The organism is Streptomyces sp. NPDC039465 (assembly GCF_055639315.1).
Genome location: NZ_JBVKAP010000006.1, coordinates 1 through 56,462 on the forward strand (window position 1 = coordinate 1; position 56,462 = coordinate 56,462).

The following is a 56,462-nucleotide window of genomic DNA, read 5'->3' on the forward strand; positions in this document are numbered from 1 at the left end:
GGCGATGTAGAGCCGTTCCTCCTGCGTCAGATGCCGAGACGACGAAACGACCCGCTCGGCCCGCACTCTGTGTGCGGGCCGAGCGGGTCTGTTCTCCGTTGCGTTGGTGCCGTTGCGCCACCGCTTACCGGTCCGCCGGTTGATGCCGACGATCCGGCAGGCCTCCCGGCTGCTTACCCCCTGCTCCATGAGCCGGAAGTATTCCGCCCGCTCACGGTCGAGCTTCTTCCGTCCCTGAGCTGTACGGATATTGCGGATCTCGAAGGCCATCGCGTCCCCGAAGGTCGGGTGTTGCGACGACCGTTAGAACCCAAGGGCGAGACGGGGGCCTTCACACGTGCGCGTGGGCGTCAGCCCTGCCAGGAGTGGGCCGAGCGGAAGCCGGGCTGGCGTTCCAGGCGGCGCCAGCCGGCGGTGGAGCGGCCGCGGTGGGCCGGGGCGGCGGGCTGGGCGGCGGCGCGGGCGAGGAGGACCGCGGTGATCGCGGCGAGTTCCTCGGGGTCGGCGTGGCCCTTCTCGACGCGCAGCAGGTGCTCGGAGGCGGGTGTGGTCACAGGGTGCTCCTGTTACTGAGGCGGGTTGCCGTGCTTGCGGGACGGCAGGTCGGCGTGCTTGGTGCGGAGCATGGCGAGGGACTTGATGAGCACCTCGCGGGTCTCGGCCGGGTCGATGACGTCGTCGACGAGTCCGCGCTCCGCGGCGTAGTAGGGGTGCATCAGCTCGGCCTTGTACTCCTTGACCATGCGGGCCCGCATGGCTTCGGGGTCCTCGGCGTCGGCGATCTGCCGGCGGAAGATGACGTTGGCCGCGCCCTCGGCGCCCATGACTGCGATCTCGTTGGTGGGCCAGGCGTAGGTGAGGTCCGCGCCGATGGACTGGGAGTCCATGACGATGTAGGCGCCGCCGTACGCCTTGCGCAGGATCAGGGAGATACGGGGCACGGTCGCGTTGCAGTAGGCGTACAGCAGCTTGGCGCCGTGCCGGATGATTCCACCGTGCTCCTGGTCGACGCCGGGCAGGAAGCCGGGTACGTCCAGAAGAGTGATGATCGGAATATTGAAGGCGTCGCACATCTGCACGAACCGGGCGGCCTTCTCGGACGCCTCGATGTCCAGGACACCGGCCAGCGACTGGGGCTGGTTGGCGACGATGCCGACGACCTGGCCGTCGAGCCGGGCCAGCGCGCAGATGATGTTGCGGGCCCACCGCTCGTGGATCTCGAGGTAGTCGCCGTCGTCGACGAGCTCCTCGATGACCTTGTGCATGTCGTACGGGCGGTTGCCGTCGGCCGGGACCAGGTCGAACAGGACGTCCGAGCGGCGGTCGGCGGCGTCCTCAGAGACGACGACCGGGGGGTTCTCGCGGTTGTTCTGCGGCAGCATCGACAGGAGGTAGCGCACCTCCGCGATGCAGGTCTCCTCGTCGTCGTAGGCGAAGTGCGCCACGCCGCTGGTCTCGGCGTGCACGTCCGCGCCGCCCAGGCCGTTCTGGGAGATCTCCTCGCCGGTGACCGCCTTGACGACGTCCGGGCCGGTGATGAACATCTGCGAGGTCTCGCGGACCATGAAGACGAAGTCGGTGAGCGCCGGGGAGTAGGCGGCGCCGCCCGCGCACGGGCCGAGCATCACCGAGATCTGCGGGATGACACCCGAGGCCCTGGTGTTGCGCTGGAAGATGCCGCCGTAGCCGGCGAGCGCCGAGACGCCCTCCTGGATACGGGCGCCGGCGCCGTCGTTCAGGGAGACCAGCGGGGCACCGGCCGCGATGGCCATGTCCATGATCTTGTGGATCTTGGTGGCGTGGGCCTCGCCCAGCGCGCCGCCGAAGATCCGGAAGTCATGGGCGTAGACGAAGACCGTACGGCCCTCGACCGTGCCCCAGCCCGTGATCACACCGTCGGTGTAGGGCTTCTTGGACTCCAGACCGAATCCGGACGCCCGGTGCCGTCGCAACTGCTCGACCTCGCGGAACGAGCCCGGGTCCACCAGCAGCTCGATACGCTCGCGAGCTGTCAGCTTGCCCTTCGCGTGCTGCGCCTCGGTCGCACGGTCGCTCGGGCCCCGCAGGGCCTCCTCACGCAGGGCGTGCAGCTCCGCCACACGCCCACGAGCGTCACTCGGCTCACTCGGGATCTTGTCCACCAGATCGGTCATGTACCGACCCTACGAAGCCGACCAAGAAAATCCCGCCGTTGACTCCGTACAGTCTCCTGACCGGATTCCTGGTGAGGCTGGACAGAACGGCTTCGCGTACGGCACTTCTCAACAGCTAGGAACCCCTCGTACTTATGGGGTTCCTATAAAAGTCAGCTGAGAGCCACCTCACACCGATGAGTGGCCCCCTGGGTGCCAGGCATGATCCGCAGCCGGAGCGACGGGGTCACGGCGAGCACCTCCACCGAGGGATCACGGGAGAGGATCCGGCCGACCGGGCGGTCCCAGACGATCTCCAGCGGCTGCCCGGTTCTTGGCGGCTCGGAGACGGCGAGGACGGCGGTGGACCGGCGCCTGCGCACCAGCACGCTCGCCGGGGCGGTCGCCGTCAGGCGCTCCACCGTACCGGCTCGCCAGAAGTTCGCCGCGGTCAGCCCCAGGGAGCGCACGGCCACCGCCTGGCGGTCGGCGGTGTTGTCGAGGATCGCCAGCCAGCCGAGATCGTGGGAACGGGCCGCCACGGCGCGTCGGGAGGCGCCCGGCATCAGCAGATAGGCGTAGGCCGCTTGGGTGGGGTCCGTGCCGTGGTCGAGCCACAGGGTCTGGTAGCGGCGGGTGCGGCCCTCGGTGGAGGAGCCGGTGTTGATGTCGCTCCAGGCCCCCGTGCGGTCCTCGCGCAGGGTGCGCAGCTCTCCCGTGCCACCGGGCAGGACCCAGCCGCCGTGGCCTTCGAGGTGGGCCCAGCGGGGGCCGGTGGTGAGGGTGTGGGTGCCCTTCTCGCCGAGGTTGCGGTTGTCGACGACGGTCTCGACGGGGACGCCGTCGGTGCTGGTGATCCCGGCGCCGAGGCAGATGACGGTGTCGGCGGCACAGAACCAGGACTTGCGGGCCTCCAGGGTGGATCCGAGGCCCTTGAGGTGTTGGCCGACCGCGGCGAACTCCCCGTCGGTGGTGCCGCCGACCCACTGGACGGCGGGTTTGGGCTGTCCCCATTCGCCGCCGGCCCGGTCGGCGAGCCGCTTGGTGGAGACGGTGGTGCCGGGCAGCCGGTAGGGGTCCACGGTGGGCCAGAACCAGTCCGTGTACTGGGCGTCCGCGCCGGGGCCCGGGCCCCACCAGTAGAGCATTCCGGCGCCGGTGTGCCAGCCGCGCGGGTTCTCGCCGTTGCCGCACTCGTAGTACGAGATCCGCTCCGAGGCCATGGAGATGTTGGCGGCCCAGCCGGGGCGGCGGTGGACGGCGCGGTCCATGGCGGCGAAGAGGCGGTGGCCGACGGGCTCGGGTGCGGCGGGTCCTGGGGCGGCGGCGACCGCGTGCAGGCGGGCGAGGTCGGCGACGCCGAACTGGCGGGCGGTGAGGATGGGGCTGACGGTGTCCCGTTCGATCCAGCCCTTCACGCGCGCGTGCCACCGGTCGCGTTCGGCGGGGCTCGCCCCGGCGGCGAGCAGGGCTATGGCGGCGATGAGTCCCTGGCCGTGGAAGTGGTCGCCGCGCAGGATCTGCCGGACGTCGCCCTGGCCGTAACCCCGGCTGATGGCACGGCCGTTGACACTGTCCATCGCGAGGCCGTTGTAGATCAGCGGGGCGTAGGCGTGTTCGACGCTGTCGAGGATGGTCTGCCGGGCCGGGTCGGTGACGTCCCAGCTGGATCCGGCGAGCAGCGCGAAGAGCCGGCCGAGACCGTCGAGCAGGACCTGTCCGTACGTGCCCGAGTAGGCGACCCAGGTGTGCTGGACGAAGCTGCCGTCGGCGTAGAGGCCGTCGCCCTTGGTGACGTACGGGAAGACGGGGCTCAGCGCGTCCCGGGCCAGGGCCAGTTTGGCGCCGTCGCGGCCGAGGACGCCGCGCAGGGCCACCGAGCGGCACAGGTCGACGCGGTTGGCGCCGGTGGAGGTGCCGGTGTAGCTGCCGAGCAGGGAGTCGGGGATGAAGTGGTCGACGGCGACGCAGGCGGCCTGGACGCGGTCGGGGCCGAGGCGGTCGTGGAGGGCGGCGACGATGTCCAGCAGCAGGCGGGGGCTGCCGATCTGCCACTCCCACCAGTTGCCGTAGCGGGTGGTGCCGGGGTGGTAGATCCGGGCGGAGAGGTGGTCGAGGCCGCGGACCACGTCGGCGAGGAGGCTCTCGTCGCCGGTGAGGCCCGTGCCCTGCTGGAGGTAGGCCTGCGTCATGGTCCACAGGCGGCTGTAGCTCTGGGTGATCCCGGACGGCGGGTCGAAGGCGTAACCCGGCCACAGGGAGGTGGCGGTGGGGGCCATCGACGCGCGGAAGCGGCGGGCGAGCTCGCCGGTCTCGGCGAGCCGGGAGGCGTACGGCTCGGCGGTCGGGTCGTAGCCGGTACCGAGCTGGAGGGTCAGCCAGCGGGCCCGGAGAGCGTCGAACTCGGCGTCCGTCGCGGTGCGTTGGGCGGGGACGCGGGCGTACGCCGGGGCGGGGGCGAGGCCGGCGCCGAGCGCGGCGGACGAGGTGGCGGCGAGGAAGCCGCGGCGGGACCAGGCGGGCACGGGGGCCTCCCGAGGCGTGGGTGTGGACCGGCTCAGGGTCGGTGTAGCACGCGCTTTCTGCCGCCAGCAATGGGCATGACACGACGAGATGAAAGCGCTTTCCGTCGCATGGAGGCCGAGGCCTCGGCGGTGACGTTTACGATCATGGAGTTGACGTGCGCCGACCACGCACGTGCGCCCAATCCTCTTTTCCTGAACGGGGCTTCCGCATGACCCTCCGCCACACCCTGGCGACCCTCGCCGCGACGGCCGTCGCGGCTCCCGCCGTACTCCTCGCGGCCCCCGCCGCCGGGGCAGCCGTCACGCCGCCGTCCGCCGCCACGGCCGATCCGTTCGCCGCGTGCACGCGGTGGGAGGAACACCCGGCGTCGCGCCTCCGCACGGAGCTGGTGGGCTTCCCGGCCGTGCTGACCGCCGGGACGTGGGCGCCGTTCACCTTCCGGGCGACCAACACCTCCGCCGCGACGCTGACCGCGGTGGGCGTGAACGTGGACGTCACCGCGTCCGAGGCGCCCCGCCAGGAGATCAAGGTCACGACGCAGTGGTACGACCGGAAGGCGCGCCGCTGGCAGACCATGCCCCGCGACATCCGCCAGGTCCCCACGGTCGCCGGGGCCCTGAAGGCGGGTGCTCACAAGGACGTCAAGATGCGGGTGAAGGCCGACCGCAAGGCCACGGGCGGCCTCGGCTTCGGCTTCGAGTACGGCCGGTACGCCGCCAAGGACGGGGTCTGCGGATGGGCCGCGGAGATACATGAGTACGACTTCGACGTGGCCCCGGCCGCCCCCACCCCGAAGGCGCGGACGGCCGGCTGACACCGACCGGCGACGGGCGGTCAACCTCCGCAGTGGAAGCGGGCGTTGGCCCAGTCGGCGTGGTCGTTGCCGTTGCCGTCTCCCCCGTCGTCGACCACCAGGTCGACGTACCGCGCGCCGGTGACGTCGGCGGTCAGGCTCCAGGCCGGGTCGCTCGCCCCCAGGACCGGTGACGTCACCTTCCGCGCCCCGTCGGCGAGCGCACCGAAGCGCACGGTGCCGCGGGACGTCTGGACGTCGTCCACGCCGACCTCGGCGGTGAAGGTGGCGCACCGGCCGCCCAGGTAGTAGCGGATCGTGGCCGGGGCGTGGGTGCCCAGGCCCTTGGCGTAGGACACTCCGCCGATCGACAGCGGGCGGCCGTCGCCGGTGCCGGTCTCGCCGTTGGAGCGGTCGCGTTCGACGGGACCCCAGCCGTTGGTGGCCGAGGCCCAGTCGAGGTCACTGGCCCAGCTGTCGGCGGTGGGCGGCGGGGGCAGCGTACGCACGGTCGTGGGGGCGCTCACCCGGCGCGGGGTGCCACCGGTGGTGTACGTGGCGTGCGATGTCACCGTGTACGTCCGGTAGGGGGCGTCGAGCGGCGGGGTCACCCGCCAGGTGGCGGTCGCCTTGGCGCCCGGTGCGACCGGGTCCTCGAAGGTGACGGGGCCGGCCGGTTCGGCGGTCCAGCCGTCGGGCAGGGTCAGCGCCACCGCGACGCCGTCGGCGGCGGCGGCCTCGTCGTGGGTGAAGGTGGCCGTGACGTCGTTGGGGCGGCCGGGTTCCAGGGTCTGGCCGGCCGAGACCGTGAGCGTCCCGCAGGCGGCGGGTTCGGCGGCCGGGCCGAGGTCGGTGACGGTAAAGCCGTCGAGGACGAAGTCGGCGCCGTCGGGGGCGTCGCTCCGCTTGCGCAGCCCGGTCCAGGTGTCCCCGCAGCCGGCGGTGACGGTCTCGGTGAACCGCGCGGTGGTCCGCTGTTGCCCGATGGGCGTACGGCGACTCTCCACGGCGCCGCCGGACGTACGGTCGTAGCCGGTCACCCACTCGTAGGCGCCCGCGTGGCTGGACTGGTAGTCGTAGGAGACCCGATAGGCGTGGCCGTCCTTCATCGGCACGGTCCAGGGGGCGGTGCGGTAGACGAGGCCGGGGTTCTCGTCATGGGCCTTGAGGGACTCGGCGCCGCCGAGGACGTCGTCGACGAGCTTCCCGTTCCAGCCGGACTGGGTGTACGGGGCGTGCAGCTGGCTGATGTGGGTGCGGGGGTCGGTGGAGCCGCCCGCGTCCCCCTTGAGGAAGGGGCCCCAGCCCTGGTCGACGGCCTCGAAGTCCTCGTGGACGAGAGTGCCCGGCTCGGGGGCGGGGGCGGCGCTCGCGACGACACGGACGTCGTCGACGCGTACCCGTGCCGCACCGGGCGCGGCGGCGATCCTCAGCACGGCGGCGCCGTCCGCCGGGGCGGTGAAGGCGGTCTTGGCCCGCTGGAGGTGGGTGCCGTGCCAGTCGGAGGCGGCGACCTGGTCCTTGACGGCGGAGCGGTCGACGGCGACCGACTGCCCGGCGATCGTGAGCGTGGTGCGGCGCGTCCTGCCCGGTTCCACCTCGACGAGCACCGAGGCGGTGTAGCGGCGGCCGGGGGTGAGGCCGGTGATCCGCTGGGAGAGTGACACCTCGGTGTCACCGGTCAACGCGGCGCTGTTGCGGCCGTTGGCGTCGGTGTGACGGGTGACATCGCCCGTCTTGGTCCAGGCGGCGAGCCGGCCGTCGTTGAAGCCTGGGTCGGCGACCGGGCCGCCCTCGCCCCAGCGCGGCGGGCTCTGCTCGGGCGCCCGGTCGGGGTAGAGCACGTAGGGCTGTCCGGCGGCGGCGTCGAGGGTGATCCGGCCGTCGACCGGGCGGACCGTCCCGGTCTTCACCCGGCCGTTGTCGGTGAGCTTGTACACGGTGTACGCGCCCCGGCCCGGCACCGCCCAGCTGCTGGTGCCGCCCGCCTTGTTGTAGTGGTACAGCTTCTTGCCGCCGTCCCAGGGAAGCAGATAGCGCTCGCCGTCGAGGACCTTGCGGCCGTGGTCGTAGAAGGTGCGCCGACCGTTCTCGACGGTGCCGCGCACACCGCCGGTGAAGGTGATGTCGTCGCCCTGCCAGCGGGTGATCCGCTGCTGCTGGAGGTATTTGGCGGGCAGGTTCTTCTGCCAGACGGTGGCCTGGAAGGCGTTCCAGTCGTTCTCGCCGGTCCAGCCCTCGAACTCCTCCAGGGCGCTCTGGCCGAGGACGGGGTGGTTGTTCCAGATGTCCTTCTCGTGGTTGCGGATGAAGCGGATGATCTGGGAGTTCAGGCCCTTGTTGGTGGCGCCACCGTAGTCGAGGTCGTTGGCCCAGTGGGACCAGAGCGAGGCTCGCTCGAACTTCTCCGACCACTCCGTGCCGACGTGCCAGCCCTGCGCCTGGACGGCCTGGAGGGTCTTGTCGGCGATCCAGCCGTGCGTGTAGTAGACGTCGATGTAGAGGAAGGAGAGGTTGCGGTCGGTCTCGTTCCTCAACTGCTGCAATCTCCGGGCGAGATCGCCGCTGTTGAGGTCGCGGCGCTGGTCGATGTAGTAGCTCTGGTTGAGCCAGTTCCAGCCGGGCCGGGCCTTGTCGACGAGGGTCTCGCTGAAGTTCCTGGCTTCGGGGTACGACTCGGTGGCGTTGACGTGGACGCCGAAGGTGGCGCCCCACTTCTTGCCGCCGCGCAGCAGCTTGTTGAGGTCGTCGAGGCCGCCGGCCCGTTTGTTGTAGTTGCCGCCGTAGTCGGGGTGGGCGGAGTCGTGGCCCTCGGAGCCGTACCCCTTCAGGACGGCGAGCTGGCCGAGTCCGTCGGTGGCGAGTGAGATCCGTTTGACGTCGTCGAGGGTGCGCAGGAACGGGTGGGTGGCCTGGCTGGCGAAGTTGAACGGGATGTGGGTGATGACGCGGTCGGGGGTCTGCTCGCTGCCGGGCGCCCGGACGCCGATGGAGCGGAAGGCGAGGGCGCCGTCCTGCCAGTCGGTCTTCCCGTCGCCGTTGGCGTCGGGGGTCACGACGACCTTCGCCCAGGGCAGGTGGTCGCCGCTCTCCGGCCGGGGGGCGCCTTCCCCGCGGTAGGTCCACTGGCCGGACCAGACGCCGACCCGGACGGATCCGTCGGCGGCCTTGCGGGCCTGGTGCCACAGCCGGGCCTTGTCGCCGCCGGTGGGGCCGGCGGGCTTGTCGTAGCTGGAGTTGGACTCGACGGCGGCGGCCAGCGAGGCGGTGTTGACCAGGCCGTAGGTCGCGCCAACGGGAGCGGTGTCCGGCGCCGTGGCCGCGGTGATGTCGGCGAAGACGTCGGCGTTACGGGTCGAGTCGTGGTCGAGCCAGGTGAAGGCGGTCTTGGCCCCCGGGTCGGCCGAGCCGACGGAGACCAGGTCGTGGCCCGGTATGTCGAGGGTGGCGAGGCGGAAGGCGTCGGTGTCGCGGACGGCGGTGACCTTGAAGGTGGTGGCGCGGCCGGCGACGGTCAGGGACGCGTCGATCTCGACGCCGGGGAGGTCGGGGAAGGTGAGGGTGTAGGCGGCCCGGTCGGCGGTGAGGACGGGCTCGCCCTTGGCCTGGACGGCGTACGGGGTGCCGTTGAGCACGACCCGGGTGACCGGGGCCGTACTGCCCGACAGGGCGGCGCCGGTCCTGCGGTCGGTGTACGAGACCACGCGCGGGAAGTCCCTGGCGACGGCGACCGCGAGCTGGGGCGAGCCGATGAGGGCGGTGGCGGCCGGGTCTGCGGCGCGGTGGGCGTGGTGGGCCCGGCCGTCCGCGAGGGCGGGTCCGGACAGCGGCCCGGCCAGGGCGAACACGGCGGACGAGGCGGCGAGGAGCGCGCACCCGGAACGGAATCTTCGCGACATGGACTCTGCGTAGTGGCCGCCGCGCGAGGCGGTCAACGCGTTGGGGCGGCGGCGGCCCCGCCAGTCCAAGAACCCCGTTCCGTTAGTCCAAGCGGGTGACGCACACCACAGAAGATGTTGAATATTGAACGGAATGGAGTTACCGTCGTTCTCGTTGAATCAATTGAACCTTCAACAACAGCGTCACTCATCCCCAAGGAGCACGTCATGGGTCTCTTCGGCCGCAAGAACGACACCGCCACCACCGCCACCGCGGTCGCCACCCTGCCGGTGGACCCGGCACTGGCCGCCCTGACCGGCGACTACACCGTCGACCCGGCACACAGCAGCATCGGCTTCACCGTCCGTCACGCCATGGTCACCAACGTCCGCGGCGCCTTCGGCGAGTTCGAGGGCACGCTGCGGCTCGACGGGGCGGACCCGGGCGCCTCCACGGCCGCCCTCGACGTGCGGATCGAGAGCGTCGACACCGGGATCGCCGACCGCGACGCCCACCTGCGCGGCGCCGACTTCTTCGAGGCCGAGCGGTTCCCGCTGATGACCTTCCGCTCCACCTCGGCCGAGCAGCTGGGCGGCGACGCGTACCGCGTCACCGGTGACCTCACGATCAAGGACGTCACCCGCCCGCTCTCCATCGACCTGGAGTTCAACGGCAGCGCGACGGACGTCTACGGCAACCAGCGCGCCGGCTTCGAGGGCAGCGCCGAGATCCTGCGCTCCGACTGGGGCCTGACCTGGAACGCGGCGCTGGAGGCGGGCGGTGTCATGGTCAGCGACAAGGTGAAGCTGACCTTCGACATCTCCGCGATCAAGACCGCCGCCTGAGCCGCCTGGGCCACCCGGCCCGCCCGAGCTGTCAGGGCCGCTCCGGCGGCCCTCAGCCGGCCCTCAGGCGACTGAGGCCGCCAGATCGGCGCCCTCGGAGAGCGGAACGATCAAGACCGGGCGGGGATTCCCGAGCGGCGGCCGCCGGTGCTCGTAGCGCGCTCCGCCGGGGCGCTGGTCGCGAAGAGGAGAGCGGCGGCGATCAGGACCACGACACCGGTCGCCGCGTGGATACCGAAGGCGGCGGCGGGAGTTCCGCCGCCGGCGAGGACGGCGACGGTGTCACCGAAGGGGATGATCGCGTCCAGCAGCATCACCCAGGCGAGCGCCCGGCGCTGCCGGAGCGCCAGGAGTACCAGGACGGTCAGGCCGCAGGCGAGGTCGCGGACGCCCTTGACCGTGAGGTACCCGGCGGCGTCGCCCTGCGGCCAGGTCGGGATGCCGAAGCCGGCGGCGGCGCCCTCGGGGTTGAGCAGGAAATTGAGCGCGAAGGAGAGGACGAAGAGGCCGAGGACGGCGGAAAGCACGGTGGTGACGCGGTGCAAGGTCATGGTTCCCCCACGGTGAGACGGGCCGTCGGTGCGGCCCCCCTGGCGCCCTAGCGGCGCTAGGACTGATAGCAACGCTAGACCTAGCATCGCTCTCTTGTCTAGCGATGCTAGGGTTCTTTCATGACCACCCCACAGCAGCGCCGCGAGCGCGAACGGGCCGACCGCGAGCGGCTGATCGTCGCGGCGGCCCGCGAACTGGCCGAATCCGAGGGCTGGGCCGCGGTGACCACCCGCCGGCTCTCCGAGATCGTCGAGTACAGCCAGCCGGTCCTCTACAGCCACTTCAAGGGCAAGAGCGCGATCGTGTCGGCGGTCGCGGTCGGCGGTTTCGAGGACCTCGCCGCCGACTTGCGTACCGCCCGCACCGCCGCCGCCTCCCCCGCCGCGGCCCTGCGGGCCGTCGCCGAGGCCTATCTGGACTTCGCCCGGGCCCACCCGGCGCTCTACACGGCGATGTTCACCGGCGAGCTCGAGGTGGAGTTCGCCACCGAGTCCACCCCGGAAGCGCTGAAGGCGGCCTTCGGCGAGGTCCTCGCCACCGTGGCCCCCCTGGCGGGCGAGGACCGCGAACCGCACGCGCTGACCGAGATGTTCTGGAGCGCGCTGCACGGCATGGCCACCCTCAAGGAGGGTGGCCGACTGCGCCCGGATCTGGACCACGCGCGCGTGGCGCTGCTGACCGGGCTGCTCACCCGCTGAGCGGGGCGGTGGCCGGGCCGGTCAGAAGCCACCACCGCCGTCGAAGCCACCGCCTCCGCCGAAGTCACCGCCGCCGAAACCGCCCCAGCCGCCCGAGTCGCCGCCGCCGAAGTCACCGGAGTCGAAGTCCGCGCCGGAGGTGTCGCCGCCCTGGAAGTCGCCGCCGCCGTACTCCGCCGCGTACGCGGGGGTGGAGAGCATCGAGCCGAGCATCGTGCCCATCAGCAGGCCGGGCAGGATGCCGCCGCCGAAGTAGCCACCCGCCCAGGGGCCGTAGGCCGGGCCCGCCTCCCAGTACGGGCGGCGGCCGGTCTCGGTCTCGACCGTACGGGCCGCCGGGTCCTCGCCGTCCTCGATCCGGGCGGCGTCCGCCGCGCAGACCGGGACCTGCCGCGCGGAGGCGCCGGACGGCGACCAGGTCACGTCCGCCACGGAAGGCCCGTGGCGCGGGTCGAAGAAGCAGGGCGAGCGGCGCTCGGGCAGCGGCCGGTGCTCGCGGCGCGCGGCCAGGACGGCGAGCGAGAACCGGCCGTCCTCCAGGGCCTGCGTCACCGCCCGTACGTCGCTCGGGTGCTCGGCGGCGCCCATCAGGGACTTCGCCGTGTCGTAGGCGTCGAGGGCGCGTTCGTAGTCGGCGCGCATCGCGTCGTCGGCGCCCTTCTCCGCCGGGTGGAAGTCCAGCCGGTCGAGCTCCTCGCCGAAGGCGGTGATGTCCTCGTCGACGACGACCCGGAGCTTGTCGAGGGCGGCCTGCTCCTCGGCCCGCTTGCGGTTCTTGTTGCGCCGTACGACCGCGAACGCACTGGCGCCGCCCGCTGCCGCGACCGCACCGAGGGTCACCAGCGCGCCGACGCCCGGCCCGTCGGTGTCGGCGGCCGAGCCGCCGCTCCAGGAGGCGGGGGCGGAGCCGCGGGCCTGCGGCAGGGCCTGGTCGACGAAGTTGTTCAGCTCGGTCTGCGCGTCGACACCGGGTGTCTTGACCGCGGTGACGAGGTTCTGCACTGCCTCCCGGGACATCACGGAGCTGTCCGCGCCCGCGTCGAAACCGTCGCCGAGACGAACGGCGTAAAGGCCGGTCACCCCGGTCTCGGTGCGCAGATTGCGCAGCAGGTTCTCCGGCGGGAAGTCGGCGCTGGCGGGCAGGACCGCCACGAAGACCGGCTTGTCCGCGTCGATGATCTTCTGGGCGAGGGCGTCCGCGTCGGCCCGCGAGAGCTGGTCGGCGGCGCCCGGGTCGACGTAGACCGGGCCCTGTTTCAGGGCCGCGGCCGCGTCGGAGATGCCCGTGGCCCTGGCAGAGACACCGGGGGCCAGGGCCAACAGCAGCAGGAGCGCCAGCCCGGCGAGGGCCGACAGTAGGGAAAACGGCCTGGTCCTCATGCATTGACGCTACCCGAAAGGGAGCAAATCAGGCCATAGCCCTCGAAACTCGCGCTCCTCGGCGGGCTCAGCGGGCGGTTTCGGGGCGCCCGTGACGGTCAGGGTGAGCGGGACGGTCTCGGCGTGCTCCGGGGCGCCGTCGCGCAGGGTGACGACCAGGACGGTCCGGAAGGCGCCGGCGGCGGTGCCCTTGGGGAAGGTGACGGTTCCGGTGGCGGCCCGGTAGTCGGCGGCCGCCTTCGCGGTGCCCGTCCTCGTCGCGTACCGCACGGTCACGGCCCGGGTGAGCGGCTTCGTGGTGTGCAGGGTGACACGGACCCGCGCGGTGCCGCCCTCGGTCACGGTGGTGACCGGGGCGGCGGTGACGCGCGGCGCGGTGGGCGCGGCGGGGGCCGCGGCGGCGGCGAGGCAGCCGGTCAGGACGGCGACGGCGGCCGCCGTCCTGGTGCGCGGGGTGATGAACGTACGCGCCATGCCGCCCATGCTGGGCGACGCGCTACTCGGCGGGCTCGACCCCCGCGCGCAGCAGCCCGTAGGTGTACGCGTCCTCCAGCGCCTGCCAGGACGCGGCGATCACGTTGTCGCCGACGCCGACCGTGGACCACTCGCCGCTGCCGTCGCTCGTGGTGATCAGGACGCGGGTGGTGGACTCGGTGCCGTGGCGGCCTTCGAGGATACGGACCTTGTAGTCGACCAGCTCCAGCTTGGCGAGCTGCGGGTAGACCGGTTCGAGACCGACGCGCATCGCCTGGTCGAGGGCGTGCACGGGGCCGTTGCCCTCGGCGGTGGCGACGATCCGCTCGCCCTTGGCCCACAGCTTCACCGTGGCTTCGTTGGCGTGGGTGCCGTCGGGGCGGTCCTCGACGATCGCCCGCCAGGACTCCGTACGGAAGTAGGTGCGCGGGCGCCCCTCCGCCTCGGCGCGCAGGAGCAGTTCGAAGGAGGCGTCGGCGGCCTCGTAGGTGTAGCCCTGGAGTTCGCGCTCCTTGACCCGCTCGACGACCCGGCCGACCAGTTCGCGGTCGTTGCCGAGGTCGACGCCGAGCTCCTTGCCCTTGAGCTCGATCGAGGCGCGCCCGGCCATGTCGGAGACGAGCATCCGCATGGTGTTGCCGACCTGCTCGGGGTCGATGTGCTGGTAGAGGTCGGGGTCGACCTTGATGGCGGAGGCGTGCAGTCCGGCCTTGTGGGCGAAGGCGGAGACACCCACGTAGGGCTGGTGGGTGGAGGGCGTGAGGTTGACGACCTCGGCGATGGCGTGCGAGATACGGGTCATCTCGGCGAGCGCGCCGTCGGGCAGCACCTTCTTGCCGTACTTGAGCTCCAGCGCGGCGACGACCGGGAAGAGGTTGGCGTTGCCGACCCGCTCGCCGTAGCCGTTGGCGGTGCACTGGACGTGGGTGGCGCCCGCGTCGACGGCGGCGAGGGTGTTGGCGACGGCGCAGCCGGTGTCGTCCTGGGCGTGGATGCCGAGGCGGGCGCCGGTGTCGGCGAGGACGGTGGTGACCACGGCCTGGACCTGGGCGGGGAGCATGCCGCCGTTGGTGTCGCAGAGGATGACGACGTCGGCGCCGGCCTCGGAGGCGGCGCGGACGACGGCCTTGGCGTACTCGGGGTTGGCCTTGTAGCCGTCGAAGAAGTGCTCGCAGTCGACGAAGACCCGGCGGCCCTGCTCGCGCAGGAAGGAGACGGTGTCGCGGACCATCTCGACGTTCTCGTCGAGCGTGGTGCGCAGGGCGAGTTCGACATGCCGGTCATGGGCCTTGGCGACCAGTGTGATCACCGGGGCGCCGGACTCCAGGAGTGCTCTGACCTGCGGGTCGTCGGCGGCCTTGGCACCGGCCCGGCGGGTGGCACCGAAGGCGACCAGCTGCGCGTGCTTGAAGTCGATCTCCTGCTGGGCCCGGGCGAAGAACTCCGTGTCCCGCGGATTGGCTCCGGGCCAGCCGCCCTCGATGAAGCCGACGCCGAATTCGTCCAGGTGCCGCGCGATGGTCAGCTTGTCGGCGACGGTGAGGTTGATGCCTTCGCGCTGGGCGCCGTCGCGCAGCGTGGTGTCGAAGACATGGAAACTGTCGTCGGCCCGAGCGCCCCGGTCGGTGCTCTGGTCGGTCTCCGTGGTCATGACTGTGTTGGCTCCTGTCGGATGTGGCTCCGGAAGGTATGGCTCCACTTGCCCCCATTTTCGCGCGCCTTCCGCCTCCGGTCGGGGTGGTCCGGAAAACGAAAAAACCCCTCGCGGGTGCGAGAGGTCTGCGCGCGGGTCTGGGGCACGGTGGCCGCTGCCGCGGGGGTACAGCCGCGTTCAGCGGTCACTGCGGACCGGCGCGCTACTGCCCATAATCATGGTGGTAGCAAGCACGTCCGCAGTCTGCCACACCGCCGCCGTCGGCGGGACACAGGTCTCACATGCCGGGCAGCTCGTACAAAGCAGGGTGGCGACGGAGGCGCTCCCGCGCGCCGCCGTCGCCACCGGTCGTGGGGGCCTACGCGGCCGGGGTCCTGGCCGGCTCGGGCTCGGGCGCCCGTGGGGCCCGCCCGACGCGGCCGAGGTCGATGTCGCGGGTCTCGCGCATCGTCAGGTACACGATCAGGGAGACCGCGGCGCAGCCGGCGACGTACCAGTAGAAGCCGGACTCGACGCCCGCGTCCTTGAACCAGAGCGCCACGTACTCGGCGGTGCCGCCGAAGAGCGCGTTGGCGATGGCGTACGGCAGGGCGACACCAAGGGCCCGGATGCCGGTCGGGAAGAGCTCGGCCTTCACACACGCGTTGATCGAGGTGTAGCCGGTGATCACGACGAGGGCGAGCAGCGAGAGGCCGAGGGCGGGCCAGAAGGAGCCCGCGTGCCGCAGCAGCGTCATGATCGGCACGGTGAGGAAGGTGGAGCCGAGCGCGAAGGTGATCAGCAGGGGGCGGCGGCCGATGCGGTCGGAGAGCTTGCCGGCGAGCGGCTGCAGACAGGCGAAGACGATCAGCGCGCAGAAGGAGACCAGGGTGGCGGTCTGCTTGGGCAGGCCCGCGGAGTTGGACAGGTACTTCGTCAGATAGGTCGTGTACGTGTAGTACGCGACGGTGCCGCCCATGGTCAGGGCGATGACCAGGAACGCCTCGCGCTTGTGCGCCCACAGTGCCTTGATCGTGCCCTTGTCCTTGGCCGGGGTGTCGTCGGCGGAGTCCTCGTAGACGTCCGTCTCCAGCATGTTGCGGCGCAGGTAGAAGACGACCGCGGCGCCGAGCGCGCCGATGATGAAGGGGATGCGCCAGCCCCAGCTGTGCAGGGCCTCGCTGGACATCGTGCGCTGGAGCACGATCTGGAGGCCGAGGCCGAGGATCTGGCCGGCGGTCATCGACACGTACTGGAAGCTGGAGGCGAAGCCGCGGTGCTGCGGGGCGGAGGCCTCGGTGAGGTACGTGGCGCTGGCGGCGTACTCGCCGCCGACCGAGAGCCCCTGGAGCAGCCGGGCGATCAGCAGGACGGCGGCGCCGCCGTAGCCGGCGACGGAGTAGGTGGGGGCGACGGCGATCAGTACGGCCGAGGCGGACATGAGGGTGACGGTGAGCGTGAGGGCTGCCTTGCGGCCCTTGCGGTCGCCGACCCGGCCGAGGAGCCAGCCGCCGACGGGGCGCATGAAGAAGCCGACGGCGAAGATGCCGGCGGTGTTCATGAGCTTGGCGGTGTCGTTGCCCTCGGGGAAGAAGGCTCCCGCGAAGTAGGTGGCGAAGCTCGCGTACACGAACCAGTCGAACCACTCGACCATGTTGCCGGCCGATCCGACCCAGATCTTTTTCCAGTGCTCTCGTCCCATGATCCGAACCGTGCCGGAGGGGCCCGTGGGCGGACAAGGCGGTGGCGGGCAACGATAGGGAGTACTTACGTACGTTACGTTCCCGGGATGAGCGTGTCCTGCAGGAACTCCCGTACGTGAGCGAGGACTTGTTCGCGTCCGGTGCCCGGTATCCCGACGGCGACGTGCACGCTGAACCCGTCGAGCAGGGCGCGCAGCCGGGCGGCGTACCGGTCGGGGTCGACGGGCCGGAGCTCGCCGCGGGAGAGCCCCTCGGCGAGCAGCGCGACCAGGTCGCGGTGCCAGGCCCCTTCGATGGCGGCCTGCCGGGCGCGGGCGTCGGCGTCGGCGTTCTGGGACCGGTTCCAGACCTCCAGCCACAGCGTCCAGTGCGGGTCGCGGGGCCCGTCGGGCACGTACAGGTCGACGTAGGCGGCGAGCCGCTCGCGCACGGGTGCCTGCCGGGACAGCAGCGCGCTGCGCTCGGCCCCGAGCTGGGCCTCGCTCCACTCCAGGGTCTGCAGCAGCAGCTCGTCCTTGGTGCGGAAGTAGTAGAGGAGGTGCCCGCTGCTCATCCCGACCTGGCGGCCGAGGCCGGCCATGGTGAGCCCGTCGAGCCCGCGCTCGGCGATGGTGTCCATGGCGGCGGCCAGCAGCTCCTCCCGGGGAGGGGCGGCGTTGCGACGGCGTGGGCTGTGCGGGTGGCTAGGGGTCACTCGTACGTTTTACCTGATCGGCCGGGGTCGGCCGGCCGGTCCCCCGCCGCGCGGTGCGCGGCGGGGGGCGGATCAGACCTTCGGCTGCTGCTGGGTGATGCAGTGGATGCCGCCGCCGCCGGCGAAGATCGCGCGGGCGTCGACCAGGGTCACCGTGCGGTCCGGGAAGAGGCGGCGGAAGATGCCCGCCGCGATCTCGTCGTTCGGGTCGCCGAAGCCGCACAGCACCACGCCGCCGTTGCAGAGGTAGTGGTTGATGTACGAGTAGTCGACCCAGTCGCCCTCCTCGTCCTTGAGGACGGTGGGGGCGGGGATCTCGACGACCTCCAGGCGCCGGCCCTGGGCGTCGGTCTGGCCGCGCAGGAGGTTGACGTAGAGGCGGGAGCGCTCGTAGTCCGGGTGGGCGGGGTCCTGCTGGCTGTGGACCACGACCGTGCCGGGCCGGGCGAAGGCGGCGACGATGTCGACATGACCCTGGGTGCCGTACAGGCCGTAGTCGCCGGCCAGGCCGTGCGGGAGCCAGATCGCCTTGGTGGTGCCGAGCTTGGCGTGGATCTCCGCCTCGACCTGGGCGCGGGTCCACTCGGGGTTGCGGCCGGCGCCGAGCTGGACGGTGTCGGTCAGCAGGACCGTGCCCTCGCCGTCGACATGGATGGCGCCGCCCTCGTTGACCAGCGGGCTGCTCAGCACGGATACGCCCGCGAGGTCCGCGACATGGCGGGCGATCTTGGAGTCGTGCTCCCAGCGCGCCCAGTCCTGGCCGCCCCAGCCGTTGAACACCCAGTCCACGGCGGCGAGTCGGCGGCCGTCGGTGACGAAGGTGGGGCCGATGTCCCGCATCCAGGCGTCGTCGAGCTCGCGCTCCACGAGGTCGATGTCCGGGCCGAGCAGGGCGCGCGCCGAGTCGCCCTGGCCGGGTCCGTGCACCACCGTCACCGGCTCGAAGCGGCGGACCGCCCGGGCGACGGCCGCCCAGGCCGCGCGCGCCTCGGCGAGCTCCTCGTCGTTGGTGAAGGTGGGGTTGGGGCCGGGCCAGGCCATCCACGTGCGCTCGTGCGGCGCCCACTCGGGCGGCATACGGAAGGTCATGTCAGTCCTCAGAGGAAGTAGAGGCGGTTGAGGGAGATGGACTCGGCCGGTTCGGAGCGGATCGGGTCGCCGTCGAGGGTGACCAGTCCGGTCCGGCCGTCGACGGAGACATCTCCGATACGGGAGTTGAGGAGGAGGTTTCCGGGGCCGATGCCGCGGGTGCCGCGTACGGCGACCCGGCGGCGGCGGGTCGGCATCCGGTCGGAGCCGAGGTCCACGGCGGCCTGGGCGACGAACGCGACGGAGATCTCCGCCGGCGTGGCGCCGTGCGCGCCGAACTGCGGTCCGAGGACCAGCGGTTCGCAGGTGTCGGTGGCGGCGTTGGGGTCGCCGACGACGCCGTACGCCGGGAAGCCCGATTTGAGGACCAGCTGCGGCTTCGCGCCGAAGTACTGCGGGCTCCACAGCACGATGTCGGCCATCTTGCCGACCTCGATGGAACCGATCTCGTGGGCGAGGCCGTGGGCGATGGCGGGGTTGATGGTCAGCTTGGCGATGTACCGCAGGACGCGCGCGTTGTCGTCGTGCTCGCCGTCGCCCGCCATGGGGCCGAGCTCGGCCTTCATCTTGCCGGCCATGGCGAAGGTCCGGCGTACGGTCTCGCCGGCCCTTCCCATGCCCTGCGCGTCCGACGAGGTGATGCCGATCGCGCCGAGGTCGTGCAGGACGTCCTCGGCGCCCATGGTCCCGGAGCGGATCCGGTCCCGTGCCATGGCGGCGTCGCCGGGCAGGTCCGTCTTCAGGTCGTGGACGGAGACGATCATGCCGTAGTGCTCGGCGACCGCGTCCCGGCCGAAGGGGAGGGTGGGGTTGGTGGAGGAGCCGATGACGTTCGGCACGCCCGCCATCTTGAGCACGTTGGGGACGTGTCCGCCGCCGCAGCCCTCGATGTGGAAGGCGTGGATGGTCCGGCCGTCCAGCACCCGCAGGGTGTCCTCGACCGAGAGGCATTCGTTGAGGCCGTCGCTGTGCAGGGCGACCTGGACGTCGTGCTCCTCGGCGACCCGCAGCGCGGTGTCCAGGGCGCGGGTGTGGGCGCCCATGTCCTCGTGGACCTTGAAGCCGGAGGCGCCGCCCTCGGCGAGCGCCTCGACGAGCGGGGCGGGATCGGAGGAGGAGCCGCGGCCGAGGAAGCCGATGTTGACGGGCCAGGCGTCGAAGGCGCTGAAGGCGTGCTTCAGGGCCCAGGGCGAGTTGACGCCGACGCCCCACACCGGGCCGAACTCCTGGCCGATGACGGTGGTGACGCCGCTCGCCAGCGACGCCTCCATGATCCTCGGCGAGAGGAGGTGGACATGGGTGTCGACGGCGCCGGCGGTGGCGATCAGGCCCTCGCCGGACACGATCGAGGTGCCGGTGCCGACGACGACGTCCACGCCGTCGAGGGTGTCGGGGTTGCCGGCCCGGCCGATGGCGTGGATCCGGCCCTCGCGGATGCCGATCGACACCTTGCCGATGCCCTGCACCGCGTCAATGACGAGGACGTTACTGATGACCACGTCACAGGTCTCGCGCACGGCGGCGGCCTTCAGGTGCAGTCCGTCCCGGGCCGTCTTGCCGAAGCCGGCGAGGAACTCGTCCCCCGGCTTCTGGGCGTCGGACTCGACGCGCACGACGAGCCCGGAGTCGCCCAGGACGACGCGGTCGCCGGCGCGCGGGCCGTGCACGGATGCGTACTCGTACGGGTCCATCAGCTGACCTCCACTCCCAGATAGCCGCAGGCCGCTGCCCTGCGCAGCGCCTCTTCCTTCGCGCCGGGCGCGTCCAGCGGGCCGTCGACGAGGCCGGCGAAGCCGATCGCGATCCGTTCGCCGCCGATCGGCACGAGTCCGACGGTGGCTTCGCCGCCCGGGTCGAAGCGGAAGGAGGACCCGGCGGGGACGCACAGCCGCATGCCGTAGGCGGCGGCCCGGTCGAAGTCGAGGCGCGGGTTGGCCTCGAAGAAGTGGAAGTGCGAGGTGACGCTGACCGGGACGGTGGCGGTGTTGCGGACGCGCACCGTGACCGCCGGTTCCGGCTCGGCGTGCGGCGGCGCGGGCAGCAGGGCTCCCGGCGCGTCGGCGCCCGATCCGGCCCCGAGGGGCTGGGAGACCACGGCGAGCCGTGATCCGTCCTCGAAGACGGCCTCGACGTGGACCTCGGTGACCACGTCGGCGACGCCCGGCAGGACGTCGTCGGGGCCGAGGACGCCGCGGGCCGCCTCGATGGCCTCGGCGAGCCGTCTGCCGTCGCGGGCCGCCTCGCAGACGGTGTCCGCGATCAGGGCGGTCGCCTCGGGGACATTGAGCTTGAGGCCCCGGGCCCGGCGGGCCCTGGCCAGTTCGGCCGCGCCGAAGAGCAGCAGCCGGTCGCGCTCCGTGGGGGTCAGTCGCACGTCACCACACCTCCTGTTTGAGCAACACTCTAACCGCAGACTCGCTGCGCTCAAAGCATTGACTCCGGGCCCTGCCGTGGTTCACATTGAGCGTCACTCTAGTTATTGAGCGACGCTCGAAAAGCGGACCTTCGACGAGGCCGGAGAGCAGGGAGAGAGAGCACCCCATGCCGATAGAACAGCGCGGAGTCGACACCATCCCGGACGCGGAACGCACCAGCGGTCCGCGCGATCTGATCGCGATCCTGCTGGGATCCAACCTCTGCCTGGGCGTCATCGTCTTCGGCTGGCTGCCGGTCTCCTTCGGCCTCGGCCTGTGGCCCGCGGTGACCTCGATCCTCGCCGGGACGGCCGTCGGCGTCCTGGTGACCGCGCCGCTGGCGCTGATCTCGCTGCGTACGGGCACCAACCTGTCCACCTCCAGCGGCGCCTTCTTCGGCGTACGCGGCCGCCTTGTCGGCTCGGTCGTGGGGCTGCTGCTCTCCCTCGGCTACACCGCTCTCACGCTGTGGATCGGCGGGGACGTGATGGTGGGCACCCTGGCCCGGCTGGCCGGCCTGCCCACCGGCGGCCTCTCGCACACCCTCGTCTACACCCTGCTGGCGGGCTGTACCGTCGTCGCCGCGGTGTACGGCTACCGCCTGCTGCTCAAGCTCAGCAAGGCCCTCGCCCTCGGCATGACCCTGCTGCTCGCGCTCGGGATCTTCGCCTACGCGGGCGACTTCACCACCGCGGCCGTGCCCGACACGCCCTACCTGCTCGGCTCCTTCTGGCCGACCTGGGTGCTCTCCGCGGTCGCCGCCGGACTCAGCGGCCCGATCGCCTTCATCACCCTGCTCGGCGACTACACCCGCTACATCTCGCCGCGGCGGCACAGCTCCAAGGCCGTCTGGCGGGCCACCTGCCTGGGCCTCGTCGCCGGTCTGCTCGTACCCCAGCTCTTCGGCACCTTCACGGCGCTGGCCGCGCGCGGCGCGCTGGACTACGCCGGGCCGCTGGTCGACGCCTCCCCCGTCTGGTACCTCGTACCGCTGCTGCTCGCCGCGACCGCCGGGTCCATCGGCAACGCCGGTCTGATGCTCTACTCCATGGGCCTCGACCTGGACGCCATCCTGCCGCGCGCGACCCGGGCCCGGGCCACCCTCGCGGTGGCCGCCGTGGCGACCGCCTTCGTCTTCCTCGGGCACTTCGCCTGGGACGCGCAGTCGGCGATGACCTCCTTCGTCCTGCTGCTCACCGCGGTCGGCACCCCCTGGGCGGTGATCACCCTGATCGGGCACGCCCGCTGCGGCGGGGAGTACGAGCCGGAGGCCCTCCAGGTCTACAACCGCGGTGCCCGCGGCGGCGTCTACTGGTTCCAGGCGGGTTGGCACCCCCGCGCGACGGCCGCCTGGGCGCTGGGCGCCGCCGTCGGTCTGGCGTCGGTCTCCACCCCGCTGTACGAGGGCCCGCTGCTCGCCCTGACCGGCGGGATCGACTGCAGCTTCATCCTGTCCGGCGTGGTCGGCGGGGCGCTGTACGCGGCGCTCACCCCACGCGCCTACACCGTGGCCGAGAGGTCCTTGGCGTAGAACGCGATGGCCGGCCGCAGCTGCGCGACGGTCGGGTCGTCGCTGGTGGCGGCGAGCAGGTCGAGCAGGAGCCCCATCGCCTCCTGGTGACGGCCGGTGTTGTGCAGGGCCATGGCGAGGAACGTCCGCAGCCCGCCATGGTCCGGGAACAGCTCCACCGCCCGGCGCAGCAGCCGCTCGGCGTCCTCGTACCGGCCGAGCACCCGGTACGTACTGCCGAGTCCGAGCATCGCCCCGGCCCGGTCCTCGTCGGACAGCTCGCCGGCTCCGTCCTCCGCGGGCGCGCCGCCGGAGAGCTTGTCTGCGGACAACGCGCCCGGCCCGCCGCCGCCCGGCCTGTCTCCGGCCAGGTCCTCGCCCGACACCCCGCCCGGCTCAGCGCCGCCCGGCTCGTCCCCGGTCAGCGCCCGCTCGTAGAACGGCACCGCCTCGGCCTCCAGGCCGAGGACGTCGTGCGCCCAGGCTGTCTGGTAGGCGATCTCCCGGTCGTCGGGCCACCGCCCGACGAGGGCGAGCAGTCGCCCGCGGGCCTCCTCGCGCTCCCCGCGCTCGCGCAGCGCCACGGCCTCGGCCAGTTGTCGGTCCCGCTCGTCCGTCGTCATGGCGCCCATTGTGGAACACGGGTACGACGACGGGCCGTGCCTCTCGCCAAGAGCACGGCCCGTCGTGGCGTCGGCTAGCCCAGCTCGTGCGTCCAGCCGTGGACGTCATCGGCCTTGCCCGTCTGGATGTCGAGCAGGGCCTGGCGCAGCTTGCGGGTGACCTCGCCCGGCTCGCCGCCGGACTGCTGCCACTCGCCGGAGGCGCACTTGACCGTGCCGACGGGGGTGATCACCGCGGCCGTACCGCAGGCGAAGACCTCCTTGAGCGTGCCGTTCTCGGTGTCGGCGCGCCACTGGTCGATGGAGATCCGGCCCTCCTCGGAGGCGTAGCCGAGGTCCTTGGCGAGGGTGAGGAGGGAGTCGCGGGTGACGCCGGCGAGCAGCGAGCCGGTGAGCTCGGGGGTGACGATGCGGTCCTCGTACACGAAGTAGAGGTTCATGCCGCCCAGTTCCTCGACCCACTTGTGCTCGACGGCGTCGAGGTAGGCGACCTGGTCGCAGCCCTTGGCAGCGGCCTCGGCCTGGGCGAGCAGGGAGGCGGCGTAGTTGCCGCCGGTCTTGGCGTCGCCCATGCCGCCGGGGACGGCGCGGACGCGGTCCTCGGAGACCCAGATGGAGACCGGCTTGACGCCCCCGGGGAAGTAGGCGCCGGCGGGCGAGGCGATGACCAGGAAGAGGTACTCGTTGGCGGGCTTCACACCGAGCCCGACCTCCGTGGCGATCATGAAGGGGCGCAGGTAGAGCGAGGACTCGCCGCCGTGCGCCGGGACCCAGTCCTTGTCCTGCTGGACGAGGCGGTCGCAGGCCTCGATGAAGGTCTCGACCGGCAGTTCGGGCATGGCCAGTCGGCGGGCGGAGGCCTGGAAGCGGCGGGCGTTGGCCTCCGGGCGGAAGGTGACGACCGAGCCGTCGGGGCGGCGGTAGGCCTTCAGGCCCTCGAAGATCTCCTGGGCGTAGTGCAGGACGGTGGTGGCCGGGTCGAGGGAGAGCGGACCGTACGGCACCAGCTGACCGTCGTGCCAGCCGCGGCCTTCGGTCCACTTGATCGTCACCATGTGGTCGGTGAAGTGGCGGCCGAATCCGGGGTTGGCCAGGATCGCCTCGCGCTCCGCGTCGGACAGCGGGCTGGAGGAGGGCTTGAGCTCGATCGTGGGCGTCGTCATGAGTGCGTGTCCTTCACCGTTTGTGTGTGTCGGACCGCGCTCACGCCGCTGCTGCTAGGACGTCCGAGCTTTCCCGCATGCCGCGGCCCCACGTTCGATTATCGCCCGCGGGGGCCGGTGGGGTGAAGCGGAGTGATTGCGGTCCAGGGTTTGATGGTGGCACCCCGCGACCGCAATGGAGAAGCCGCCGGGTGCGGATGCGACCCGGCGGCTTGTGTGCCTCACGTAGGAAGGCGCGTCAGTCGGCGGGCTAGCCGGCTACTCGTACGGCGAGCGCGTCGCCGATCTCGTCGGTCGTCCGCGCGGAACCGTCCCGCGCGGCCAGGTCGGCGGCGACGGCGTCCTCGATCCGGGCGGCCTCGGCGTCGAAGCCAAGGTGGCGCAGGAGCAGCGCGACGGACAGGATCGTCGCCGTCGGGTCGGCCTTGCCCTGGCCCGCGATGTCGGGCGCGGAGCCGTGGACGGGCTCGAACATGGACGGGAAGGTCCGGTCCGGGTTGATGTTGGCGGACGCGGCCAGGCCGATTCCGCCGGTCACGGCGGCGGCGAGGTCGGTCAGGATGTCGCCGAAGAGGTTGTCGGTGACGATGACGTCGAAGCGCTCGGGCTGGGTGACGAAGAAGATCGTCGCGGCGTCGACGTGCAGATAGTCGGTGGTGACCTCGGGGTACTCCTGGCCCACCGTGTCGAAGATCTTCTTCCACATGTGGCCGGCGTAGACGAGGACGTTGTTCTTGTGGACCAGCGTCAGCTTCTTGCGGGGGCGGGCGTTGGCCCGCTCGTACGCGTCACGGACGACACGCTCGACGCCGTAGGCGGTGTTGACGCTCACCTCGGTGGCGACCTCGGCGGGCGTGCCGGTGCGCAGCGAGCCGCCGTTGCCGGTGTACGGGCCCTCGGTGCCCTCGCGGACGACGACGAAGTCGATCTCGGGGCGGCCGGCCAGCGGGCTCACCGTGTTGGGGAAGAGCTTCGACGGACGCAGGTTCACGTAGTGGTCGAAGGCGAAGCGGAGCTTGAGGAGCAGGCCCCGCTCCAGGACGCCGGAGGGCACGGATGGGTCGCCGATCGCGCCGAGCAGGATGGCGTCGTGGTTCTTGAGGGAGTCGAGCTCCGCGTCCGGAAGGGTCTCTCCGGTGCGGTGCCAGCGCCGGGCGCCGAGGTCGTACTCCTTGGTCTCCAGCTTCACGTCCTGCGGAAGGACGGCCGTAAGGACCTTCAGGCCCTGGGCCACGACTTCCTGGCCGATGCCGTCACCGGGGATCACTGCGAGATTGATGCTGCGAGACATGTCGGCACCCTACTCCCCGTCCCAGCCGTTGACACATCACTGTCCACCATGCGGACGAGGGATGTGCACGGCCCGGTACGGCGGTTCGAGGTGGAGCGCTCGGCCTAGTGGCCGGTGGCGCCGCCGTTGTCCCTGCGGTCGAGTGCGCGCTGCAGGGCGGCGGCGGCGTTCTTACGGGCGTCGTCGTTCGGACGGGCGACGGAGTGGCGGACGCGACGGACGGTCTCAGCGGCCATGATGATCGACTCCTTGAGATCAGAGAAATGATCGAAGGCGCCGGAAGGGGCGGGGAGCGGGCCCGCAGGGGTTGCCTGCGCGAGGGGCACGGCGCTCTCGACCGCCATTCGCTGATGGAGCGAGACGTTCGGCTTCTACAAAGCTAAGGGAGCCGGGGCTGTCTGTCTGCACAATTACTTGGGCTTCCTACTATCTGAGACGGCTTCCTTCGCCGCGGGCGGGCACCGGCACTCTCAATTCCCGGATCAGCGCCCGCACGGCGATCGATTTCGCCTGCTCAGGGGCGGTGACATAGCCGACGGACCGAGTCGGGCGCGCCGGGCCCAGATCACTGATCTCGATTCCGTCCGGTGCTCCGATCAGGGACAGCTCCGGCATCACGGCCATACCGAAACCCCTGCTCACCAACGAGAGCACCGCTCCGTCGTCTTCCGTACGCACGGTCGCCGTCGGCAGCCACTCCTGCCGCTGCCACCACTCGCGCGTGTAGGAGGTGCAGTTCTCGTCCCAGTCGACCAGCGGCAGCGTCCGGGGCGAGGGATGCCCGGCCGGGTGCACCAGCGCGTACCCCTCCTCCAGCAGGACACCGCCGATCAGCTGCGGCGGTACGGGCGAGGTCGTCCCGATCGTCGCGATCCCCACGTCGGCGCGCCCGTCGAGGACTTCCCCCGCGGCCCCGCGCCCCACCTCCCGTACGATCCGCACCTCCGGCACGATCTCGGGGTGGCGCGCGGCCAGCCGCTCCAGGGCATCCGGCAGCAGATGCAGTGCCGCGCTGCGGAAGGCGGCGATCCGCAGTGGCCCGGCGGCCGCGCCCCGCTCGGCGCCGCGGACCTCGGCGCGCATCACCTCCAGGAGCCGCAGGACGCGCCGGGCATGGGCGACGGCCCGCTCGCCGGCGGCGGTGGGCCGGGCGCCCCCGCGGCCCCGGTCGAAGAGGACGGCGCCGAGCTTGCGCTCGCTGCCGCGCACCGAGTGCGAGACGGCGGACTGGGTCATTCCGAGGGCGGCCGCGGCGGCGGAGAAGCTCCGCCCGTGCGCGACGGCGACCAGGACACGCAGTTCATGGGGTGCGAGATCGGTCATGTGCGGGTCTCTCACCTCGGAGTATGAGCAGCATTCATGGCTGGGGCCCTTCCATCGACGCAGCCTACTGCCCGGTCGGCGCCGCCCTGCCTACGGTCGTGATCATGACGAAGCAGACCTCGCTCGCCGTGCACCAGACCGCCCGCCCCCACGGCTTCCCGACCGCCGCCGACTTCACCTTCGCCGAGGCGCCGGTCCCCTCCCCCGCGCCCGGCACCGCGCTGGTGGAGAACCTCTACTGGTCGGTGGATCCGTACCACCGCGAAATGATGGACGGCAATTTCGCCCTGCACGCCCCGCTGGAGGGCCGCACCCTCGGCCGGGTCGTCGCCTCGCGCGATCCGGGCCTGCGGGAGGGCGATCTGGTCCTGCATCGCGAGGGCTGGCGCACCCACTCGCTGGTGACCGCCGCCGCCTCCCGGCGACTGGCCGAGCACCCGGGCGTACCGCTCTCCGCCTATCTGGGCATCCTCGGCGGCACGGGCCTGTCGGCCTATGTCGGCCTCACCCGTATCGCGAAACTCCAGCCGGGCGAGGACCTGTTCATCTCGGCGGCGGCGGGCGGGGTGGGCACGGCCGCCGGCCGGATCGCGCGGCTGCTGGGCGCCGGGCGGATGGTCGGCAGCGCGGGCTCGGCCCGCAAGGTCGCCCACCTCGTCGAGCGGGTCGGCTTCGACGCGGCGTTCGACTACCACGACGGACCGGTGGGTGACCTGCTCGCCAAGGCCGCACCGGACGGGGTGGACGTGGTCCTCGACGGGGTGGGCGGCGACCATCTGGAGGCCGCGATCGACGCGGTGCGGGAGTACGGACGGATCGCCTGGGTCGGCGCGGTCGCGCAGTACCACTCCCTGGACACCCCGCCGCCCGCGCCGCGCAACCTCTACACCGTGGTCGACAAGAGCATCCGGCTCGAAGGGTTCCTGGTGCGCAACCACCGCGACGTGCAGGAGGAGTTGGAGGACTTCGCCGTGCCGCACCTCCGCAGCGGACGGCTCCCGCTGGACGAGACCGTGGTGACGGGATTCGAGAACATCGTGGAGGCCTTCCTCGGGATGCTGCGCGGGGAGAACACCGGGAAGATGCTGGTGGCCCGATCCAGCTAGCTTCCCCACCCAAGTAGCTGGGCCAGCTAGGTTGCATTCCTACCTAGGTGGTGCTGAAATACAGTCATGGCCGCAGACCGCAGATCCAGTTGGCTCAAAGGCGTCCTCGATCTCCTCGTCCTCTCCTGCCTCACCGACGGGGAGAGCTACGGATACGAGATCTCCAAGGCGCTCGCCGAGGCGGGCCTCGGCGAGATCAAGGGCGGAACGCTCTACCCGGTCCTGAACCGGCTGGAGGAAGCCGGGCTCGCCGTGGGGGAGTTCCGGGCCGCCGAGCGCGGGCCGGGCCGCCGCTACTACCACCTCACCGAGGCGGGGCGGCACCACCTCGCCGCCGAGACCGACGCCTGGCTGGACTTCCACACCGCCGTAAAGACCATGCTGCACACCGGGGGAACGACACGATGAGCACCGAGCTGACCACCTACTTCGACGAGCTGTCCACCGCGCTGCGCACCGCCGGTGTCGCCGAGGCGCAGATAGCCTCCACCGTCGCCGAACTGACCGGCCACCTGGCCGAAACGGGCACGGCTCCGGAGGAGGAGTTCGGGCCGGCGGCGGCGTTCGCGGCGCAGCTCGGCGGCATGGCCCCGGCCGCCGAGGGACCGGTCGCCGAGGCGGAGACCTGGACCTGGACCGCCGACCTCTACAGCGACCGGCTCCGGCTCGCCGCCCATGGCGACGAGGGCTGGGAGGTCGAACGCCTCGACGGACTGGGCCGGTTCGTCTGCCGCCGGGTGCCGGGGTCGGCGATGCGCTGGGAGTACCGCCGCGAGCTCATCTCCGGCCGCCGCCGAGCCCGGGTCCTCGCCGAACTGGAGCCCGAGGGCTGGGAGATGTGCGGCGAGTGGGCGGTCTACGCCTACTTCAAGCGCCCCAAGGCCGCCAGCGAGGGCCCGGCGGCCGAGCTCGCCACCCTGCCGGCGAAGCCCAAGGGGTGGCTGTACCTCAGCACCCGCGGCCGCTGGCTGCTGGCCGCCTGGGCCGCCCTGCTGGTCTTCCTCGGTACGGCATATCTGACCAACGCCCTCCACATGCCCTCGTACGCCGCCGCGCTCATCGCGCTCAGCGGCGCGGCGGGGGCGGCGTACGGCGCCAAGCGGGACCTCGTCAAGGGCACCGACGACCGGGGGACGAAGGCCAAGGCCCGCTGAGGAGGGCCGGCGCCCGCTAGAGAAGGTCGCCGTCGCGCCAGTCGAACTGCAGCGGCCCCGCGGCCGGTTCCGGCAGCGGGCGGCCCCCGGGCAGCAGAAAGGTGAAGTCCTCCTCGTCCGGCAGGTGGACGACGCCCTCGGGGCCCATCGCCTCGATCCGCCCGCGCCACAGCCGCCAGCCCCGCGCGGCATACAGCGCCGCCCCCTCGTCCGACGCGGACAGCGCGCCGAGGTCGTACGCCCCGGCGACCACCTTCTCCAGCTCCGCCATCACCCGGCCGCCCAGGCCCTGCCTGCGGCGGTCGGCGCGTACGGCGACCGCCTCCACATAGCCGGTCCGGTACGCGTAGCCGGCGTGCCGCACCCGCCGCATGACCACGCTGCCGTGCGCGGCGATCCCCCGCCCGTCCTCGACCCAGGCGTGGATGCCGCCGAGGCCGTGCTCGAAGTCCTCGTCGGCGAAGTCCCCGTCGAAGGCGGCGTCCAGGAAGGCGCGAAGGCCGGTGAGGGCGGGGGCGGGCAGCTCGTAGGTGTGGGCGGTGCTCAGTCGGTCGGTCATGCACGCCACTCTCACAGCTCGGGTACTCAGCCGCAGTTGAGTATCCGGGGCGTGGTGGGGAACCGGCCAGTCGGCCGAGAGTGGTGCCTATGAACGGCCTCTACGCTCTCAAGCCCTGGTACGCGGACCGGCTCGCCGGTGTCCGTGCCGCGCTCGCCCGCCGCGAGGTGTCACCCGACACCCTCACCGCGGCCGGTGTGCTGTGCGCCGCGGCGGCGGCCGCCGTCCTCGCGTACGTCCCGGCGCCGCTCGCCGCCCTGCCGGTGGCCGTGCTGCTGGCGGCCCGGCTCGGCTTCGCCAACCTCGACGGGGCGCTGGCCCGCGACACCGGCCGTACCACCCGGCGGGGCGCGGTCCTCAACGAACTGGGCGACCGGGCCGCCGATCTGGCCGTCCTGGCCGGTTTCCTCACGCTGGCCCCGCTGTGGCTGGTGGCCGTCGCCGCGCTCGCCGCGACCCTGCCGTCCTGGGTGTCGCTCGCGGGCGCGGCGGCCGGTGCGCCCCGCCTCAACGGCGGACCGCTCGGCAAGACCGAGCGCTGTCTGCTCGTCGTCGTGGCGGCGGCCACCGGCTGGGCCGTCCCGGTCCTGGCCGTGATCGCGGCCGGCTCGGCGCTCACCGCGCTGGTGCGGCTCGCCCGGATCTGGCGGGAGCTCGCATGAGCGGGGTGGTGGCGGCGCTGCCGCTGGTGGCGGGGGCGCTCGGTGCGGGCGGGGTCGCGGTGGCGGCGCTGCCGCCCCGGGTCCGGATGCGCGAGGAGCTGCGCAGGCGCTGGCGGACCTGGGCGCTGGCCGCGCCGGTCTTCCTCGGCGCGCTGCACTTGGGCGGCGGCGGGGCGTTCGCGCTGGCCGCGGCGCTCGGGGTGATCGCGGTGGGCGAGTACGTACGGATGGCGGGCCTGCGCCCGGCCGACCACGCGGTCCTCGTCGCGGCCGGGTGCGGGCTGCCCGCGCTGGCCTGGCTGGCGCCGGATCTCCTGGACGTGCGGACGGCGGGGCTGCTGCTCGTGGCAGCGGGGCTGCCGCCGCTCCTGTCCGGCGACACGGCGGGCGGCTTCACCCGCGCGGCCAGGACCTCGTTCGGGGTGCTGTGGATCGCGGTGCCGCTGACGGGTCTGGTCCTGCTCGGCGACACGGCGGTGGCGGTGGGCCTCGCGGTGGCGCTCGGCGATGTCGGCGCCTGGTGCGGCGGGACACTGCTGGGCCGCCGGGGCCCGCTCGCCCGTCCGCTCTCCCCGCACTCACCGAACAAGACCTGGGCGGGCGTTGCGGGCGCGGCGGCGGCGAGCGCCCTGGCCCTGCTGGCCGTCGGCGCCTTCACACCGGGGCTGTGGGCGGCGGTGCTGATCGGCGGGGTCCTGGGCGATCTGCTCGAATCGATGGTGAAGCGGGAGGCGGGGGTCAAGGACGCCGGCAGCTGGCTGCCGGGCTTCGGCGGCCTGCTGGACCGGATCGACTCGCTGCTGCCCGCGCTGCTGCTGGCGGTGATCCTGTGAACGGCGCCTCCACGCCGGCTTCAGGGGCCGGGCACCACGAGGGCGACGGCGGCTCGGCGCCCGGGCAGGGGGCCGGGGCCGGGGGCCTCGCGGTCGGTGCCGTCGCGCGGCGGTCGTACGTCTCCTCGGCGCTGCGCCGCGCCCTGTGGTGGGTGGTGCTGACGCTGACCGGCGGGGTGGAGCGGCGGGGCAGGCTGCCCCGGACCGGGTGTGTCGTGGTCGCCAACCACTCCTCGCACGCCGACACCGCCGCGCTCCTCGCCGCCCTGGACGCCCGGCACGCCCCGGCGATCGGCGCGGCCGCCGACTACTGGTTCGCCTCGCCGTGGCGGCGCCGGATCTGCCGGCGCCTGGCGGCCGGGTTCCCGGTGCGGCGGACCGGCGGCGGCATGGACGACCTGCTCGCGCACGTCGACGCCGTGCGCGCCGGCCGTGCGGTCGTCCTCTTCCCCGAGGGCACCCGGCGCCCCGACGGCGAGGTCGGTTCCTTCCACCGGGGCGCGCTGGTCCTCGCCGAGCGCGCGGGCGTCCCGGTCGTACCGGTCGGCATCGCGGGTACGGACCGGCTGCTGCCCAAGCACGGCCGGCTGCGTTCGGCGGTGGTCCGGGTCCGGATCGGCGAGCCGCTGCCGCCGACGGCCACCCCGCAGGAGGCCCGCGACGCGGTCGCGGCGCTGCACGCCCGTACCCGCGCGAAGACGCTGCGGGACTCGGCCGCCCGCCGCCGGGTGGCGGCCGTGGCCGGCTCCCGCCTCGGGCTGCCGCTCGCCTTCGCCTGGGCTTTCGCCGAGGCGCTGAGCTGGCCGCTGATGCCGGAGCTGCTGCTCGGGATCGCCTGCGTCGCCGTCCCGCGCCGGGCGCTCAGCCTCTCCCTTTCGGCGCTCGCGGGCAGCGTGGCCGGGGGGCTCCTCGCCCTCCATCTGGCCGCCGGCGGACTGCACTTGCCCGCGCCGCTCACGACCGACCGGATGCGCGCGGAGGTCCGCGCCGAGCTGTCGGCGGAGGGCGCGGCGGCCGTACGGCACCAGCCGTGGAACGGCATTCCGTTCAAGGTGTACGGGTCGGAGGCGGGCCGGGCAGAGACCGGGACGGCGCAGTGGCTGACCGAGGCGTCCCGGGCGCGGGGGGCGCGTACGGTCTCGGTGGGGCTGGCGTTCGGCGCGTTCGGGCTGCTGATGCGGAGGTTCCGGCGCTTCTACGGGGTGTATCTGGTGCTGCTGGGCGGCGGGTTCACCCTGGGCCTGTCGCTGATCGTGGCGGGCTGGCGCTGACGGGCGGGGAGCGGGGCCGGCAGTCGATCAGGCCCTCGTCGAGATCTAACCTCTCAATGCACATTGACAGGTTATGCACACGAGCGGTTGACTGACGCTGCACGGCCTTAACCAGTCACCTGCGCATGAGGGGTTAGAGAAAAGTGACCGTACAGGCGATCCACCACCGCACCGTCACCGTCCGCGGCCACGAGATCTTCTACCGGGAGGCCGGGGCCGCGGACGCGCCGGTGCTGCTTCTGCTGCACGGCTTCCCCACGAGCTCGTACATGTTCCGCGACCTGATCCCCCACCTCGCCGGCCGCTACCGCGTCATCGCCCCCGACCACCTGGGCTTCGGCCACTCCGCGGCCCCCTCGGCCAAGGAGTTCCACTACACCTTCGCCGAACTGGCCGCTCTCACCGGCGAGTTCACCGAGCGGCTGGGGCTCGACCGGTTCGCCCTCTACATCCAGGACTACGGCGCCCCGATCGGCCTGCGCCTCGCCCTGGCCCACCCCGAGCGCGTCACCGCGATCGTCACCCAGAACGGCAACGCCTACGAAGAGGGCCTCGGCACCGAGGCCTGGGCGCCGGTACTCGCCCTGATCGCCGAGCGCACCCCGCGTACGGAGGAGCCGGTCCGTGCGATCCGTTCCCTGGAGGGCATCCGGTGGCAGTACGAGACCGGCGTCCCGGACCGCCACCGCTCTCTCCTGAACCCGGACGCCTGGCACCACGACGCCGCCCTGATGGACCGCGACGGCCAGGACGGCATCCAACTGGACCTGATCGCGGACTACGGCGCCAACTTCGCGCTCTATCCGGCCTTCCAGGAGTACTTCCGCCGGAGCCAGGTCCCCCTGCTCGCCGTCTGGGGCGCGGGCGACGAGGTGTTCGTGCCGGCGGGCGCGCAGGCGTTCCGCCGCGACCTGCGGGACGCGGAGATCCACCTGCTGCCCACCGGCCACTTCGCCCTGGAGACCCACGCGCCCCACATCGCGGCGCTGATGGACGATTTCCTGACCCGGCGGGTCGGCTCGGCGCCGGTCAGTACACGTTGACCCCGTACGCCGCCAGCGCCTCCTTCACCGGCTGGTGGATCGCGGAGCCGTTCGTGCCCGTGCAGCCCGAGCTGCCCGAGTGGATGCCGAGGGCGACCGAGCCCGCGAAGTGGGCGCCGCCGCTGTCGCCGCCGGCCGAGCAGGCGGTCGTGCGGACCATGCCGTAGACGGGGCCGTCGCTGTAGTTGACCGTCACGTTCACGGCCGTGACCGTGCCGCTGGTGACCTTGGTCGTGGAGCCGGACTTCTTCAGGGCCTGGCCCACGACGGCGTTGGCGGCGGACGCGATGTCCTGGTAACTGCCGTTGTAGAGATTGACGTTGCCGGCCGGTGCCGAGCCGTTCGTGTAGCGGACGATGCCGTAGTCGTTGGTGGGGAAGCTGCTGCCTTCACGGACGCCGATCTGGGCGCCGCCCGAGGTCGCCGACCAGCTGCTGGCGATGTTGGTGCAGTGCCCTGCGGTCACGAAGTAGCGCGTGGTGCCCTTGGAGACGTTGAAGGCGGCCGAGCAACGCGAGCCGCCACCGTAGATGGCGTCGCCGCCCGCGACCTCGCGCTGGAACGTGCCGGCGACACGGCTGATGCGGATCGCCCCGCCCTGGTCGGCGGCGACCGCCCGCAGCCGGGCCAGGTCCCGCGCCGAGACGGACCGGTCGGCCTCCACGGCGATCTGGTTGGTGCGCGGGTCCAGACCCCAGGAGGTGCCCGGTATCTTCGCGCCGAACTCCAGGGCGGCGACGGCGGCCGCGAGCTGGGCCGCGCCGCGCGTGACGCGCCGGGGCGTGGCTCCGGCGGCCCGGGCGCGTTCGGCGGCGGCTTCGGTGGTGACGGTGGCGACGAGCTTGCCGGTGGCCGCGTCCAGGTAGGTGCCCGCGGAGCGGGCGCCGAGGTTGCGCTCGACGGCCGAGTCGACGGCGAAGACCTGGGTGGGGTCGGGGGTGGGGGTGGAGGTGGGGGCGGGGGCGGCCGAGGCGGGGGCGGCGCCGACGCCGAGCGAACCGGCGGCGAGCAGGGCCGAGGCGGCCAGGGCGAGGCGCGTGCGCGGTCTGTGAAGGCTCATGTCGAGTAAATTGACATGGACATTACTGAACCACAAGACCGCGTTCCGGACATGGAACCGCCCCCGTCCTGGGTTGGGGGTCCAGGACGGGGGCGGCGTTCAGCGGTGACGGACGCGTCAGCCCATGTGGGGGTACGTGTAGTCCGTCGGCGGCACCAGCGTCTCCTTGATGGCGCGGGTCAGCGTCCAGCGCATCAGGTTCTGCGGGGCGCCCGCCTTGTCGTTCGTACCGGAGGCGCGGCCACCACCGAAGGGCTGCTGGCCCACGACGGCACCGGTCGACTTGTCGTTGATGTAGAAGTTGCCCGCGGCGAAGCGGAGCTTCTCCATCGTGTACGCGGCCGCGGCGCGGTCGTTCGCGATCACGGCGCCGGTCAGCGCGTAGTCGGAGACCGACTCCATCTGCTCCAGCATCTCGTCGTACTTGTCGTCCTCGTAGACGTGCACCGCGAGGAACGGGCCGAAGTACTCGGTCGTGAAGACCTCGTTGGCCGGGTCGGTGCACTCGACGACCGTCGGGCGGACGAAGTAGCCGACCGAGTCGTCGTAGGTGCCGCCGGCCACGATCGTGCAGCTGTCGTCGGCCTTGGCCCGGTCGATCGCCGCCTTGTTCTTGGCGAACGCGCGGTCGTCGATGACGGCGCCGATGAAGTTCGACAGGTCGGTGACGTCACCCATCGCCAGCCCGTCGACCTCGGCCGCGAACTCCTCCTTGAAGCCCGAGTTCCAGATGGAGGCCGGGATGTACGCACGCGAGGAAGCGGAGCACTTCTGGCCCTGGAACTCGAAGGAGCCGCGGGTCAGCGCGGTCTTCAGGACCGCGCGGTCGGCGCTCGGGTGCGCGACGACGAAGTCCTTGCCACCCGTCTCACCGACGATGCGCGGGTAGGAGCGGTACTTCTCGATGTTGTTGCCGACCGTCTTCCACAGGTGCTGGAAGGTCTTGGTCGAACCGGTGAAGTGGATACCGGCCAGGTCGCGGTGGTTCAGGGCCACCTCGGAGACGGCGATGCCGTCACCGGTCACCAGGTTGATGACACCCTTCGGCAGACCGGCCTCCTCCAGCAGCTCCATGAGCAGCACGGCGGCGTGGGTCTGGGTCGGGGACGGCTTCCAGACCACCACGTTGCCCATCAGGGCCGGGGCGGTGGGCAGGTTGCCCGCGATGGCCGTGAAGTTGAACGGCGTGATCGCGTAGACGAAGCCCTCCAGCGGGCGGTGGTCCAGACGGTTCCAGACACCCGGGGAGTTGGCCGGCGGCTGCTCGGCGAGCAGGTCACGGGCGTAGGCGACGTTGAAGCGCCAGAAGTCGACGAGCTCGCACGGGGTGTCGATCTCGGCCTGCTGGGCGGTCTTCGACTGGCCGAGCATGGTGGAGGCGGCCAGCGTCTCGCGCCAGGGGCCGGCCAGCAGCTCGGCGGCGCGCAGGATGATCGCGGCGCGGTCGTCGAAGGACATGGCGCGCCAGGCCGGGGCCGCGGCCAGGGCGGCGTCGATGGCGTCCTGCGCGTCCTGCTGGGTGGCGGCGGCGAAGGTGCCGATGACGGCCTTGTGGTTGTGCGGCTGTACGACGTCGACCCGCTCGCCACCGCCCATGCGCTTGACGCCGTTGATCGTCATCGGGAGGTCGCGGGGGTTCTCGGCCAGCTCCTTGAGCTTGGCCTCCAGTCGGGCGCGCTCCGGGGAACCGGGGGCGTAGCCGTGGACCGGCTCGTTGACCGGGGCGGGGACCTTGGTCACAGCGTCCATGAGGTCTGTGTCTCCTTAGGGGGTCGGGGGGAGCTCAGCCCTTGGTGAGGATGGAGCGGGCGAAGAAGAGGAGGTTGGCCGGCTTCTCCGCGAGGCGGCGCATGAAGTAGCCGTACCAGTCGGTGCCGTAGGCCGTGTAGACCCGCATGCGGTGGCCCTCGGCGGCCAGGCGGACGTGCTCGTCGCTGCGGATGCCGTAGAGCATCTGGAACTCGTACTCGTCCAGCTTGCGCCCGGCGCGGCGGGCCAGCTCCTGGGTGATGGAGATCAGGCGCGGGTCGTGGGACCCGATCATCGGGTAGCCCTCGCCCTCCATCAGGATCTTCAGGATCCGGACGTATGCCTTGTCGATCTCGGCCTTGTCCTGGATGGCGACCTCGGCGGGCTCCTTGTAGGCGCCCTTCACGATCCGCACGCGGCTGCCGTTGGCGGCGAGCCGGCGGGCGTCGTCCTCGGTGCGGAAGAGGTAGGCCTGGATGACGCAGCCGGTCTGCGGGAAGTCCTTCCGCAGCTCGTCGTGGATGGCGAACATCGAGTCGAGGGTGGTGTGGTCCTCCGCGTCCAGGGTGACCGTGGTGCCGATCGCGGCGGCGGCCTCGACGACCGGGCGGACGTTGGCGAGGGCCAGCTCGTGGCCGCCCTCCAGCGCCTGGCCGAACATGGACAGCTTGACGGACATCTCGGCCTTGGTGCCGTAGTCCAGATCCTTCAGGCGCTCGATGAGCTCCAGGTAGGCGTCGCGCGCGGCGTAGGCCTGCTCGCGGGTGGTGATGTCCTCGCCCACCACATCCAGGGTGACCTCAAGGCCCTTGCCGATGGTCTCGATGACGATCGGGACGACCTGATCGACGGTCTCACCGGCGATGAAGCGGTCGACGACCTGCTTGGTCCCAGGGGCGGCCGACACGAAACGGCGCATCTTTTCGCTGCGGGACGCGGCGAGGATCACGGGACCCAGCACGGGGCACCTCCACGGAACAGGGGTTGAAGGGGGCCGAATCCAAACAAACCGGAAACAGCACGGAGAACCACCGTGAAACCTAAGGATCGCTCCGATCCTCGGCCATCGACAGCTGTCACGCATCCGTGGCCGAGATCTCAGACATCTGTCTGAAGGGGTGCGAGAATGTGCGCGTGAAGGGCGATTACCAAGAGCTGGTGGACGAGATCTCGGCGCTCCTGGGCGCCCCGGCCACCCTGGAGAACCGGGACTTCGGGCTCATCGCCTTCGGCGCCCACGACAGCGACGACGACCTCGCCATGGATCCGGTCCGCACCCGGTCGATCCTCACCAGGAAGTCGACGCCCGCCGTCCGCGCCTGGTTCGAGGGGTTCGGCATCACCCGCGCCACCGGCCCGGTCCGTATCCCCGCCGCCCCGGACGCGGGCGTCTTCCGGGGCCGCATCTGCCTGCCCGTACGCCATCGGGGCATCGCCCTCGGCTACGTCTGGCTGCTCGACGCCGAGCCGGGGCCCTCGCCCGGCCGCCTCGACGCGGCGATGGAGGTCGCCGCCCGGATCGGCGGGCTCCTCGCGGAGGAGGAACAGGCCGGCACGGAGCTCTCCCGTGAGCTGCGGGCGGCGCTGACGGCCGAGCGGGGCTGGCAGTACGACATGGCGCTCACCGCCCTGCGCACGGCCCTCGGCCCCGGCGCGGACGGGCTGCACGCGCTGGTGTGCGTGGCCCCCTGGCCGGGCGAGGACCCTCCGTCGGTCCGTACGGCCCCGGGCGCGGCGGCGCTGTGTACGGTCCCGTGGCCCGGGCCGCCGGGCCACGACCCGGGGCAGGCGACGTACGGAGCGGACGCCGGGGGCGGCGGGACGGATCCCGCAGGGCGCGCCTCCCGGGGCCCCGGCGCCTCGGGAGCCGACGCCGGGCGCGGCGGCACACGCGCACCACGGAGCTCAGGCGCCACGGAGGCCGGGCGCGGCGCACGCGGGTCGCGGGGCCCGGGCGCCTTGGGATCCGACGCCGGGCGCGGAGCCCGACCGGGGGCCCGGGCGTCCGGCGGGGCGGCCGCGGACGCCGGGCGCGAGGCGGCCCGGGGGGCCGGAAGCGGTGGGCACGCGCTGGCCGCGCTGATCCGGTTGCGGTCCGCCGACGTCCTCTCCCCCGCCGTCACCGCGGCCGGGCGGCTGCGGGAGACGGCCGACGGCGGCGCGGCGGGCATCGCCACGCCCCGGCACGGTCTGGGCAGCCTCGACCTGGCCTGGCGCGAGGCGGGCGCCGCCGCGCGGGCCGCGCTCGCCGAGCCCCGGCTCGGCCCCGTCGCGGAGTGGTCCGGCATCGGCCCGTACCGTCTGCTCACCGCCCTGCCACCGGCCCCGGACGACCCGGCCGTCGGCCCCCTGCTCGCGCCCGCGCACACCGAACTGGCCCGTACGGCCGAGGTGTTCCTCGACCACGCGGGCCAGGCGGGCCGCACGGCGGCCGCCCTCGGCATCCACCGCCAGACCCTCTACTACCGCCTCTCGCGGGTCGAACAGCTCACCGGCCTCGACCTCGACCAGGGCGAGGACCGCCTGCTGCTGCACATGTCCCTCAAGGCCGCCCGACTGTGACCGCCGGTCAGCTCATAAGATCGTCCCCATGCATGCGGGGGCGGTGACAGGCGGGGCCACGGCCGGTGAAGGACTGCTGTACGAGGCGGCGGCCCGTGGGGACGAGGCGGCCGTGGTCGACGCGCTCTCGCGCGTCCGGCTCTATCAGCTCGTCCCACGGCTGTATGCGGACACCCCCGGTTTCACCCCGCGTCCGGCGCCCCAACGCGACGAGGCGTCACGCCGCACCGTCGTCCCCGTCCTGACCGAGGGCATGCTGCCCGCGTGGCATCCGGAGTGGGTGTTCCAGCAGACCACGCTCGACCGGCTCGCGCAGTCCTGGCCCGACAACAAGTGGCGGCTGGCGGTCAATCAGGACACCCCGTACGCCACCACCCTCCGGGCCCGGCCCGCCGACCGCCAGAAGTGGCTGGCGGCCGCCGCGCGCTCCGGCGGTCCGGCCCAGGTCCGGCTGGTCACCCACGGCGGGGGCCATCTCCTCGGACCGGTCGCCCACGGGCTCGCGCTCGGCGCCCATCTCGCCGTCCTCAACGGCCTGCTGTGGAACACGCTCGGCGCCGTCTACGAGGACTACTGGACCGACCGCGCACGGCTGCGCCGCCCCTGGGGCGTCACCACCCGCGCCGGCTACCGCGCCACCCTCGACAGTCTGATCGCCACCCAGCTCGTCGGCCGCGTCCCCGAGTCCCTCCTGCGGGCCCGGCGGACCCTGACCGTACGGCTGAAGCGGGCGCCCACGCACGAGGAGTGGTCCCGCGGCGTCGCGGAGAGCCTTGGCCGGCACGGCGCGTCGGGCGAATCGGTGCGGGAGGCGGGTGAGTTCCTGCGCCGGATCGCTCATTACGAACAGCGCTTCCGCGCGGACGGGGTCCTTCCGCCCGACGGGCGGGTCGACACCCTGGCCGCCTTCGACCACGGCCGCGCGGTCAACGTCGTACGGCTCGCGCTCGGCGCGCGCCTGTGCGATCCGGCCGAGGCCGAGCAGGCCGTGCTGCGGATCGCCGAAGCCGCCCGCCCGCTGTACGGCTCGTGGGAGGAGTTCTCCCTCGGCTACGTCCTCACCCGGCTGATCCACTTCGACGAGGGCGACCCCGAGGAGATGTACCGCGAATCCCTGGCCATCCACCGCGCCCTGACCCACGACCCCGCGAGCCCCTACCGGAACATCCCATGGTCATGAACCCGCAGCACCACGGCATCGCATACGGCACGCCCTGGATACCGCCCTCGGAGACCGAACACCTGCTGTACGAGGCGGGCGCACGCGGCGACCTGGAGACCCAGCTCCGGGTCCTGGCCGGGACGACCCTCTACATCCTGGCCCCCAAGGCCGAGGTCGACGCGGCCCCCGACATGGTCACGTGGCGCGCCGGCATCACCGAGACCCGGCACCACGTCCGCCCGGTGCTCACCCGCGGCATGCTGACGCCGTGGCACCCCGATTGGGTGTACCACAGCGTCTCGCTGAAGTGGATCGCCGAGTTCCACTGGCGCGATCCGCAGCAGCTGCTCGCCGTGAACAGCGGCACCCCGGCCCAGCTCCTGCTCCAGACGACGCCTCAGCACCGCGCGCTGTGGCTGCGGTACTACGCCGAGAACGACAAGGCCGCCGCGGACCGGCTGCTCGCGCTGCGGCACGGCGCCCTGCACGGGCCGCTCGCCTACGGCCTGGCCTGCGGCGCCCATCTCGCGATCAGGAACGGCGTGCCGTGGAACGAGGTCGGCACGGCCTACCTGGGCTACAGCGACGAGCTCGAAACACTCCGCGACTCCTGGGGCATCACCGACCGCGAAGGCTGGCAGGAGCAGCTGACGGCCCTGCTGGAGGCGCGCAACAGCCCGGCGGAGCCCGACTACACCCTCCGGGTCCGTGAGGGCCTGCGGGCGCGGTTCGGGGAGCTGCCCTCGCCCGACCTGTGGCGCGAGACGGCCGCGGGTCACGTCCAGGACCTGGGCGCGGGACCCGGGGCCGTCCGCCACATCGAGGAGCTGGTGCGCCGCATCCTGCGCTACGAGGCCCGGTTCCGCGCCGACGGCCTGCTGCCCCCGGACGGCAGGGTCCGCACCACCGTCGCGTACGACTACGGACGGGCCGTGAACCTCGCTCGCTGGGGCCTGTCGGCCCGCTTCTGCGCCCCGGCCGAGGCCGAGCAGGCGATCGTCCACGCGGGCGCGCTCAGCAAGGCGTCGTACGGCTCGTGGGAGGAATTCTCCGCCGGGTACGCGCTGGGCAGGGTGCTGCGCTTCGACGAGGAGGAGTACGGCCGCTTCTACGAGCAGAACGTCACCGCCCACCGCATCCTGTCGGAGCACGAGGGCAGCCCCTGGCGGCACATCCCCTGGCGCTGAGCCCCCCTCACGGAGTCCCCCGGGCGGGGTCAGCCCTTCTCCCCCATGATCACCTTCAGCCCCTCGGTGAGGTCCGCGGCCGAGGGGGCCGTCTCCGGGTCCACCATCCACTGGATCATCACCCCGGCGACGAGCGCCTGGCACAGCAGCCCGGCGACCCGCGCCTTCTCCGGGTCGGCCGCCGGGTCGATGCCGAGGAACGCCTCGGCCATTCCGGTGCGGCCCTCGCGCTGCGGCTCCTTGAGGGCCTCGCGCAGCTTCTCGTCGGTGTCGAGCCGGCTGACGATCTCCATCTGGAGCTTCCAGACCGGGCGGCTCTCGTCGAAGGCGGCGATGACCTTCTCCCACAGCCCCTCGAAGCGCTCGTACGGGTCGGCGGGCCGCGACGGGCCGTCCTGCGCGGCCGGGCCCACGGCGTTGCCCCACTCCTCGGTGACGGCGAGGAAGGCCTGATTGAGCAGGGCTTCCTTGGAGCCGTAGTGGTAGCCGATGGAGGCGAGATTGGTGCCGGAGGCCGCCACGATGTCCCGGGCGGTGGTGCGGGCGTAGCCCTTCTCCAGCAGGCAGCGCTTGGCGCCTTCGAGCAGATCTTCGCGGTGTCCCATGACAGCACTGTACCCGGCTCCTAGACATTCGTGTAAGACGGGCGTCTAAGAGCCGGGTACGGGGTGCTGCGGGTCAGACCAGGTTCACCGAACGGGCCGAGGTGGCACCGATCTCGGCGGCGAGCTCGGCCAGCACGTTCGCCGGGACGGTGTCGTCCACGGTGAGGACCGCGAGGGCCTCGCCGCCCTCCTCGGCCCGCGCGACCTGCATACCGGCGATGTTGAGACCGGCCTCGCCGAGGATCCGGCCGACCGTGCCGACGACACCGGGACGGTCCTCGTAGCGCAGCACGACCATGTGCTCGGCCAGCGCCAGGTCCACGTCGTAGTCGCCGATGGCGACGATCTTCTGGAGGTGCTTGGGGCCGGCGAGCGTGCCGGAGACCGAGACCTCCTCGCCGCCCGAGAGTGTGCCGCGCACGGTGACCACGTTGCGGTGGTCGGGCGACTCGGAGCTGGTGGTCAGCCGGACCTCGACGCCGCGCTCCTGGGCGAACAGCGGCGCGTTGACGTACGACACGGTCTCGTCGACCACGTCCTCGAACACGCCCTTGAGCGCGGAGAGTTCGAGCACCTTGACGTCGTGCTGGGTGATCTCGCCGTACACCTCGACGTCGAGGCGGACGGCCACCTCGCCGGCGAGGGCGGTGAAGATCCGGCCGAGGCGCTCGGCGAGCGGGAGACCCGGCTTCACGTCCTCGGCGATGACACCGCCCTGGACGTTGACCGCGTCCGGGACCAGCTCGCCGGCGAGCGCGAGGCGCACGGACCGGGCGACCGCGATACCGGCCTTCTCCTGGGCCTCGTCCGTGGACGCGCCGAGGTGCGGGGTGCAGACGACCTGGTCGAGCTCGAAGAGCGGGGAGTCCGTGCAGGGCTCCTTCGCGTACACGTCGAGGCCCGCGCCGGCGACCCGGCCCTCCTTGAGGGCGGAGTACAGCGCCTCCTCGTCGACGATCCCGCCGCGCGCGGCGTTGACGATCCGGACGCTCGGCTTGACCTTGTGCAGCGCCTCGTCACCGATCAGACCGACCGTCTCGGGGGTCTTGGGCAGGTGCACGGTGATGAAGTCGGCGGCCTCGAGGAGCTCGTCGAGGGAGAGCAGCTTGACGCCCATCTGGGCGGCGCGCGCGGGCTGGACGTAGGGGTCGTACGCCACGATCTTCATGCCGAAGGCGGACATGCGCTGGGCGACCAGGACACCGATGCGGCCGAGGCCGACGACGCCGAGGGTCTTCTCGCTCAGCTCGACGCCCGTGTACTTCGAGCGCTTCCACTCGCCGTTCTTCAGGGCGGTGTTGGCCTGCGGGATGTTGCGCGCGGTGGCGACGAGCAGACCGCAGGCGAGCTCGGCGGCGGTGACGATGTTGGAGGTCGGCGCGTTGACGACCATCACGCCGGCCTTGGTGGCGGCGGAGACGTCGACGTTGTCCAGACCGACGCCGGCGCGGGCGACGACCCTCAGCTTGTTCGCGGCGGCGATGGCCTCGGCGTCGACCTTCGTCGCGGAGCGGACCAGAATCGCGTCCACGTCGACGATGGCGGGCAGCAGTTCGGCGCGGTCCGCGCCGTTGCACTGCCGGATCTCGAAGTCCGGGCCCAGCGCGTCGACGGTGGCGGGCGACAGCTCTTCAGCGATGAGTACGACAGGTTTCGAGCTCACGTGAGTCCTCACAGGTCCAGTGCGGACGGCCGTCCCGACGGCCGCAGGCGGTGGAGGGGGCTTGCCGCGTGAAAGCGCACGACGCTGTGGGCCTGACGCGAATGTTGTTGAGCAGTGTAGTGCTGAGACAGCGCACTTCATGCGCCTCGTTGGCAGGATCACCCGTCCGTGGTTGGACTGGTTGTCCAAGGAAGGGCGACGGGGCCGGACACAGTGTCCGGCCCCTGCCCTTGAGGCTTACGCCTCGTCGTTGTCCACCCAGCTCATGAGCTTGCGCAGCTCCTTGCCGGTGGTCTCCAGCAGGTGGTTCTCGTCCTGCGTCTTGTACTCGTTGTACTTCTTCAGACCGCCGTGGTACTCCGCCATCCACTCCTTGGCGAAGGTGCCGTCCTGGATCTCGGCGAGGACCTTCTTCATCTCGGCCTTGGTGGCGTCGGTGATGATCCGCGGGCCGGTGACGTAGTCGCCCCACTCGGCGGTCTCGGAGACCGACCAGCGCATCTTCTCCAGGCCGCCCTCGTACATCAGGTCCACGATCAGCTTCAGCTCGTGGAGGCACTCGAAGTAGGCGATCTCCGGCTGGTAGCCGGCCTCGGTCAGGGTCTCGAAGCCCGCCTTGACCAGCGCCGCGGTGCCACCGCAGAGGACGGCCTGCTCACCGAACAGGTCGGTCTCCGTCTCCTCCTTGAAGGTGGTCTTGATGACGCCGGCGCGGGTGCCGCCGATGCCCTTGGCGTACGAGAGCGCCAGCGGGAAGGCGTTGCCGGTGGCGTCCTGCTCGACGGCGGCGATGCACGGAACGCCGCGGCCCTCCTCGTACTGGCGGCGGACCAGGTGGCCCGGGCCCTTCGGGGCGACCATGGCGACGTCGACACCGGCCGGCGGCTTGATGAAGCCGTAGCGGATGTTCAGGCCGTGGCCGAAGAAGAGGGCGTCGCCGTCCTTCAGGTTCGGGGCGATGGACTCCTCGTAGACCTGGGCCTGGATCGGGTCCGGCACCAGGATCATGATGACGTCGGCCTCGGCGGCGGCCTCGGCGGGCGTCACGACACGCAGACCCTGCTCCTCGGCCTTCGCCTTGGACTTGGAGCCCTCGTGCAGACCGACCCGCACGTCGACACCCGAGTCACGGAGCGACAGCGCGTGGGCGTGGCCCTGGCTGCCGTAACCGATGACCGCGACCTTGCGGCCCTGGATGATGGACAGGTCGGCGTCGGCGTCGTAGAACAGCTCGGCCACTGGGAATCTCCTTGGTGTGCTGATGTTGCGTCCCACCGTACGGCGGGGAATGGGAGGGAAGTTTTTGGGTCTCGCCAGCCGGACCGCCGGACGGGCCGGCGGTTGACGTCTGACGTCGAGGGTCAGGCGCTGCGGTCGAGGGCCCGCAGCGAACGGTCCGTGATGGACCGGGCGCCACGCCCTATGGCGATCGTTCCGGACTGCACGAGCTCCTTGATACCGAACTGCTCCAGCATCTTGAGCATCGCGTCGAGCTTGTCGCTCGAACCGGTGGCCTCGATGGTGACCGCCTCGGGCGAGACGTCCACGGTCTTGGCGCGGAACAGCTGGACGATCTCGACGATCTGGGAGCGGGTCTCGTTGTCGGCGCGGACCTTCACCAGGACGAGCTCGCGCTGGATCGCGGCGCTGGGCTCGAGTTCGACGATCTTCAGGACGTTGACCAGCTTGTTGAGCTGCTTGGTCACCTGCTCCAGCGGCAGGTCCTCGACATTGACCACGATGGTGATGCGGGAGATGTCGGGGTGTTCGGTGACACCGACCGCGAGCGAGTCGATGTTGAAGCCACGGCGGGAGAACAGCGCGGCGATCCGGGCCAGGATGCCGGGGGTGTTCTCGACCAGGACCGAGAGCGTGTGCTTGGACATGTCTCTTTCTGCTCTCTCTCAGTCGTCTTCGTTGTCGCCGAAGTCGGGGCGGACGCCGCGGGCGGCCATGACCTCGTCGTTGGAGGTGCCGGCGGCGACCATGGGCCAGACCTGGGCGTCCTCGTGGACGATGAAGTCGATGACGACCGGGCGGTCGTTGATGGCGTTGGCCTCGGCGATGACCTTGTCCAGGTCGGCCGGGTCCTCGCAGCGCAGGGCGACACAGCCCATGGCCTCGGACAGCTTGACGAAGTCCGGGACGCGGGTGCCCTTGCGGGGCGCCTGGCTCGCGCCGACCTGGGAGCCGGTGGTGTGGTGGCCGGTCTCGTCGGCGTGCAGGACGGTGCTGGAGTAGCGCTCGTTGTAGAACAGGGTCTGCCACTGGCGGACCATGCCCAGCGCGCCGTTGTTGATGATCGCGACCTTGATCGGGATGCCGTTGAGCGCGCAGGTCACGAGCTCCTGATTGGTCATCTGGAAGCAGCCGTCGCCGTCGATCGCCCAGACCGCGCGGTCCGGCATGCCGGCCTTGGCGCCCATGGCCGCCGGGACCGCGTAGCCCATCGTTCCGGCGCCGCCGGAGTTCAGCCAGGTGGCCGGCTTCTCGTAGTCGATGAAGTGGGCGGCCCACATCTGGTGCTGGCCGACACCGGCCGCGAAGATCGTGCCCTCCGGGGCGAGCTGGCCGATGCGCTGGATGACCTGCTGCGGGGCGAGGCTGCCGTCGTCCGGGGTCTCGTAGCCGAGGGGGTAGGTCTCGCGCCAGCGGTTGAGGTCCTGCCACCAGGCGGTGTAGTCCCCGGCGTTGCCCTCGCTGTGCTCGGCCTGGACGGCTTGGACCAGGTCGGCGATGACCTCGCGGGCGTCACCGACGATCGGGACGTCGGCGGCGCGGTTCTTGCCGATCTCGGCCGGGTCGATGTCCGCGTGGACGATCTTGGCGAACGGGGCGAAGCTGTCCAGCTTGCCGGTGACGCGGTCGTCGAAGCGGGCGCCGAGGGCGACGATCAGGTCGGCCTTCTGGAGCGCGGTGACGGCGGTGACCGAGCCGTGCATGCCGGGCATGCCGACGTGCAGCGGGTGGCTGTCCGGGAAGGCGCCCAGCGCCATCAGCGTGGTGGTGACCGGCGCGTTGGTCAGCTCGGCGAGGACCTTCAGCTCGGCCGTGGCACCGGCCTTCAGGACGCCGCCGCCGACGTACAGGACGGGCCGCTTGGCGCCCGTGATCAGCTTGGCGGCCTCGCGGATCTGCTTGGCGTGCGGCTTGGTGACCGGGCGGTAGCCGGGCAGGTCCAGGACGGGCGGCCAGCTGAAGGTGGTCTTCGCCTGGAGGGCGTCCTTGGCGATGTCGACCAGGACCGGGCCGGGGCGGCCGGTGGAGGCGATGTGGAACGCCTCGGCGATCGTCTTGGGGATGTCCTCGGCCTTGGTGACCAGGAAGTTGTGCTTGGTGATCGGCATCGTGATGCCGCAGATGTCCGCCTCCTGGAAGGCGTCCGTACCGATGGCCTTGGAGGAGACCTGGCCGGTGATCGCGACCAGCGGGACGGAGTCCATGTGGGCGTCGGCGATCGGGGTGACCAGGTTGGTGGCGCCGGGTCCGGAGGTCGCCATGCAGACGCCGACCTTGCCGGTGGCCTGGGCGTAGCCGGTCGCGGCGTGGCCCGCGCCCTGCTCGTGGCGGACCAGGATGTGACGGACCTTGGTGGAGTCCATCATCGGGTCGTACGCCGGGAGGATGGCGCCGCCGGGGATGCCGAAGACGGTGTCGGCCCCCACTTCCTCGAGAGAACGGATGAGGGACTGCGCGCCCGTGACGTGCTCAACGGTGGCGGAGGGCTGTCCGCCGGTACGGGCCCGCGGCTGCGGATGGTGGGCCCCGGTGGCCTGCTCGGTCATCGGCATTCTCTTCTCGAAGCTGAGGGTTTTCGCTGAGGGTTTCGCGAGGTTTTAGCTGGTTTTGACGAGTGCCAGTGCAACAAAAAACCCCTCGTGCCGTGAGGCAAGCGAGGGGAGCGCGTCGGTGCGTTTCAAGCCGGGCCGTCAGGGCCCCTGCTTCAGCCGACGCGCTTTCCAAGTACGAGAATTCGGGTGCGCATGGCAATGACCCTCCCCCTCACGCCCGGGCACTGTCAAGTGGGTGGGACGGGCGTCTCATTATTTGAGCGGATCGGGGGAAGGGATCCGCCACTCAGGACAGGCAGGGCGACGCCGCCGGGGACCGGGTACTCGTCGCGCACGAGGGCGCGCCGCAGCCGGTACTCGTCGAGCGGTCCGGAGAAGGCCATCCCCTGGCCGTGGGTGCAGCCCATGGCCCGCAGGGCCAGGACCTGCTCGGGCAGGTCGACGCCGTCGGCGACGGACTGCATCCCCAGATCGCGGGCGATCCGCAGCAGGCCGCTGGTGATCTTGTGGAGCCGGGCGGACTCGACCACCCCCTCGACGAGCCCCCTGTCCAGTTTCAGTACGTCGACGGGGAGGCGGCGCAGCGCGTTGATGGCCGCGTAGCCGCTGCCGAAGCCGTCCAGGGCGATCCGTACGCCGAGCCTGCGCAGCGCCACGAGGCGGTGCTCCAGCTCGTCGAAGGAGATCCGGGGATCGCTGTCGGCGAGCTCGATCATCAGCGCCCCGGAGGGCAGGCCGTGCCGCGTGAGCAGGGCTTCGATGGAGTTGAGCGGCAGCGACTTGTCGAGGAGGCGGCGGGCCGAGAGGCGGACGGAGACGGGCGTGTGATGGCCGAGCCTGGCCCGCTCGGCCGCCTGCTCGACGGCCTGCTCGAGGAGCCAGCGGCCGAGCTCGGCGGTGCGGTCGGCCTCGGGGGTCTCCGAGGCGTCGGCCACCCGCATGAATTCGGCCGGGGTGAAGAGGATGCCCTGGGCCGAGCGCCAGCGGGCCTGGGCGGCGACCGCGGAGATCCGTCCGGTGGCCAGATCGACCACCGGCTGGTGGAGCAGCGCGAACTCTCCGTCGTGGAGAGCCGTGCGCAGCCGGGCGGCCAGCTCCGTCCGGCGTACCACTTCGGCCTGCATCTGCGGAGCGTACATCTCGACCCGGTCCTTGCCGGCAGCCTTCGCGCGGTACATGGCCAGATCGGCGTTGCGCAGCAGGTTCCCGGCGCTGATGCCGGGCTCGGCGAAGGCGACGCCGATGGAGGCGGCGACCCGGACCTCGGTGCCGTCGACGCGGTACGGCTGGGAGAGGGTGAGCCGGAGCCGGTCGGCGATCTCGTGGACCTGGTACTCACGGGCGGACCGGTCGCGGCCACCGTCGCCGAGGATGAGCGCGGCGAATTCGTCGCCGCCGAGCCGGGCGGCGGTGTCCCCGGCCCGTACGGAGTCCTGGAGGCGGCGGGCGGCCTGGATGAGGAGCTCGTCGCCGGCCTGGTGGCCGAGGCGGTCGTTGACGCCCTTGAAGCCGTCCAGGTCGATGAAGAGGACGGCGGTGCCGGCGTCGCCGGCGCGGCGGCCGCCGAGGGCCTTGCGGACCCGTTCGGTGAACAGGGCGCGGTTGGGCAGGTCGGTGAGCGGGTCGTGTTCGGCGTTGTGCCGCAGCTGGGCCTGGAGGCGGACCCGTTCGGTGACGTCCCGGCTGTTGAAGATCAGGCCGCCCTGGTGGCGGTTGACGGTGGACTCGACGTTGAGCCAGTCGCCCGTGCCGGAGCGGAAGCGGCATTCGATGCGGGTCGTGGGCTCCTCCGAAGGAGGAGCGGCCAGAAACCGCCGTACTTCGTGGACCACGCTGCCGAGGTCCTCGGGGTGGATGAGCGAGGCCAGCTCGGAGCCGATCAGGTCCTCGGCCTCGCGGCCGTAGACACCGGCGGCGGCCGGGCTGACGTAGCGCAGTATGCCGGTGGGCGCGGCGATCATGATGACGTCGCTGGAGCCCTGCACGAGGGACCTGAAGTGGTTCTCCTTCTGGGCCAGTTCATGGGTCAGCGCGATGTTGTCGAGCAGCATGATGCCCTGGCGTACGACGAGGGCGAGGACGACCGTACAGCCCGTGAAGACCACGACGCGGTCCACTCTGCGCCCCTCGACCACGTTGTAGAGGATGCCGAGCGTGCAGACGGCGGCGGCGAGATAGGGCGTGAGTGCGGCGAGCGAGCCGGCGATGGGGCGGCTGGTGAGGCGCTGGCGCTGCGGTCCCGGCATCTCGGTGCGCCGTACGCCCCAGGGGGCGTAGGCCAGGATCAGCGAGCCGGCGAACCAGCCGGCGTCCAGGAGCTGGCCGGAGCTGTAGCTCTCGCGCAGCAGGGGTGAGGTGAACAGGGCGTCGCAGAGCACGGTGAGGGCGAGTCCGGCGATGGCGGTGTTGATGGCGGACCGGTTGGTCTGGGAGCGGCGGAAGTGGAGGGCGAGCACCATGCTGACGAGAACGATGTCGAGCAGGGGGTAGGCGAGCGTGAGCGCGGCGCGGGCGACGGGCTCTCCGTCGATGTGCGCGGTGTGCGCGAGGGCGAGGCTCCAGGAGAGCGTGAGCAGGGAACCGCCGATGAGCCAGGCGTCGAGCGCGAGGCAGACCCAGCCGGCGCGGGTGACGGGCCTCTTGGCGAGGACGAGCAGTCCCACGATGGCGGGCGGGGCGAACATCAGGAAGAAGAGGTCGGCGAGCGAGGGGCTCGGGACGGGGCGGCCGAGGACGACCTCGTACCAGCCCCAGACGGCGTTGCCCGCGGCCGCCATGAGGGACGAGAAGGAGAAGAGCAGCCAGGCCGGCCGGAACCGGCTGCCGCGCGCGCGTGAGTAGAGCAGGCAGGAGAAGGAGGCGACGAGGGCGGCCGCGCTGAGCCCGAAGTCCCCCATGATCAGGGAGAAGTAGGGCGATCCCCAGCCGAGCAGCGCGCCCAGGGCGTAGCCTGCGCAGACCCCGGCGAGCATCAGCTGGGCCGTCAGCCCGCTCAGGGGCCCGCCCGTGCCGTCCGCGCCGCCCATGGCGCCGCCGGGGCCGCCGGCTCCTGCGGCGGCCGGGCGGCGGATGAGCGCTCCCGGGGCGCTCACGGGGACACCCCCGCGGTGGTGTCCGGGTGTCCCGGTCGGTTCGGTCGGTTCGGTCGTGTCCGTCGGCGCGCCGGCACAGCACGCGAGGGTTCCCGACGCAACTCCCGCGTCGGATCTCCGGTCCTTCGGCCGTTCTTCACCCGTCGCCCCCCTCGGAATCTGATGGCCCGTCATGTTGCTCCCCGGCGTCATCCCGCACTCGACGCGGTCCCCCGCTCGGGACGATACACCAGGACCGTCACTCAGGGACAGGGTTGCTCTACGCTCCGTGACGATCATCAGAGTTACGGACACTCGGCGCACCGGTACGACTGCGGAGCGTGGCTACCCCGTCGTCAGTACGACGTTGCGCAGCGGCTCCCCCGCGGCGAACCGGGTGAGCTGCCCGGCCAGCAGGCGCTTGGCGCGGGGCATGAACGCCGAGGTGGAGCCGCCGACATGAGGGCTGATGAGAACACCGGGAGCGTGCCACAGAGGATGGCCGGACGGCAGCGGTTCCGGGTCGGTGACGTCGAGGGCCGCCGTGATCCGGCCGCTCTCCGCCTCGGCGAGCAGGGCCTTGGTGTCCACGACCGGGCCGCGCGCCACGTTCACCAGCAGGGCGCCGTCCTTCATCCTGGCCAGGAACCCGGCGTCGGCGAGGTGGCGGGTGTCCGGGGTGAGCGGTGTGGAGAGCACCACGACGTCGGCCTGCGGCAGCAGCGCGGGCAGATCGGCGAGTGCGTGCACCGGACCGCGCTCGGTGGTGCGGGCGGAGCGCGCGACGCGCACGACCCGCGCGCACTCGAAGGGCGCGAGCCGGTCTTCGATGGCGGCGCCGATCGATCCGTACCCCACGATCAGCACGGACTTGTCGGCGAGCGCCGGGTAGAAGCCGTCCCGCCACTCCTCGGCGTCCTGGCCGCGTACGAAGCCGGGGATGCCGCGCAGCGAGGCGAGGATCAGGGCGAGGGTGAGCTCGGCGGTGCTCGCCTCGTGGACGCCCTTGGCGTTGCACAGCCGTACGCCCGCGGGCAGCAGGCCGAGCCCCGGGGTCACATGGTCGATCCCGGCCGAAAGTGTCTGCACCACACGCACGCCGGACATCGCGTCGAGCGGGCGCACCGCGATCTCGGTGCCCTTCATGTACGGGACGACGTAGAAGACGCAACGGGCGGGATCGGCAGGGAAGTCGGGGCCGCCGTCCCAGAAGCGGTAGTTCAGGCCCGCGTCGGCGGGCGCGGGGAGGCCGTCGATCTCGTCGGCCGGAATGGGGAGCCACACATCTGCAGTCATGGCCTGGAGGCTATGCGAAGGATCCGGCCGCCCATTGGTTACTTTGGGGAGCGGAACAGGGAGGGGTACGGGGAGTTGGAGCGCAGGACAATCGGGGCGGCGGCGCTCGAAGTGGGTGCGGTCGGCCTCGGCTGCATGCCCATGAGCTGGGCCTACACCACCTCCCAGCAGCGCGGCGACCGTTCGTTGCGGGCGGTGCACGCGGCGCTCGACGCGGGCTCGACCCTGCTGGACACGGCCGACATGTACGGGCCGTTCACCAACGAGCTGCTGATCGGCAGGGTGCTGAAGGAGCGGCGGGCCGACGCGTTCGTCTCGACCAAGTGCGGCCTGCTCGTCGGCGACCAGCACGTCGTGGCCAACGGCCGGCCCGGCTATGTGCGCCGGGCCTGCGACGCTTCGCTGCGACGGCTGCAGACCGAGGTGATCGACCTCTACCAGCTGCACCGGGCGGATCCGGAGGTGCCCGTCGAGGAGACCTGGGGCGCGATGGCCGAGCTGGTGACGGCGGGCAAGGTGCGGGCCCTGGGGCTGTGTGCCGTGGGGGCGCGGGCGGCCCGGCGCGGGGATGCCCGCGGGCTGTATGACGGAACGATTCGCCAGCTGGAGCGGGTGCAGCAGGTCTTTCCGGTGAGCGCGGTGCAGGCGGAGTTGTCGGTGTGGTCGCCGGAGGCGCTGGCCAGGCTGCTGCCGTGGTGCGAGGCGCGGGGGGTGGGGTTCCTCGCGGCGATGCCGCTGGGGAACGGCTATCTGACCGGGACGCTGACGCCCGGCGGGGGCTTCGAGCCGGACGATCCGCGGGCCCGGCATCCCCGCTTCACGGCCGAGATGATGGCCGCGAACCAGCCACTGGTGGCGGGGCTGCGGCGGGTGGCCGCCCGGCACGGCGAGGACGTCACTCCGGCGCAGGTGGCGCTGGCGTGGGTGCTGGCCCGGGGGCGGCATGTGGTGCCCGTGCCGGGGGCCAAGCGGGAGCGGTGGGTGGTGGAGAACGCCCGGGCGGCGGCGCTGGAGCTCACTGCGGAGGACCGGGCGGAGATCGCGGGGCTGCCGGCGCCGCGGGGGTCCTGGGACTGATCGGGACGGTCGGCGGAAGGCGGGAACCTGATCCGTTCGAGCGGTGTATGAAGAGTGGAAGAGCTGAGTGGAAGGCTTGAGCGGAAGGCCTGATGGGCGCCCGCTCGACACCTGCTCGGCATCTGTTCGGCGGCCCGACTCCGCCGCGCTGTGGAAGGGATCAGAACTGTGCAACGTCCTGCTGTGACGGCCTTGTTGGCCGCCGCCCTGCTGGTGCCGGTGGCCGGGTGCGCGTCGGGCGACGGCCCGGCCGGGCCGGCCGCCACGAGCTCCGCGCCGCGCGGCTCCGCCCCCGCCTCCACCCCGCCCGTACCGGCCCGCTCCGCGCCGCCCGACAAGGGTTCGGCGACGGTGGTGTCCACGCTCACGAAGGATCTGAAGTCGCCGTGGGGCCTGGCGGCGCTGCCGGACGGGGATCTGCTGGTCTCCTCCCGCGACGAGGGGACGATCACCCGGGTCGACGCCGAGACCGGTGGGCAGACCCTGCTCGGTTCGGTGCCCGGGGTGGCGCCGGCGGGCGAGGGCGGACTGATGGGCCTCGCGGTCTCGCCCTCGTACGCCTCGGACCATCAGATCTACGCCTACTTCACCACCGAGTCGGACAACCGCATCGCGCGCATGCTGCACGACGAGCGCAAGCCGGCCGGGCAGCAGCTCGGTGCGCCGGACACGGTGCTGCGGGGCATCCCCAAGGGGACGGTCCACAACGGCGGACGGATCGCCTTCGGCCCGGACAAGATGCTGTACGCGGGCACGGGCGAGACCGGTGACACGGGGCTGGCCCAGGACAAGGCGTCGCTGGGCGGGAAGATCCTGCGGATGACGCCGGACGGGCAGCCCGTGCACGGCAATCCCTCGGCGGACTCCGTCGTCTACTCCTACGGCCACCGCAATGTGCAGGGGCTGGCCTGGGACGCGGACAAGCGGCTGTGGGCGGCCGAGTTCGGGCAGAACACCTGGGACGAGCTGAATCTGATCGAGCCGGGGAAGAACTACGGCTGGCCGGAGGTGGAGGGCAAGGGCGCCAAGCCCGGGTTCGTCGATCCGGTGGCCCAGTGGAAGACCTCCGAGGCCTCGCCGAGCGGTATCGCCTACGCCCAGGGCTCGATCTGGATGGCCGGGCTGCGGGGCGAGCGGCTGTGGCGGATCCCGCTGTCCGGAGCGGAACGTTCTGCGGAGCCCGAGGCGTTCCTCGGAGGGAAGCACGGCCGGTTGAGAACGGTCCTGGCCGCGGGGGGCAATGCCCTGTGGCTGGTGACCAGCGAGACGGACACCCGGGGCACGCCCGAGCCCGGTGACGACAAGATCCTCCGGTTGGAGGTGAAATGAGGGGCGGCAGCGATGTTCAACCTGATGGAGGAGCTCTTCGCGCCCGGGCGCAAACACACCCGTGACGAAGAGCGGCGCCTGGCCCTGACCAGGGAGGACCTGGGGGACAACGACCCCTCGCGCGGGCCGATAGACCTCTCCTCGGGGAAGGTCACGATACGTCCGGCTGCCTCCGGGACGGGCGGCCCCGACCCGGAGGACGAGGGCCGCTCCTAGCTCGCCTCCTGGAGGAGATGGAGGCGGTGCGCCATCGCGGCGGCCTCGCCGCGGCCGGCGACGCCGAGCTTGGCCAGGATGTTGGAGACATGGACGCTCGCCGTCTTCGGTGAGATGAAGAGCTCCTCGGCGATCTGGCGGTTGGTGCGGCCCGCCGCGACGAGGCTCAGGACGTCCTGCTCACGGGGGGTGAGGCCGAAGCCGTCCTCGTCGGGGGGCGTGGCGGGTTCGCCGGCCGCCAGGGAGAGACGGGCCCGGGCGGCGAGCAGTTCCAGGCTTTCGCGCAGCGGGCGGGCGCCGAGGTGGACGGCGACGAGATGGGCCTCGCGCAGCAGCGCGGCGGCCTCCTCCCGGCGGCCGCCCGAGGCCAGGAGCGCGTCGGCCCAGCGGTGCCGGGCCCGGGCCAGGTCGTAGGGGCGTTCCAGGGGGGCGAAGGCGACGGCGGCCTCGGCCCAGCGGTCGGGGTCGTCGTGGCCCTCGGCGCGGGCCAGTTCGGCGGAGACGGACAGGGAGTGGGCGATCCAGACCGCTTCCGGAGTGGGGAGGGACTTGGCGATGGAGCGGATACGGGACAGGGCCTCGGCGCGGCCCCCGGCGGCGGCCGGCAGCCCGCGGGTGTCGGCCTCGGCGGTGACGGCGGCGAGCAGCAGCGGCCAGGCGTAGCGCTGGCTGCCGGGCGGGAAGCCGGCCTCGGCGCATTCGGCGAGCAGGGTCCGTACGTCCCCGAGGCGCCCCTCGGCGGCGGCGATGCTCACGGCGACCCGGGCCATCGGCAGGGTGTACTGCATCTGGGGATCGTGCTTGCCGAAGGCGGCGTGGGCGAGTTCCAGGAGCTCGGTGGCGGTGGCCAGTTCGCCTCGGGCCTCGGCGAGCTGGGCGAGCCGGAGCGCGGCGGAGCCGCGGGGCTTGGCGCTGTAGGCGATGCGCTGGAGCCGCTGGGCACCGTCGAGGGCCTCGTCCCAATGGCCGAGGGATATCTGGGACTCGGTGAGGTTGGACAGGATCCAGCCCTCGTGGTCGAGCAGGCCCCAGCACTGGGTGAGCTCGATGCCTTCGCGGGCGACCTCCACGGCCTGGCGGGAGCGTCCGACGCCTTCCAGGCTGTTGGAGAGGTTGGTCCGGGACCGGGCCGCTTCGCTGATCAGGCCGAGTTGCACGGTCCGGTCGCTCACGGTGGCCATCTCGGCGAGTCCGCGTTCCACGTCGCCGGCGTCGACCATGACGGCGCCGAGGGTGAGCCGGGCGTTGAGTTCCATCTCCTCGGCCTGGACGAGCTGGGCGTATTCGACGGCTCGTTCGGCGGCGGCGAGGGTCTCCGGGCCGGGGGCGTGGAGCATGCCCCAGCCGGCGGCGCTGGCAAGCACCTGGGCGTGCACGGCGGACGGGGGCAGGCCGCGGACGAGTTCCTGGGCGGTGGCGATCTCGGCCCAGCCGTCGCCGCGGGCGAGACCGGAGACGAGCCGGGAGCGCTCGATCCAGAACCAGGCGGCGCGCACGGGGTCGTGGTCGTCGCCGTTCTCCCCTTCGAGGAGGCGCAGCGCCATCTTGACGATCTTCAGGGCGCGTTCGCGTTCGCCGCAGAGCCGGGCGGCGACGGCCGCCTCGGCGAGCAGGTCGAGATAGCGCAGCGGGGTGGTGGCGGGGTCGCAGCCGCAGGGCGGGTAGGCGCCGGCGTAGTCGATGGGCCGCAGACAGGCCCGTACGTCCGCGGGGACGTCGTCCCACAGCTCCATGGCCCGCTCCAACAGGCGGAGTTGCTCGGCGTAGGCGTGGCGCTTGCGGGCTTCGACGGAGGCGCGCAGGACGACGGGGAGGGCCTTGGCGAAGTCGTGGGCGTGGTACCAGTAGCTGGCCAGACGGGTGGCCCGCTCGTCGTCGCGGACGAGGGAGGGGTCGGCCTCCAGGGCTTCGGCGTAGCGGCGGTTGAGGCGGGAGCGTTCGCCGGGCAGCAGGTCGTCGCTGACGGCCTCGCGGACGAGGGAGTGGCGGAAGCGGTAGCCGTTGCTGTCCGGGGCGGCGATCAGGATGTTGGCGCCGACGGCGGAGCGCAGGGCCTCGATGAGGTCGTCCTCGGCGAGCCGGGCGACGTCGGCGATCAGGTCGTACTCGACGGTGGAGCCGCCTTCGGCGACGATCCGGGCGACTTTCTGGGCGTCCTCGGTGAGTTCCTCGACGCGGACGAGGAGCAGATCGCGCAGGGAGTCGCTGATGGTGCCGGAGGCGCAGCCGCTGGTGTGGCAGACGACGAGTTCCTCGACGAAGAAGGCGTTGCCGTCGGAACGGCTGAAGATCTCGTCGACGAGGGCGGCGTCGGGCTCGGCGGCCATGATGCCGGTGAGCTGGC

Annotated in this window: 48 protein-coding genes (1 of these 48 running past the window's edge); 17 read left to right on the top strand and 31 right to left on the bottom strand. The window is 72.0% G+C overall.

Annotation, left to right across the window (positions count from 1 at the left end; genetic code table 11):
- From ACZ7LT_RS20475 to ACZ7LT_RS20490, 4 genes are all read right to left on the bottom strand, one after another.
- On the bottom strand, window positions 1–270 hold a 270-nt coding region (locus ACZ7LT_RS20475), incomplete at its 3' end, for a helix-turn-helix domain-containing protein (protein WP_471237478.1).
- Between the two features lie 80 nt (window positions 271–350).
- Window positions 351–554 (bottom strand): acyl-CoA carboxylase subunit epsilon, encoded by a 204-nt coding sequence (locus ACZ7LT_RS20480; RefSeq protein ID WP_471237479.1) that lies wholly within the window; start codon window positions 552–554, stop codon window positions 351–353.
- Between the two features lie 12 nt (window positions 555–566).
- A complete protein-coding gene (locus ACZ7LT_RS20485; RefSeq protein WP_471237480.1) occupies window positions 567–2,153 on the bottom strand; it encodes an acyl-CoA carboxylase subunit beta in 1,587 nt (528 codons plus the stop codon).
- 152 nt (window positions 2,154–2,305) lie between these two features.
- Window positions 2,306–4,657 (bottom strand): polysaccharide lyase 8 family protein, encoded by a 2,352-nt coding sequence (locus ACZ7LT_RS20490; protein ID WP_471237481.1) that lies wholly within the window; start codon window positions 4,655–4,657, stop codon window positions 2,306–2,308.
- A gap of 209 nt (window positions 4,658–4,866) precedes the next feature.
- On the opposite strand from ACZ7LT_RS20490, the gene ACZ7LT_RS20495 reads away from it, so the two are divergent.
- Complete coding sequence (locus ACZ7LT_RS20495) at window positions 4,867–5,472, top strand: hypothetical protein (RefSeq protein WP_471237482.1); 606 nt, start codon at window positions 4,867–4,869, stop codon at window positions 5,470–5,472.
- A gap of 20 nt (window positions 5,473–5,492) precedes the next feature.
- Here ACZ7LT_RS20495 and ACZ7LT_RS20500 read toward each other — a convergent pair whose 3' ends face one another.
- Window positions 5,493–9,350, bottom strand: a complete 3,858-nt coding sequence (locus ACZ7LT_RS20500; protein WP_471237483.1) for an endo-alpha-N-acetylgalactosaminidase family protein — start codon at window positions 9,348–9,350, stop codon at window positions 5,493–5,495.
- A gap of 207 nt (window positions 9,351–9,557) precedes the next feature.
- Here ACZ7LT_RS20500 and ACZ7LT_RS20505 point away from each other — a divergent pair, with 207 nt between their 5' ends.
- On the top strand, window positions 9,558–10,175 hold the full coding sequence (locus ACZ7LT_RS20505; protein WP_471237484.1) for a YceI family protein: 618 nt from the start codon (window positions 9,558–9,560) through the stop codon (window positions 10,173–10,175).
- A gap of 110 nt (window positions 10,176–10,285) precedes the next feature.
- Here the strand turns inward: ACZ7LT_RS20505 and ACZ7LT_RS20510 are convergent, their stop codons facing one another.
- The gene (locus ACZ7LT_RS20510) at window positions 10,286–10,726 is read right to left on the bottom strand and encodes a DUF4267 domain-containing protein (protein ID WP_471237485.1); all 441 of its coding nucleotides are present in this window, start codon (window positions 10,724–10,726) and stop codon (window positions 10,286–10,288) included.
- Window positions 10,727–10,846: 120 nt separating this feature from the next.
- On the opposite strand from ACZ7LT_RS20510, the gene ACZ7LT_RS20515 reads away from it, so the two are divergent.
- The gene (locus ACZ7LT_RS20515; RefSeq protein WP_471237486.1) at window positions 10,847–11,425 is read left to right on the top strand and encodes a TetR/AcrR family transcriptional regulator; all 579 of its coding nucleotides are present in this window, start codon (window positions 10,847–10,849) and stop codon (window positions 11,423–11,425) included.
- A gap of 21 nt (window positions 11,426–11,446) precedes the next feature.
- Here ACZ7LT_RS20515 and ACZ7LT_RS20520 read toward each other — a convergent pair whose 3' ends face one another.
- The 8 genes from ACZ7LT_RS20520 to ureA all read right to left on the bottom strand — a co-directional run bounded on the left by ACZ7LT_RS20520 (window position 11,447) and on the right by ureA (window position 20,772).
- Complete coding sequence (locus tag ACZ7LT_RS20520) at window positions 11,447–12,805, bottom strand: hypothetical protein (RefSeq protein ID WP_471237488.1); 1,359 nt, start codon at window positions 12,803–12,805, stop codon at window positions 11,447–11,449.
- Window positions 12,806–12,814: 9 nt separating this feature from the next.
- Window positions 12,815–13,279, bottom strand: a complete 465-nt coding sequence (locus ACZ7LT_RS20525) for a Calx-beta domain-containing protein (RefSeq protein ID WP_471237489.1) — start codon at window positions 13,277–13,279, stop codon at window positions 12,815–12,817.
- Between the two features lie 22 nt (window positions 13,280–13,301).
- The gene (cimA, locus tag ACZ7LT_RS20530; RefSeq protein ID WP_471237490.1) at window positions 13,302–14,930 is read right to left on the bottom strand and encodes a citramalate synthase; all 1,629 of its coding nucleotides are present in this window, start codon (window positions 14,928–14,930) and stop codon (window positions 13,302–13,304) included.
- 361 nt (window positions 14,931–15,291) lie between these two features.
- Window positions 15,292–16,614: an MFS transporter gene (locus ACZ7LT_RS20535; protein ID WP_471237491.1), complete on the bottom strand. Its 1,323-nt coding sequence runs from the start codon at window positions 16,612–16,614 to the stop codon at window positions 15,292–15,294.
- Window positions 16,615–16,688: 74 nt separating this feature from the next.
- A complete protein-coding gene (locus tag ACZ7LT_RS20540) occupies window positions 16,689–17,249 on the bottom strand; it encodes a TetR/AcrR family transcriptional regulator (protein WP_471237895.1) in 561 nt (186 codons plus the stop codon).
- Between the two features lie 132 nt (window positions 17,250–17,381).
- Window positions 17,382–18,398, bottom strand: coding sequence for an agmatine deiminase family protein (locus ACZ7LT_RS20545; protein WP_471237492.1), 1,017 nt, complete (start codon window positions 18,396–18,398; stop codon window positions 17,382–17,384).
- An 8-nt stretch (window positions 18,399–18,406) separates the two neighbouring features.
- A complete protein-coding gene (locus ACZ7LT_RS20550) occupies window positions 18,407–20,089 on the bottom strand; it encodes an urease subunit alpha (RefSeq protein WP_471237493.1) in 1,683 nt (560 codons plus the stop codon).
- Complete coding sequence (gene ureA, locus ACZ7LT_RS20555) at window positions 20,089–20,772, bottom strand: urease subunit gamma (protein ID WP_471237494.1); 684 nt, start codon at window positions 20,770–20,772, stop codon at window positions 20,089–20,091. Before ureA ends, ACZ7LT_RS20550 begins: the two co-directional genes overlap by 1 nt.
- 167 nt (window positions 20,773–20,939) lie before the next feature.
- On the opposite strand from ureA, the gene ACZ7LT_RS20560 reads away from it, so the two are divergent.
- Window positions 20,940–22,343, top strand: coding sequence for a cytosine permease (locus tag ACZ7LT_RS20560; protein WP_471237495.1), 1,404 nt, complete (start codon window positions 20,940–20,942; stop codon window positions 22,341–22,343).
- Here the strand turns inward: ACZ7LT_RS20560 and ACZ7LT_RS20565 are convergent.
- The 5 genes from ACZ7LT_RS20565 to ACZ7LT_RS20585 all read right to left on the bottom strand — a co-directional run bounded on the left by ACZ7LT_RS20565 (window position 22,313) and on the right by ACZ7LT_RS20585 (window position 26,722).
- On the bottom strand, window positions 22,313–22,945 hold the full coding sequence (locus ACZ7LT_RS20565) for a tetratricopeptide repeat protein (protein ID WP_471237496.1): 633 nt from the start codon (window positions 22,943–22,945) through the stop codon (window positions 22,313–22,315). The two genes, ACZ7LT_RS20560 and ACZ7LT_RS20565, sit on opposite strands and share 31 nt — an antisense overlap.
- 74 nt (window positions 22,946–23,019) lie before the next feature.
- On the bottom strand, window positions 23,020–24,108 hold the full coding sequence (locus tag ACZ7LT_RS20570) for a branched-chain amino acid aminotransferase (RefSeq protein WP_471237497.1): 1,089 nt from the start codon (window positions 24,106–24,108) through the stop codon (window positions 23,020–23,022).
- Window positions 24,109–24,358: 250 nt separating this feature from the next.
- Complete coding sequence (locus tag ACZ7LT_RS20575) at window positions 24,359–25,399, bottom strand: 3-isopropylmalate dehydrogenase (RefSeq protein WP_471237498.1); 1,041 nt, start codon at window positions 25,397–25,399, stop codon at window positions 24,359–24,361.
- A gap of 104 nt (window positions 25,400–25,503) precedes the next feature.
- Window positions 25,504–25,635, bottom strand: coding sequence for a hypothetical protein (locus ACZ7LT_RS20580; RefSeq protein WP_471237499.1), 132 nt, complete (start codon window positions 25,633–25,635; stop codon window positions 25,504–25,506).
- Window positions 25,636–25,825: 190 nt separating this feature from the next.
- Window positions 25,826–26,722 carry a LysR family transcriptional regulator gene (locus ACZ7LT_RS20585; RefSeq protein WP_471237500.1) on the bottom strand — a complete coding sequence of 299 codons (897 nt, stop codon included), beginning with the start codon at window positions 26,720–26,722 and terminating at the stop codon, window positions 25,826–25,828.
- A gap of 104 nt (window positions 26,723–26,826) precedes the next feature.
- Here ACZ7LT_RS20585 and ACZ7LT_RS20590 point away from each other — a divergent pair, with 104 nt between their 5' ends.
- From ACZ7LT_RS20590 to ACZ7LT_RS20600, 3 genes are all read left to right on the top strand, one after another.
- Window positions 26,827–27,828, top strand: a complete 1,002-nt coding sequence (locus ACZ7LT_RS20590; protein WP_471237501.1) for an NADP-dependent oxidoreductase — start codon at window positions 26,827–26,829, stop codon at window positions 27,826–27,828.
- 66 nt (window positions 27,829–27,894) lie between these two features.
- Window positions 27,895–28,236 (top strand): PadR family transcriptional regulator, encoded by a 342-nt coding sequence (locus tag ACZ7LT_RS20595; RefSeq protein ID WP_471237502.1) that lies wholly within the window; start codon window positions 27,895–27,897, stop codon window positions 28,234–28,236.
- Complete coding sequence (locus ACZ7LT_RS20600; RefSeq protein WP_471237503.1) at window positions 28,233–28,982, top strand: hypothetical protein; 750 nt, start codon at window positions 28,233–28,235, stop codon at window positions 28,980–28,982. The genes ACZ7LT_RS20595 and ACZ7LT_RS20600 overlap by 4 nt, the downstream gene beginning before the upstream one ends.
- 16 nt (window positions 28,983–28,998) lie before the next feature.
- Here ACZ7LT_RS20600 and ACZ7LT_RS20605 read toward each other — a convergent pair whose 3' ends face one another.
- Window positions 28,999–29,541 carry a GNAT family N-acetyltransferase gene (locus ACZ7LT_RS20605; protein WP_471237504.1) on the bottom strand — a complete coding sequence of 181 codons (543 nt, stop codon included), beginning with the start codon at window positions 29,539–29,541 and terminating at the stop codon, window positions 28,999–29,001.
- Window positions 29,542–29,630: 89 nt separating this feature from the next.
- On the opposite strand from ACZ7LT_RS20605, the gene ACZ7LT_RS20610 reads away from it, so the two are divergent.
- The 4 genes from ACZ7LT_RS20610 (at window position 29,631) to ACZ7LT_RS20625 (ending at window position 33,350) form a co-directional block, all read left to right on the top strand.
- Window positions 29,631–30,203 carry a CDP-alcohol phosphatidyltransferase family protein gene (locus tag ACZ7LT_RS20610; protein WP_471237505.1) on the top strand — a complete coding sequence of 191 codons (573 nt, stop codon included), beginning with the start codon at window positions 29,631–29,633 and terminating at the stop codon, window positions 30,201–30,203.
- A complete protein-coding gene (locus tag ACZ7LT_RS20615; protein ID WP_471237506.1) occupies window positions 30,200–31,036 on the top strand; it encodes a phosphatidate cytidylyltransferase in 837 nt (278 codons plus the stop codon). The genes ACZ7LT_RS20610 and ACZ7LT_RS20615 overlap by 4 nt, the downstream gene beginning before the upstream one ends.
- Entirely contained in the window at window positions 31,033–32,307 is a 1,275-nt protein-coding gene (locus tag ACZ7LT_RS20620) for a 1-acyl-sn-glycerol-3-phosphate acyltransferase (protein ID WP_471237507.1), read from the top strand. Before ACZ7LT_RS20615 ends, ACZ7LT_RS20620 begins: the two co-directional genes overlap by 4 nt.
- A gap of 143 nt (window positions 32,308–32,450) precedes the next feature.
- On the top strand, window positions 32,451–33,350 hold the full coding sequence (locus ACZ7LT_RS20625; RefSeq protein ID WP_471237508.1) for an alpha/beta fold hydrolase: 900 nt from the start codon (window positions 32,451–32,453) through the stop codon (window positions 33,348–33,350).
- On the opposite strand, the gene ACZ7LT_RS20630 is transcribed toward ACZ7LT_RS20625, so the two are convergent.
- The 3 genes from ACZ7LT_RS20630 to ACZ7LT_RS20640 form a co-directional block, all read right to left on the bottom strand.
- On the bottom strand, window positions 33,337–34,410 hold the full coding sequence (locus ACZ7LT_RS20630) for a S1 family peptidase (protein WP_471237509.1): 1,074 nt from the start codon (window positions 34,408–34,410) through the stop codon (window positions 33,337–33,339). The genes ACZ7LT_RS20625 and ACZ7LT_RS20630 overlap by 14 nt on opposite strands.
- Window positions 34,411–34,527: 117 nt before the next feature.
- Window positions 34,528–36,159 (bottom strand): L-glutamate gamma-semialdehyde dehydrogenase, encoded by a 1,632-nt coding sequence (gene pruA / locus ACZ7LT_RS20635; protein WP_471237510.1) that lies wholly within the window; start codon window positions 36,157–36,159, stop codon window positions 34,528–34,530.
- Window positions 36,160–36,193: 34 nt separating this feature from the next.
- Complete coding sequence (locus ACZ7LT_RS20640) at window positions 36,194–37,120, bottom strand: proline dehydrogenase family protein (RefSeq protein WP_471237511.1); 927 nt, start codon at window positions 37,118–37,120, stop codon at window positions 36,194–36,196.
- 173 nt (window positions 37,121–37,293) lie between these two features.
- On the opposite strand from ACZ7LT_RS20640, the gene ACZ7LT_RS20645 reads away from it, so the two are divergent.
- Genes ACZ7LT_RS20645 through ACZ7LT_RS20655 form a run of 3 tightly spaced genes read left to right on the top strand, consistent with a single transcriptional unit; the run spans window position 37,294 to window position 41,070 of the window.
- Window positions 37,294–38,721 carry a PucR family transcriptional regulator gene (locus tag ACZ7LT_RS20645; RefSeq protein ID WP_471237512.1) on the top strand — a complete coding sequence of 476 codons (1,428 nt, stop codon included), beginning with the start codon at window positions 37,294–37,296 and terminating at the stop codon, window positions 38,719–38,721.
- Between the two features lie 28 nt (window positions 38,722–38,749).
- Entirely contained in the window at window positions 38,750–39,901 is a 1,152-nt protein-coding gene (locus tag ACZ7LT_RS20650; protein WP_471237513.1) for a DUF1266 domain-containing protein, read from the top strand.
- Window positions 39,892–41,070: a DUF1266 domain-containing protein gene (locus tag ACZ7LT_RS20655; protein ID WP_471237514.1), complete on the top strand. Its 1,179-nt coding sequence runs from the start codon at window positions 39,892–39,894 to the stop codon at window positions 41,068–41,070. Before ACZ7LT_RS20650 ends, ACZ7LT_RS20655 begins: the two co-directional genes overlap by 10 nt.
- A 29-nt stretch (window positions 41,071–41,099) precedes the next feature.
- On the opposite strand, the gene ACZ7LT_RS20660 is transcribed toward ACZ7LT_RS20655, so the two are convergent.
- The 7 genes from ACZ7LT_RS20660 to ACZ7LT_RS20690 all read right to left on the bottom strand — a co-directional run bounded on the left by ACZ7LT_RS20660 (window position 41,100) and on the right by ACZ7LT_RS20690 (window position 51,496).
- On the bottom strand, window positions 41,100–41,675 hold the full coding sequence (locus tag ACZ7LT_RS20660; RefSeq protein ID WP_471237515.1) for a TetR/AcrR family transcriptional regulator: 576 nt from the start codon (window positions 41,673–41,675) through the stop codon (window positions 41,100–41,102).
- A gap of 73 nt (window positions 41,676–41,748) precedes the next feature.
- The gene (gene serA / locus ACZ7LT_RS20665; RefSeq protein WP_471237516.1) at window positions 41,749–43,338 is read right to left on the bottom strand and encodes a phosphoglycerate dehydrogenase; all 1,590 of its coding nucleotides are present in this window, start codon (window positions 43,336–43,338) and stop codon (window positions 41,749–41,751) included.
- A 237-nt stretch (window positions 43,339–43,575) separates the two neighbouring features.
- Window positions 43,576–44,577: a ketol-acid reductoisomerase gene (gene ilvC, locus ACZ7LT_RS20670; protein WP_019889676.1), complete on the bottom strand. Its 1,002-nt coding sequence runs from the start codon at window positions 44,575–44,577 to the stop codon at window positions 43,576–43,578.
- 122 nt (window positions 44,578–44,699) lie between these two features.
- On the bottom strand, window positions 44,700–45,224 hold the full coding sequence (gene ilvN / locus ACZ7LT_RS20675) for an acetolactate synthase small subunit (protein ID WP_019889675.1): 525 nt from the start codon (window positions 45,222–45,224) through the stop codon (window positions 44,700–44,702).
- Between the two features lie 18 nt (window positions 45,225–45,242).
- Window positions 45,243–47,129 carry an acetolactate synthase large subunit gene (locus ACZ7LT_RS20680; protein WP_471237517.1) on the bottom strand — a complete coding sequence of 629 codons (1,887 nt, stop codon included), beginning with the start codon at window positions 47,127–47,129 and terminating at the stop codon, window positions 45,243–45,245.
- 227 nt (window positions 47,130–47,356) lie between these two features.
- Window positions 47,357–50,221 (bottom strand): putative bifunctional diguanylate cyclase/phosphodiesterase, encoded by a 2,865-nt coding sequence (locus tag ACZ7LT_RS20685; RefSeq protein WP_471237518.1) that lies wholly within the window; start codon window positions 50,219–50,221, stop codon window positions 47,357–47,359.
- Between the two features lie 324 nt (window positions 50,222–50,545).
- Window positions 50,546–51,496, bottom strand: coding sequence for a 2-hydroxyacid dehydrogenase (locus ACZ7LT_RS20690; protein ID WP_471237519.1), 951 nt, complete (start codon window positions 51,494–51,496; stop codon window positions 50,546–50,548).
- A 75-nt stretch (window positions 51,497–51,571) separates the two neighbouring features.
- On the opposite strand from ACZ7LT_RS20690, the gene ACZ7LT_RS20695 reads away from it, so the two are divergent.
- The 3 genes from ACZ7LT_RS20695 (at window position 51,572) to ACZ7LT_RS20705 (ending at window position 54,118) form a co-directional block, all read left to right on the top strand.
- A complete protein-coding gene (locus ACZ7LT_RS20695) occupies window positions 51,572–52,573 on the top strand; it encodes an aldo/keto reductase (RefSeq protein WP_471237520.1) in 1,002 nt (333 codons plus the stop codon).
- 168 nt (window positions 52,574–52,741) lie between these two features.
- Window positions 52,742–53,902: a PQQ-dependent sugar dehydrogenase gene (locus tag ACZ7LT_RS20700; protein WP_471237521.1), complete on the top strand. Its 1,161-nt coding sequence runs from the start codon at window positions 52,742–52,744 to the stop codon at window positions 53,900–53,902.
- A gap of 12 nt (window positions 53,903–53,914) precedes the next feature.
- On the top strand, window positions 53,915–54,118 hold the full coding sequence (locus ACZ7LT_RS20705) for a DUF6191 domain-containing protein (protein WP_471237522.1): 204 nt from the start codon (window positions 53,915–53,917) through the stop codon (window positions 54,116–54,118).
- On the opposite strand, the gene ACZ7LT_RS20710 is transcribed toward ACZ7LT_RS20705, so the two are convergent.
- Window positions 54,115–56,462: the 3' portion of a helix-turn-helix transcriptional regulator gene (locus ACZ7LT_RS20710; protein ID WP_471237896.1), read on the bottom strand. Its footprint extends 679 nt past the window's final position; 2,348 of the gene's 3,027 nt are visible here — the last part of the coding sequence; its start codon lies off the right edge, out of view; its stop codon occupies window positions 54,115–54,117. The genes ACZ7LT_RS20705 and ACZ7LT_RS20710 overlap by 4 nt on opposite strands.

Coding starts and splice junctions, on each gene's coding strand:
- ACZ7LT_RS20660 (WP_471237515.1), bottom strand. CDS start 41,675: ATGGGACACCGCGAAGATCTGCTCGAAGGCGCCAAGCGCTGCCTGCTG.
- ACZ7LT_RS20485 (WP_471237480.1), bottom strand. CDS start 2,153: ATGACCGATCTGGTGGACAAGATCCCGAGTGAGCCGAGTGACGCTCGT.
- ACZ7LT_RS20495 (WP_471237482.1), top strand. CDS start 4,867: ATGACCCTCCGCCACACCCTGGCGACCCTCGCCGCGACGGCCGTCGCG.
- ACZ7LT_RS20605 (WP_471237504.1), bottom strand. CDS start 29,541: ATGACCGACCGACTGAGCACCGCCCACACCTACGAGCTGCCCGCCCCC.
- ACZ7LT_RS20650 (WP_471237513.1), top strand. CDS start 38,750: ATGCATGCGGGGGCGGTGACAGGCGGGGCCACGGCCGGTGAAGGACTG.
- ACZ7LT_RS20580 (WP_471237499.1), bottom strand. CDS start 25,635: ATGGCCGCTGAGACCGTCCGTCGCGTCCGCCACTCCGTCGCCCGTCCG.
- ACZ7LT_RS20705 (WP_471237522.1), top strand. CDS start 53,915: ATGTTCAACCTGATGGAGGAGCTCTTCGCGCCCGGGCGCAAACACACC.
- ACZ7LT_RS20545 (WP_471237492.1), bottom strand. CDS start 18,398: ATGACCTTCCGTATGCCGCCCGAGTGGGCGCCGCACGAGCGCACGTGG.
- ACZ7LT_RS20610 (WP_471237505.1), top strand. CDS start 29,631: ATGAACGGCCTCTACGCTCTCAAGCCCTGGTACGCGGACCGGCTCGCC.
- ACZ7LT_RS20595 (WP_471237502.1), top strand. CDS start 27,895: ATGGCCGCAGACCGCAGATCCAGTTGGCTCAAAGGCGTCCTCGATCTC.
- ACZ7LT_RS20680 (WP_471237517.1), bottom strand. CDS start 47,129: ATGCCGATGACCGAGCAGGCCACCGGGGCCCACCATCCGCAGCCGCGG.
- ACZ7LT_RS20690 (WP_471237519.1), bottom strand. CDS start 51,496: ATGACTGCAGATGTGTGGCTCCCCATTCCGGCCGACGAGATCGACGGC.
- ilvN (WP_019889675.1), bottom strand. CDS start 45,224: ATGTCCAAGCACACGCTCTCGGTCCTGGTCGAGAACACCCCCGGCATC.
- ACZ7LT_RS20525 (WP_471237489.1), bottom strand. CDS start 13,279: ATGGCGCGTACGTTCATCACCCCGCGCACCAGGACGGCGGCCGCCGTC.
- ACZ7LT_RS20655 (WP_471237514.1), top strand. CDS start 39,892: ATGGTCATGAACCCGCAGCACCACGGCATCGCATACGGCACGCCCTGG.
- cimA (WP_471237490.1), bottom strand. CDS start 14,930: ATGACCACGGAGACCGACCAGAGCACCGACCGGGGCGCTCGGGCCGAC.
- ACZ7LT_RS20550 (WP_471237493.1), bottom strand. CDS start 20,089: ATGGACCCGTACGAGTACGCATCCGTGCACGGCCCGCGCGCCGGCGAC.
- ACZ7LT_RS20570 (WP_471237497.1), bottom strand. CDS start 24,108: ATGACGACGCCCACGATCGAGCTCAAGCCCTCCTCCAGCCCGCTGTCC.
- ACZ7LT_RS20520 (WP_471237488.1), bottom strand. CDS start 12,805: ATGAGGACCAGGCCGTTTTCCCTACTGTCGGCCCTCGCCGGGCTGGCG.
- ACZ7LT_RS20515 (WP_471237486.1), top strand. CDS start 10,847: ATGACCACCCCACAGCAGCGCCGCGAGCGCGAACGGGCCGACCGCGAG.
- ACZ7LT_RS20500 (WP_471237483.1), bottom strand. CDS start 9,350: ATGTCGCGAAGATTCCGTTCCGGGTGCGCGCTCCTCGCCGCCTCGTCC.
- ACZ7LT_RS20575 (WP_471237498.1), bottom strand. CDS start 25,399: ATGTCTCGCAGCATCAATCTCGCAGTGATCCCCGGTGACGGCATCGGC.
- ACZ7LT_RS20590 (WP_471237501.1), top strand. CDS start 26,827: ATGACGAAGCAGACCTCGCTCGCCGTGCACCAGACCGCCCGCCCCCAC.
- ACZ7LT_RS20535 (WP_471237491.1), bottom strand. CDS start 16,614: ATGGGACGAGAGCACTGGAAAAAGATCTGGGTCGGATCGGCCGGCAAC.
- ACZ7LT_RS20565 (WP_471237496.1), bottom strand. CDS start 22,945: ATGACGACGGACGAGCGGGACCGACAACTGGCCGAGGCCGTGGCGCTG.
- pruA (WP_471237510.1), bottom strand. CDS start 36,159: ATGGACGCTGTGACCAAGGTCCCCGCCCCGGTCAACGAGCCGGTCCAC.
- ACZ7LT_RS20600 (WP_471237503.1), top strand. CDS start 28,233: ATGAGCACCGAGCTGACCACCTACTTCGACGAGCTGTCCACCGCGCTG.
- ACZ7LT_RS20560 (WP_471237495.1), top strand. CDS start 20,940: ATGCCGATAGAACAGCGCGGAGTCGACACCATCCCGGACGCGGAACGC.
- ACZ7LT_RS20585 (WP_471237500.1), bottom strand. CDS start 26,722: ATGACCGATCTCGCACCCCATGAACTGCGTGTCCTGGTCGCCGTCGCG.
- ACZ7LT_RS20630 (WP_471237509.1), bottom strand. CDS start 34,410: ATGAGCCTTCACAGACCGCGCACGCGCCTCGCCCTGGCCGCCTCGGCC.
- ACZ7LT_RS20510 (WP_471237485.1), bottom strand. CDS start 10,726: ATGACCTTGCACCGCGTCACCACCGTGCTTTCCGCCGTCCTCGGCCTC.
- ACZ7LT_RS20505 (WP_471237484.1), top strand. CDS start 9,558: ATGGGTCTCTTCGGCCGCAAGAACGACACCGCCACCACCGCCACCGCG.
- ACZ7LT_RS20615 (WP_471237506.1), top strand. CDS start 30,200: ATGAGCGGGGTGGTGGCGGCGCTGCCGCTGGTGGCGGGGGCGCTCGGT.